This is a genomic window from Microbacterium sp. ER1 (assembly GCF_023383675.1).
Taxonomy (GTDB): Bacteria; Actinomycetota; Actinomycetes; order Actinomycetales; family Microbacteriaceae; genus Microbacterium.
The window spans coordinates 1-55328 of the sequence record NZ_QCXO01000125.1; the positions used below are offsets into that span (position 1 = coordinate 1).

General features: G+C 71.7%; 56 protein-coding genes (1 of these 56 running past the window's edge). 28 read left to right on the forward strand and 28 right to left on the reverse strand.

Annotated elements, in window-relative coordinates:
* Positions 1-122: 122 nt before the first annotated feature.
* The gene (locus BV453_RS03925; RefSeq protein ID WP_085604552.1) at positions 123-2084 is read left to right on the forward strand and encodes a BCCT family transporter; all 1962 of its coding nucleotides are present in this window, start codon (positions 123-125) and stop codon (positions 2082-2084) included.
* An 18-nt stretch (positions 2085-2102) separates the two neighbouring features.
* Here the strand turns inward: BV453_RS03925 and BV453_RS03930 are convergent, their stop codons facing one another.
* Positions 2103-3686 carry an SDR family oxidoreductase gene (locus tag BV453_RS03930; RefSeq protein WP_249520931.1) on the reverse strand — a complete coding sequence of 528 codons (1584 nt, stop codon included), beginning with the start codon at positions 3684-3686 and terminating at the stop codon, positions 2103-2105.
* Between the two features lie 119 nt (positions 3687-3805).
* Here BV453_RS03930 and BV453_RS03935 point away from each other — a divergent pair, with 119 nt between their 5' ends.
* Positions 3806-5029 (forward strand): MFS transporter, encoded by a 1224-nt coding sequence (locus BV453_RS03935; RefSeq protein ID WP_249520966.1) that lies wholly within the window; start codon positions 3806-3808, stop codon positions 5027-5029.
* Here BV453_RS03935 and BV453_RS03940 read toward each other — a convergent pair.
* Entirely contained in the window at positions 5026-5571 is a 546-nt protein-coding gene (locus BV453_RS03940) for a MarR family winged helix-turn-helix transcriptional regulator (RefSeq protein ID WP_025104061.1), read from the reverse strand. The genes BV453_RS03935 and BV453_RS03940 overlap by 4 nt on opposite strands.
* On the reverse strand, positions 5568-5804 hold the full coding sequence (locus BV453_RS03945; protein WP_025104060.1) for a hypothetical protein: 237 nt from the start codon (positions 5802-5804) through the stop codon (positions 5568-5570). Before BV453_RS03945 ends, BV453_RS03940 begins: the two co-directional genes overlap by 4 nt.
* 128 nt (positions 5805-5932) lie before the next feature.
* Between BV453_RS03945 and BV453_RS03950 the strand changes: the two genes are divergently transcribed.
* Positions 5933-6379 carry a MarR family winged helix-turn-helix transcriptional regulator gene (locus tag BV453_RS03950; RefSeq protein ID WP_085604560.1) on the forward strand — a complete coding sequence of 149 codons (447 nt, stop codon included), beginning with the start codon at positions 5933-5935 and terminating at the stop codon, positions 6377-6379.
* Between the two features lie 69 nt (positions 6380-6448).
* Positions 6449-6775 (forward strand): hypothetical protein, encoded by a 327-nt coding sequence (locus BV453_RS03955; RefSeq protein WP_085604563.1) that lies wholly within the window; start codon positions 6449-6451, stop codon positions 6773-6775.
* A 167-nt stretch (positions 6776-6942) separates the two neighbouring features.
* Here BV453_RS03955 and BV453_RS03960 read toward each other — a convergent pair whose 3' ends face one another.
* Entirely contained in the window at positions 6943-7695 is a 753-nt protein-coding gene (locus BV453_RS03960) for an SDR family NAD(P)-dependent oxidoreductase (RefSeq protein WP_062633228.1), read from the reverse strand.
* A 210-nt stretch (positions 7696-7905) separates the two neighbouring features.
* Between BV453_RS03960 and BV453_RS03965 the strand changes: the two genes are divergently transcribed.
* From BV453_RS03965 to BV453_RS03975, 3 genes are all read left to right on the forward strand, one after another.
* Entirely contained in the window at positions 7906-8301 is a 396-nt protein-coding gene (locus BV453_RS03965; protein ID WP_238695624.1) for a metalloregulator ArsR/SmtB family transcription factor, read from the forward strand.
* Between the two features lies 1 nt (position 8302).
* Entirely contained in the window at positions 8303-9280 is a 978-nt protein-coding gene (locus BV453_RS03970) for an SRPBCC family protein (protein ID WP_126893745.1), read from the forward strand.
* Positions 9281-9375: 95 nt separating this feature from the next.
* Positions 9376-10728 carry an FAD-dependent oxidoreductase gene (locus tag BV453_RS03975; protein WP_249520932.1) on the forward strand — a complete coding sequence of 451 codons (1353 nt, stop codon included), beginning with the start codon at positions 9376-9378 and terminating at the stop codon, positions 10726-10728.
* Here the strand turns inward: BV453_RS03975 and BV453_RS03980 are convergent.
* The 6 genes from BV453_RS03980 to BV453_RS04005 form a co-directional block, all read right to left on the reverse strand.
* Positions 10719-11417, reverse strand: a complete 699-nt coding sequence (locus BV453_RS03980; RefSeq protein WP_029989453.1) for a Pr6Pr family membrane protein — start codon at positions 11415-11417, stop codon at positions 10719-10721. The genes BV453_RS03975 and BV453_RS03980 overlap by 10 nt on opposite strands.
* A 139-nt stretch (positions 11418-11556) precedes the next feature.
* Positions 11557-11943 (reverse strand): DoxX family membrane protein, encoded by a 387-nt coding sequence (locus BV453_RS03985; protein ID WP_025104051.1) that lies wholly within the window; start codon positions 11941-11943, stop codon positions 11557-11559.
* 28 nt (positions 11944-11971) lie between these two features.
* Entirely contained in the window at positions 11972-12730 is a 759-nt protein-coding gene (locus BV453_RS03990; protein WP_249520933.1) for a ribonuclease H, read from the reverse strand.
* A 100-nt stretch (positions 12731-12830) separates the two neighbouring features.
* On the reverse strand, positions 12831-13052 hold the full coding sequence (locus BV453_RS03995; protein ID WP_085604611.1) for a hypothetical protein: 222 nt from the start codon (positions 13050-13052) through the stop codon (positions 12831-12833).
* A 103-nt stretch (positions 13053-13155) separates the two neighbouring features.
* Entirely contained in the window at positions 13156-13467 is a 312-nt protein-coding gene (locus tag BV453_RS04000; RefSeq protein ID WP_249520934.1) for a protealysin inhibitor emfourin, read from the reverse strand.
* Positions 13442-14512 carry a M4 family metallopeptidase gene (locus BV453_RS04005; protein WP_249520935.1) on the reverse strand — a complete coding sequence of 357 codons (1071 nt, stop codon included), beginning with the start codon at positions 14510-14512 and terminating at the stop codon, positions 13442-13444. The genes BV453_RS04000 and BV453_RS04005 overlap by 26 nt, the downstream gene beginning before the upstream one ends.
* Before the next feature lie 68 nt (positions 14513-14580).
* Here BV453_RS04005 and BV453_RS04010 point away from each other — a divergent pair, with 68 nt between their 5' ends.
* Positions 14581-16098 carry an SDR family oxidoreductase gene (locus BV453_RS04010; protein ID WP_025104046.1) on the forward strand — a complete coding sequence of 506 codons (1518 nt, stop codon included), beginning with the start codon at positions 14581-14583 and terminating at the stop codon, positions 16096-16098.
* A 70-nt stretch (positions 16099-16168) separates the two neighbouring features.
* Here the strand turns inward: BV453_RS04010 and BV453_RS04015 are convergent, their stop codons facing one another.
* Both BV453_RS04015 and BV453_RS04020 read right to left on the reverse strand, forming a co-directional pair.
* Positions 16169-17260 (reverse strand): HAMP domain-containing sensor histidine kinase, encoded by a 1092-nt coding sequence (locus tag BV453_RS04015; protein ID WP_025104045.1) that lies wholly within the window; start codon positions 17258-17260, stop codon positions 16169-16171.
* Positions 17253-17924: a response regulator transcription factor gene (locus BV453_RS04020; protein ID WP_126893752.1), complete on the reverse strand. Its 672-nt coding sequence runs from the start codon at positions 17922-17924 to the stop codon at positions 17253-17255. Before BV453_RS04020 ends, BV453_RS04015 begins: the two co-directional genes overlap by 8 nt.
* Positions 17925-18011: 87 nt before the next feature.
* Here BV453_RS04020 and BV453_RS04025 point away from each other — a divergent pair, with 87 nt between their 5' ends.
* The 4 genes from BV453_RS04025 to BV453_RS04040 are packed head-to-tail and all read left to right on the forward strand — an operon-like array spanning position 18012 to position 21180.
* Positions 18012-18683, forward strand: coding sequence for a M15 family metallopeptidase (locus tag BV453_RS04025; protein ID WP_249520936.1), 672 nt, complete (start codon positions 18012-18014; stop codon positions 18681-18683).
* Positions 18680-19801, forward strand: a complete 1122-nt coding sequence (gene alr, locus BV453_RS04030) for an alanine racemase (RefSeq protein WP_249520937.1) — start codon at positions 18680-18682, stop codon at positions 19799-19801. The genes BV453_RS04025 and alr overlap by 4 nt, the downstream gene beginning before the upstream one ends.
* On the forward strand, positions 19798-20748 hold the full coding sequence (locus tag BV453_RS04035; protein WP_085604629.1) for a D-alanine--D-alanine ligase: 951 nt from the start codon (positions 19798-19800) through the stop codon (positions 20746-20748). The genes alr and BV453_RS04035 overlap by 4 nt, the downstream gene beginning before the upstream one ends.
* Before the next feature lie 42 nt (positions 20749-20790).
* Positions 20791-21180 (forward strand): VOC family protein, encoded by a 390-nt coding sequence (locus BV453_RS04040; RefSeq protein WP_025104040.1) that lies wholly within the window; start codon positions 20791-20793, stop codon positions 21178-21180.
* Positions 21181-21195: 15 nt separating this feature from the next.
* On the opposite strand, the gene BV453_RS04045 is transcribed toward BV453_RS04040, so the two are convergent.
* From BV453_RS04045 to BV453_RS04075, 7 genes are all read right to left on the reverse strand, one after another.
* Positions 21196-23781 carry an RNA helicase gene (locus BV453_RS04045; protein ID WP_249520938.1) on the reverse strand — a complete coding sequence of 862 codons (2586 nt, stop codon included), beginning with the start codon at positions 23779-23781 and terminating at the stop codon, positions 21196-21198.
* 24 nt (positions 23782-23805) lie between these two features.
* Complete coding sequence (locus BV453_RS04050; RefSeq protein WP_060923396.1) at positions 23806-24306, reverse strand: hypothetical protein; 501 nt, start codon at positions 24304-24306, stop codon at positions 23806-23808.
* Positions 24303-24866 (reverse strand): ATP/GTP-binding protein, encoded by a 564-nt coding sequence (locus tag BV453_RS04055; protein ID WP_249520939.1) that lies wholly within the window; start codon positions 24864-24866, stop codon positions 24303-24305. The genes BV453_RS04050 and BV453_RS04055 overlap by 4 nt, the downstream gene beginning before the upstream one ends.
* A 68-nt stretch (positions 24867-24934) precedes the next feature.
* Positions 24935-25306 (reverse strand): hypothetical protein, encoded by a 372-nt coding sequence (locus tag BV453_RS04060; protein ID WP_025104036.1) that lies wholly within the window; start codon positions 25304-25306, stop codon positions 24935-24937.
* A gap of 110 nt (positions 25307-25416) precedes the next feature.
* Positions 25417-26130 (reverse strand): purine-nucleoside phosphorylase, encoded by a 714-nt coding sequence (gene deoD / locus BV453_RS04065; RefSeq protein ID WP_249520940.1) that lies wholly within the window; start codon positions 26128-26130, stop codon positions 25417-25419.
* Between the two features lie 13 nt (positions 26131-26143).
* The gene (locus BV453_RS04070) at positions 26144-26803 is read right to left on the reverse strand and encodes a DNA alkylation repair protein (RefSeq protein WP_249520941.1); all 660 of its coding nucleotides are present in this window, start codon (positions 26801-26803) and stop codon (positions 26144-26146) included.
* A 106-nt stretch (positions 26804-26909) separates the two neighbouring features.
* Positions 26910-27947: an aromatic acid exporter family protein gene (locus tag BV453_RS04075; protein WP_025104033.1), complete on the reverse strand. Its 1038-nt coding sequence runs from the start codon at positions 27945-27947 to the stop codon at positions 26910-26912.
* Positions 27948-28048: 101 nt separating this feature from the next.
* Between BV453_RS04075 and BV453_RS04080 the strand changes: the two genes are divergently transcribed.
* The 13 genes from BV453_RS04080 to BV453_RS04145 all read left to right on the forward strand — a co-directional run bounded on the left by BV453_RS04080 (position 28049) and on the right by BV453_RS04145 (position 42368).
* Positions 28049-28504, forward strand: a complete 456-nt coding sequence (locus BV453_RS04080) for an SRPBCC family protein (protein WP_025104032.1) — start codon at positions 28049-28051, stop codon at positions 28502-28504.
* Positions 28505-28599: 95 nt separating this feature from the next.
* Positions 28600-29688: a DUF998 domain-containing protein gene (locus BV453_RS04085; RefSeq protein WP_249520942.1), complete on the forward strand. Its 1089-nt coding sequence runs from the start codon at positions 28600-28602 to the stop codon at positions 29686-29688.
* 131 nt (positions 29689-29819) lie between these two features.
* Positions 29820-30041, forward strand: coding sequence for a hypothetical protein (locus tag BV453_RS04090; protein WP_025104030.1), 222 nt, complete (start codon positions 29820-29822; stop codon positions 30039-30041).
* A 65-nt stretch (positions 30042-30106) separates the two neighbouring features.
* Positions 30107-32974, forward strand: coding sequence for a helix-turn-helix transcriptional regulator (locus BV453_RS16555; RefSeq protein ID WP_283398809.1), 2868 nt, complete (start codon positions 30107-30109; stop codon positions 32972-32974).
* A gap of 73 nt (positions 32975-33047) precedes the next feature.
* The gene (locus BV453_RS04105) at positions 33048-33251 is read left to right on the forward strand and encodes a cold-shock protein (protein WP_025104028.1); all 204 of its coding nucleotides are present in this window, start codon (positions 33048-33050) and stop codon (positions 33249-33251) included.
* A gap of 233 nt (positions 33252-33484) precedes the next feature.
* Positions 33485-34510 (forward strand): iron-siderophore ABC transporter substrate-binding protein, encoded by a 1026-nt coding sequence (locus BV453_RS04110; protein WP_126894078.1) that lies wholly within the window; start codon positions 33485-33487, stop codon positions 34508-34510.
* Positions 34511-34542: 32 nt separating this feature from the next.
* Positions 34543-35586: an iron ABC transporter permease gene (locus BV453_RS04115; protein ID WP_249520943.1), complete on the forward strand. Its 1044-nt coding sequence runs from the start codon at positions 34543-34545 to the stop codon at positions 35584-35586.
* Positions 35583-36656, forward strand: coding sequence for an iron chelate uptake ABC transporter family permease subunit (locus tag BV453_RS04120; protein WP_025104025.1), 1074 nt, complete (start codon positions 35583-35585; stop codon positions 36654-36656). Before BV453_RS04115 ends, BV453_RS04120 begins: the two co-directional genes overlap by 4 nt.
* On the forward strand, positions 36653-37453 hold the full coding sequence (locus BV453_RS04125) for an ABC transporter ATP-binding protein (protein ID WP_085604661.1): 801 nt from the start codon (positions 36653-36655) through the stop codon (positions 37451-37453). Before BV453_RS04120 ends, BV453_RS04125 begins: the two co-directional genes overlap by 4 nt.
* Entirely contained in the window at positions 37443-38396 is a 954-nt protein-coding gene (locus tag BV453_RS04130) for a siderophore-interacting protein (protein ID WP_249520944.1), read from the forward strand. Before BV453_RS04125 ends, BV453_RS04130 begins: the two co-directional genes overlap by 11 nt.
* Position 38397: 1 nt before the next feature.
* Positions 38398-39237, forward strand: a complete 840-nt coding sequence (locus tag BV453_RS04135) for an ABC transporter ATP-binding protein (RefSeq protein WP_249520945.1) — start codon at positions 38398-38400, stop codon at positions 39235-39237.
* A 24-nt stretch (positions 39238-39261) separates the two neighbouring features.
* Positions 39262-40293 carry an iron-siderophore ABC transporter substrate-binding protein gene (locus tag BV453_RS04140; RefSeq protein ID WP_085604670.1) on the forward strand — a complete coding sequence of 344 codons (1032 nt, stop codon included), beginning with the start codon at positions 39262-39264 and terminating at the stop codon, positions 40291-40293.
* Positions 40290-42368 (forward strand): iron ABC transporter permease, encoded by a 2079-nt coding sequence (locus BV453_RS04145; RefSeq protein WP_249520946.1) that lies wholly within the window; start codon positions 40290-40292, stop codon positions 42366-42368. Before BV453_RS04140 ends, BV453_RS04145 begins: the two co-directional genes overlap by 4 nt.
* Positions 42369-42437: 69 nt before the next feature.
* Here the strand turns inward: BV453_RS04145 and BV453_RS04150 are convergent, their stop codons facing one another.
* Positions 42438-43280, reverse strand: a complete 843-nt coding sequence (locus BV453_RS04150; protein WP_249520947.1) for an alpha/beta fold hydrolase — start codon at positions 43278-43280, stop codon at positions 42438-42440.
* A gap of 95 nt (positions 43281-43375) precedes the next feature.
* Between BV453_RS04150 and BV453_RS04155 the strand changes: the two genes are divergently transcribed.
* Both BV453_RS04155 and BV453_RS04160 read left to right on the forward strand, forming a co-directional pair.
* Positions 43376-43942 (forward strand): TetR/AcrR family transcriptional regulator, encoded by a 567-nt coding sequence (locus BV453_RS04155; RefSeq protein WP_102208639.1) that lies wholly within the window; start codon positions 43376-43378, stop codon positions 43940-43942.
* 85 nt (positions 43943-44027) lie between these two features.
* Entirely contained in the window at positions 44028-44843 is an 816-nt protein-coding gene (locus BV453_RS04160; protein WP_249520948.1) for a tryptophan-rich sensory protein, read from the forward strand.
* Here BV453_RS04160 and BV453_RS04165 read toward each other — a convergent pair.
* The 6 genes from BV453_RS04165 to BV453_RS04190 are packed head-to-tail and all read right to left on the reverse strand — an operon-like array spanning position 44840 to position 52598.
* On the reverse strand, positions 44840-45511 hold the full coding sequence (locus tag BV453_RS04165) for a response regulator (RefSeq protein ID WP_308195677.1): 672 nt from the start codon (positions 45509-45511) through the stop codon (positions 44840-44842). The genes BV453_RS04160 and BV453_RS04165 overlap by 4 nt on opposite strands.
* The gene (locus tag BV453_RS04170; RefSeq protein ID WP_249520949.1) at positions 45508-48069 is read right to left on the reverse strand and encodes an ATP-binding protein; all 2562 of its coding nucleotides are present in this window, start codon (positions 48067-48069) and stop codon (positions 45508-45510) included. Before BV453_RS04170 ends, BV453_RS04165 begins: the two co-directional genes overlap by 4 nt.
* Positions 48066-48671 (reverse strand): potassium-transporting ATPase subunit KdpC, encoded by a 606-nt coding sequence (gene kdpC / locus BV453_RS04175; RefSeq protein WP_249520950.1) that lies wholly within the window; start codon positions 48669-48671, stop codon positions 48066-48068. The genes BV453_RS04170 and kdpC overlap by 4 nt, the downstream gene beginning before the upstream one ends.
* A gap of 20 nt (positions 48672-48691) precedes the next feature.
* Positions 48692-50830, reverse strand: coding sequence for a potassium-transporting ATPase subunit KdpB (gene kdpB, locus BV453_RS04180; protein WP_249520951.1), 2139 nt, complete (start codon positions 50828-50830; stop codon positions 48692-48694).
* A gap of 2 nt (positions 50831-50832) precedes the next feature.
* Complete coding sequence (gene kdpA / locus BV453_RS04185) at positions 50833-52509, reverse strand: potassium-transporting ATPase subunit KdpA (RefSeq protein WP_249520952.1); 1677 nt, start codon at positions 52507-52509, stop codon at positions 50833-50835.
* Positions 52509-52598, reverse strand: a complete 90-nt coding sequence (locus BV453_RS04190; protein ID WP_036292752.1) for a potassium-transporting ATPase subunit F — start codon at positions 52596-52598, stop codon at positions 52509-52511. Before BV453_RS04190 ends, kdpA begins: the two co-directional genes overlap by 1 nt.
* A gap of 281 nt (positions 52599-52879) precedes the next feature.
* Here BV453_RS04190 and BV453_RS04195 point away from each other — a divergent pair, with 281 nt between their 5' ends.
* On the forward strand, positions 52880-54037 hold the full coding sequence (locus BV453_RS04195) for an SLC13 family permease (RefSeq protein ID WP_249520968.1): 1158 nt from the start codon (positions 52880-52882) through the stop codon (positions 54035-54037).
* 70 nt (positions 54038-54107) lie between these two features.
* Here the strand turns inward: BV453_RS04195 and BV453_RS04200 are convergent, their stop codons facing one another.
* Both BV453_RS04200 and BV453_RS04205 read right to left on the reverse strand, forming a co-directional pair.
* Positions 54108-54701, reverse strand: coding sequence for an FMN-binding negative transcriptional regulator (locus BV453_RS04200; protein WP_249520953.1), 594 nt, complete (start codon positions 54699-54701; stop codon positions 54108-54110).
* On the reverse strand, positions 54674-55328 hold the 3' portion of the coding sequence (locus tag BV453_RS04205) for a DMT family transporter (RefSeq protein ID WP_249520954.1). It continues 320 nt past the right edge of the window; the window shows 655 of its 975 coding nt (coding positions 321-975); its start codon lies off the right edge, out of view — the gene reads right to left on this strand; it ends in the stop codon at positions 54674-54676. The genes BV453_RS04200 and BV453_RS04205 overlap by 28 nt, the downstream gene beginning before the upstream one ends.

A 55328-nucleotide genomic window follows, 5' to 3' on the forward strand; every position in this document is an offset into this window, starting at 1 on the left:
CCCAGGCCCCGCCCCAACACCCCCGCCGGAACAGGCGATCGCGCGGAACCAGGCGCTCCCAACCAGGAGTGCCTGATCTCCCGCGTACGCCTGAGCCCGCACAGGTGGAAAGATGGTCTCTCATGGACACGCCTGACGAGAAGCCCACCGAACGCTCCGCAGGATCCCCGACCCGTCCGCGCACCGACGCCGTCGTGACCGGGACGCACCGCCAGGCGGCGAAGGCCTCCGAGACCGCGCGCAAGATCGTCCGCGACATCACGACGGTCCCGCCGCGCAGCGTGCACCCGGCGCTGGTTCCCGGGGTGTCGGTGGAGGAGACGGGGCGCACCTACCGCACCGACCCGCTCGTGTTCGGCGTCGCCGCCGCGTTCGCCCTCGCCTTCATCGCGTGGGGCGTGTTCGCGGGGGACAACCTCGCCGGCACCACGAGCACCGTGCTCGCCTGGGTCGTGGAGTACTTCGGCTTCTTCTTCACGACCATCGCAACGATCATCCTCGTGTTCATGCTGTTCGTCGGCTTCAGTAAGTACGGGCGCATCCCGCTCGGCCGCGACGACGAAGAGCCCGAGTTCTCGATGTTCTCGTGGATCTCCATGCTCTTCGCGGCGGGCATGGGCATCGGCCTCGTGTTCTGGGGCGCGGCCGAGCCGCTGACCTTCTTCGAGAATCCGCCGCCCGGCACCGTCGAGGCGAACACCCTCGAGGCCATGCACACCGCGCAGACGCAGGTGCTCTACCACTGGGGCCCGCAGGCCTGGGCGTTCTACGCGCTCGTCGGTGGAGCCATCGCCTACGGCGCCTACCGCCGCGGCCGCACGCCGCTGATCTCGTCGATCTTCGCCCCGCTGCTCGGCGAGAACCGCACGACGGGCCCGGTCGGCCGCACGATCGACATCTTCTCCATCATCGTGACGCTGTTCGGCACGGCTGCCTCGCTGGGGCTCGGTGCGCTGCAGATCGGCCACGGCGTCGAGATCGTCAGCGGAGCCGGACCCCTCGGCAACGGCATCCTCATCGCGGTCATCGCGGTGCTCACGGCCTGCTTCATCGCGTCCGCCGTGTCGGGCGTCTCCAAGGGCATCCGGGCGCTGTCGAACATCAACGCCGTGGTCGCCATCCTGCTGGCGTTCTTCGTGTTCTTCGTCGGCCCGACGCTGCTCATCCTCAACGTGATCCCGTCGGTGGCCGTGCAGTTCCTCGGCGATCTGCCGACCATGATCGGCCGCTCCGCCTCGCAGGGTGAGGCCGCGCAGGCCTTCCTGTCGAGCTGGACGATCTTCTACTGGGCGTGGTGGATCTCCTGGTCGCCCTTCGTCGGCATGTTCATCGCGAAGATCTCGCGCGGCCGCACGCTCCGTCAGTTCGTGTCGGTCGTCATCGTCGTGCCCTCCGCGATCTCGCTCGTGTGGTTCGCGATCTTCGGCACGACGGCCATCCAGCAGCAGATGGACGGCGCAGGCCTCGTCGTCGACCCGCCGGAGGAGGTGCTGTTCGGGGTGCTGGAGAACCTGCCGTTCCCGCTCGTGACCAGCATCATCCTGATCATCCTCATCGCGATCTTCTTCATCACGGGTGCCGACTCCGCCTCGCTCGTCATGGGCACGCTTTCGCAGCAGGGCCGCCCGGAGCCGTCACGCTGGGTCGCCGTCGTCTGGGGCGTGCTGGTCGGTGTGATCGCCGCCGTGCTGCTCGTCAGCGGCGCCGAGGGGAGCGGGCTGCAGTCGCTGCAGAACGCGACGATCATCGCGGCGCTGCCGTTCGCGATCATCATGACGTTCATGATGATCGCGTTCATGAAGGATCTGCGGCGCGATCCCCTGATCCTCCGCGACCGGTATGCCCGCGCCGCCGTCCGCCACAGCGTCATGGCCGGCCTCGAGGAGTACGGCGACGACTTCGCGCTCGTGCCCGTCGAGTACGACCACTCGGAGGACGACCTCGCCTGGATCGACGAGGACACCGTCGACGACACCCTCGCCGAGGTGTACGAGGCCGCGACCGAGGCGATCGACATCATCCCGCCGGCCGAGGTGGACGCCGCCGTCGATGCGGCGATGGACGCCCCTGCCGACAAGGACTGAACGCGAGAGCTCAGGCGCTCACGCCGGATCAGGCACTCCCTCACGCATGACGCCTGAACCGGCGTGGTCGCCTGTCTCGGCGGCCGCGGTGATCCGGGCGGCCATGCCGGAGAAGATGAGCCCGTGGAAGGGCAGCACGGCGAGCCAGTACAGCCGGCCGAGGAGTCCGCGGGGGAAGAACACGGCGCGCTGCTCGTAGCGGGCGCCGTCGCCGTCGGGCACCGCGCGCAGTTCGAGCCAGGCCTCGCCCGGCACCTTCATCTCGGCGCGGAGCCGCAGCAGATGGCCCTCCTCGGTCTGCTCGACCGCCTCGACGCGCCAGAAGTCGATCGCATCGCCGACTCGGGCGGCGGTGCGGCTGCGGCGTCCGCGGCGGAGCCCCACGCCGCCGACCACGCGGTCCATGAGCCCGCGGACCGCCCAGAGCAGCGGCGACGAGTACCACCCGTTCTCGCCGCCGATCCCGAGGATGACGCGCCACAGCTCCGCGACGGATGCGCGCGTCGCGACGGAGCGCTTGTCCGTGAACACGGTGCGCCCGGCCCAGTCCGGGTCGCTCGGCAGCGGGTCGCTCGGGGCTCCGGTGACCTCGGCGTCCTGCCAGCTCGTCTCCACGGCGTCCGCATCCACCCGGCCGAGGGCCAGCGCCACGGACCGGCGATACGGCGTGAGCCCGCCCTCGGGCCGCGGGATGAGCGCGTCGACGGCGTGGTCCTTCATGATGCACTCGTTCTGCAGCGAGGCGACGAGGGGCCGGGCGATGGAACGCGGCACCGGCGTCACGAGGTTCACCCAGTGCGAGGCGAGCTCCGGGGTCAGCACCGGAAGGGCCGCGATGGCGCGCTGCCGCAGTCCGGCCTCCACCGCGTACCCGTTCATCATCTGCCCGTAGCGCAGCACATCCGGTCCGCCGATGTCGACCGCGCGGTTCACCTGGTCGTCGACCCGTGCCGCCCCGAGCAGGTAGTGCAGCACGTCGCGCACGGCGATGGGCTGGATGCGGTTGCGCACCCACTTCGGCGCCGGCATGTACGGCAGCACGTCGGTGAGGTGCCGGATCATCTCGAAGGACGCCGAACCGGAGCCGATCACCACGCCCGCCTGCAGGACGAGGGTGGGCACCCCGGACTCCAGGAAGATCTCGCCGACGTGGACCCGGGAGCGGAGGTGCGGGGAGAGCTTCACGTCGTCCGGGTGCAAGCCGCCGAGGTAGACGATCCGCCGCACCCCGGCTCGGGCGGCTGCCGTGGCGACGGTGGCCGCCGCGCGCTCGTCGCTCTCCTCGAAGCCCTTGCCGGCCGACATGGAGTGGATGAGGTAGTACACGACGTCGACGTCGTCCATCGCGGAGGCGACGGCGTGCTCGTCGTCGGCGGAGCCCTCGAAGATCTCGCACTCCTCGCCCCAGCCGAAGGAGGCGGCGCGGACGGCGTCGCGGGCGAGGACCCGGACCCGGTAGCCGGCGTTCAGCAGGCGCGGGGTCAGGCGGCCGCCGATGTACCCGGTGGCGCCGAGCACGAGGGCGCGGGGTGCGGAGCCGTCGTCGCGGGGGACCGCTCGCAGGGCGTCCTCGCGACCGGTGGGCTGGGTGAGCTCGCTCATGTTCCGAGCGTAGATCCCGGGGCCGGCACGGGGAACGGGCTTGCGCCCGCGGCATCGCACCGTCATGACACGCTCGCGAGTACCCCCGGCGACAGGGTACGGTCGTATCCGTGACCTCAATCGAATCGATTCGACGAGCCCCCGCGGACCGTGCCACCCGGCGCGCGCGCATCGCCGTCTCGGCGCTGTTCCTCACGAACGGCGCCCTGTTCGCGAACATCCTGCCGCGCTACCCCGAGATCAAGGCCGCCCTCGGCCTGGACAACCTCGGCTACGGTCTCGCGCTCGCCGCCTTCCCCGCCGGCGCGATCGCGGCCGGACTCCTGGCGGCCACGCTGATCCGTCGCTTCGGGTCGGCGCGCATCGCGGTCATCGGCACCGTGGTCACGAGCCTCGGCCTGCTGTCGGCGGCGCTGTCTCCGACCGGCGTCCTCTTCGCGATCGCGCTCTTCGTCGGCGGCGCCTCCGATGCCATCACCGATGTCGCGCAGAACGCCCACGGCCTGCGCGTGCAGCGGCGGTACGGGCGCTCGATCATCAACTCCTTCCATGCCATCTGGTCCATCGGCGCGGTGCTCGGCGGAGTGATGGCCGCGGGCGCGATCGCCCTGCAGCTCCCGCTCGCCGTCCACCTGGGGATCTCGACCGCGGTGTTCGCGACGGTCGCCCTCGTCGCCCTCCGCTTCTGCCTGCCCGGCCGCGACGACGAGGCCGAGGAGGATGCGGTGGCGGAACCCGAGGAGATCGCCTCCGCGGTCCGTCGCGGCGTTCCGGCGCGGACGGTGCTGGCCGTGATCGCCCTGACCCTCATCGCGATGGCCGGAGCCATCGCCGAAGACGCGGGCAACTCGTGGGCCACCCTCTACCTCGGCGACTCCCTGGGAGCGGCGGCAGCGGTCGCACCGCTCGGATTCATCGCCCTCGTCGGCGCGCAGTTCGTCGGGCGTCTGCTCGGCGATCCGATGACCGATCGCTTCGGGCAGCGCTGGGTGGCGCGGGTCGGCGGCCTCATCGCCGCCGTCGGGATGACGCTCGCGCTGCTCTTCCCGAGCGTGCCCGGCACGATCCTCGGGTTCGCGGCCGTGGGCTTCGGCATCGCCACCCTCATCCCCGCCGCGATGCATGCCGCCGACGAGCTCCCTCGACTGCGGCCCGGGGTCGGGCTCACCGTGGTGTCCTGGCTGCTGCGGCTCGGCTTCCTGCTGTCGCCGCCGTTCGTCGGCTGGCTGGCGGAGACGCAGAGCCTGCGCGTGGGTCTCGTGGTGGCACCGGTCGCGGCGCTCGTGGCCGTGCTGCTCGCGGGATTCCTGGACGCCCGGCGCCCGCGGAACGCGTCGGACTAGGCCGGCTCCTCCACGAGGTCGGCGCCGCCGTGCACGGCGTCCGCCTCGGCGGCCTCCTGGATCGCGGCGGTCATCCCGACGAGGAACCGCATGACGACCACGCGCTCCTCATCGGTGAGGTCGTCCACGAGGGAGAGCATCCGGCGGTGCATGGCACCGAGTGTCGCGCGCACCTCGTCGTCGCTGCTCACGGTGGGCACGACGATGCCGGCGCGGCGGTCGGTCGGGTGCGGTTCGCGGCGCGCGTGCCCGCCCTTCTCCAGCCGGTCGATGAGCGTCGTCGTCGACGCGGTGGAGATGTCGAGCATGCGCGCCAGATCGATCGGCCGCACGATGCGACCGGCCTTCTGCTCGCGCAGCAGGAACCGGAGGGCGACGAGGTCGGTCTCGTTCATGCCCATCGACGCGCGCGTCCGGGCGCGCATCGCCGTCTCGGCACTGCGGTAGCGCCGCAGCATGTTGAGCACGTCGACCGTGGTGGCGCGCTCGCTGTCGGGGTACCAGTATCCGGAGGCGTGGAACTCGCCGGTGCTGTCGGTCACGCGACCTCTCCTTCGTCGCTGGAACCGGCCTCCCGCTCGAGCATCTCCATCGCGCCGGTCTCGACCTCGGCCGGGACGATGCGCAGAAGACCGCCCGTGATCGCATCGGTCTCGGCGGCGATGATCTGCTCGATCCGGCGTCGCGAGACGGAGGGGAAGAGTTCCTCCAGGCGTGCGAGCAGATCGGCGTAGCGGATGTACGACGCCTCCTCGAGGCTCAGTGGCTCGGGCATGGCATCCTTTCGGGGGCAGGGTTCCATCATCGCACCTCCGGAAGTCCCTGGTCGCACCCGATATAGCTAGACAGCCTTACTGTCAGGTTGCCGAGGTACCATGGAGTTCGGGGAAGGAGGATCTCTGCATGGGAAACACGAGTACCGACGTCACGACCTCAGCGCTCGCTCGCGATGTCGACGACTTCCGTCGCGCCGACGCGCAGTTGAACCGCCGTCTCGCCGCCCGGCGCGAACCCAACGATACCGACCGTGCGGCGATGCACTTCATCAGCACCGCGCCCGTCGAGAAGCCCGTCACTCCCCGCGACCTCGCCACCTACCTCGGCATCAGTACGGCCGCCGTCACGAGCGTCGTGCGACGGATGTCGGAGCGGGGGCAGATCGTCGTCGCGCCGCACCCCCTGGATGCGCGGTCCAAGGTCCTCCGGCCGTCGCTCCGCGATCTGCACGGACAGGGCGACGAGCTGGCGCAGCGCGTGGCCGCCATCGAGGGTGAGTTCACCGCGGAAGAGGCGACCGTGATCTCCCGCTTCTTGCGCCGCCTGACCGACGAGCTCGGCGATCTTCCCTAATCGATTTGATTTAACTAGTTAAACTAGTAAACTATCCTCGTCCAGGTTTTCTGCCACGAGGAGAAGAACATGGGAACCCTCACCTACGCGAACCTCGCCGAGCCGATCGAGATCAACGACGAGCTGCTCGCCCACCTTCGCGCCGCCACCGTCACCAAGCTGCGGCGCAACGAGCCGTTCGCGCTCACGGTGCAGACCGGCGCCGACTGCACCGAGACGCTGTGGATCCACGCGTCCATCCCGATCCGCTTCGTCGTCGAGACGTCGGTCACCCTGCAGCGGCCGCTGCTGGCCCGTCTCATGCAGGCCGCGGGTTCGACCGGCGGACTCGACCTCACCGACCCCGAGCTCGCGCTCGATGCGGTATCGCGCGAATTGCACGCGATGTCCGCCTGATAACGGAGGGGTGCAGACCTGCCTCACCGCCTCGGGATCCTCTTCAAGGGCTCTCGGATCCCGGGCGGTGACGGCTACGGCGAGAACGGAGCGGGGGCTCTCGATCGCCGACCGCGGCATCCGGCCGCCGGGATTCGGGTTCCCGGCAGCCGGATGCCGTTTCTTCGTCAGAGGGCGGTGTAGCCGCCGTCGACCAGGTGGTAGCTGCCGGTGATGAAGCTCGCGGCGTCGCTCGCGAGGAACACCACGAGGTTCGCGACCTCCTCCGCCTGGCCGAGACGCCCGATCGGGTGCTTCGACACGAGGAAGTCCTTCGCCTCGTCGCCCATGTTCGCCAGGAGCGGGGTGTCGATGAAGCCGGGGCCGACCGAGTTCACTCGGACGCCCTGAGCCGAGTACTCGAGGGCGGCGGTCTTCGTCATGCCGACGACGCCGTGCTTGGCGGTGACGTAGGCGGGGGAGCCGGCGAAGCCGACGCTGCCGAGGATCGAGGCGATGTTCACGACCGAGCCGCCGCCGTTGGCGAGGATCGACGGGATCTGCGCCTTCATGTTGCGGAATACGGCGTTGAGGTTGATGGCGATCACCTTGTCCCACGCGTCTTCCTCGTAGTCCGCGGTGGGCGCGGTGGCGCCGCCGATGCCGGCGTTGTTGACGCCGATGCGGAGCGGGGCGAGCGAGTTGGCGAGCTCGACCGACGAGGCGATCCAGGCCGGGTCCGTCGCGTCGCCGACCGACGCCTCCGCGGTACCGCCAGCGGCGCGGATCTCCTCGACGACCGCGTTCGCGTGCTCCGCGTTCAGGTCGTTGACCACCACCGCCGCGCCGTTCTGCGCCAGCAGCAGGGCGACCGCGCGGCCGATGCCGCTGCCCGCTCCTGTCACGATCGCCGAGCGGTTCGAGACGTCGTACTGAGCCACTTTCGGGCTCCCTCCCGGGCGGGCGCGGTGCCGGGAGATCTTCTCGGACGGTCCGTCCTTCCCTCCAGCCTACGCCCGGAATACCGGTGTGGATTCATGTGAATGGAAATGTTCAGCGGGCTAGCTGCGCTGTGGGGACCGTCTGCCCCGGGGAAAAACTCTTGACACGCTCGCGACGCGGGTCTAACGTACAACCAAATGGTTGCACAAATGGAGTTGAGCGAAGCGGAGGTCGACCGTGTGTTCCACGCACTGGCGACGTCGACCCGGCGGGACATCCTGCGCCGGACGATCGAGCGGGAGCAGTCCGTCTCGACCCTCGCCTCCGAGTACGAGATGTCGTTCGCCGCGGTCCAGAAGCACGTGGCCGTGCTCGAGGCGGCGAACCTCATCGTCAAGCGCGCCGAGGGACGCGAGCGGCTCGTCCGCGCGAACCCCGAGATGATCGCCCGCGCCAGGGCGCTCCTCGCCCGATACGAAGAGCTGTGGCGGTCGCGCATCGCCCGGCTCGACGATCTCCTGGCCGAGCCCTCCCCGCCCGCGGGGGAGCGACCGGCCTCCACCGACCCCACCAGCAGTCAACGCAACGAATCGCAAGGAGACTGACATGCCTGTCACGGACATCATCACGGATGCCGAGAACCTCACCATGACCGTCGTCGCCGACCTCGCCGCGCCCGTCGAGCGCGTCTGGGCCGCCTACACCGACCCGCAGCAGCTCGAGCGGTTCTGGGGTCCTCCCGGGTGGCCGGCCACCTTCACCCGGTGGGACCACACCGTCGGCGGGCGAGCCGTCTACACGATGAACGGTCCCCGCGGGGAGAAGGCCTCCGGCACGTGGGAGTTCCTGGAGATCGACGCGCCGCGCAGCTTCACGGTGCTCGACTCGTTCGCCGACGAGGAGGGCACGCCGGATGCGAACCTCCCCTCCATGCGCATGACCTTCACGTTCGAGCCGACGGCCGAGGGCACGCGCATGGTCAACACGAGCCACTTCACGTCTGCCGAGGCGCTCGAGCAGGTCGTCGCGATGGGCGCCGTGGAGGGCACCCGGATGGCCATGGCCCAGCTCGACGCCGTGCTGCAGGACCTCCGCGACTACGCACAGGGCAAGGGCACGCGGGTGGAGCTGCTCGACGACACGCACGTGCGTATCACCCGCCTCGTCGAGGGTCCGCGCGAGCTGGTGTGGCGCGCCCACTTCGAGCCCGACCTCATCCGGCAGTGGATGCTCGGCCCGGACGGGTGGGAGATGACCGAGTGCGTGTCGGCGACCGAGGTCGGCCAGTCGTACCGGAACTCCTGGGCGCCTGTGGGCGACACGGAGGGTGAGCCGTTCGGATTCGAGGGGGAGGCGCTGCTGATCGACGCCCCGAAGCGCGCCGTCACCACCGAACGGATGCAGGGCATGCCGACCGAGACGCTCAACGACCTCAACCTCTACGAGGAGGACGGCGCGACCCTCGTCACGGTGCTCATCGAGTACCCCGACAAGGAGACGCGGGACATGATCCTCGCCACCGGCATGGCCGACGGCATGGAGGCCTCGTTCGCGCGACTGGAGCGGGAGCTGCTGTCCGTCTGACACCCAGGCACGCGCGCCGGAACAGGCGGTTCTCGTGGAGAGCCGCCTGTTCCGGCGCTTCTGCCTGCGCGAAAGCGGGATAAAGTGGCGGCACGATGAGGATCACGCGCCGTACCCTGCTCCTCGGCGCCGGAGCCGGTGCCGTCTCGGTGCTTCTCGCCTCCTGCACCCCGGAGCCGGAACCGACGCCGACCCCCACCCGCACGCGCGAACCGGAGCCGCCGCCCGGTGTCCCTGCCCCGAGCGGGAGCGTCCGCAGCACCTGGACCACCGACCCCTTCGCCCGGGGTGCCGCGAGCTTCACTCCCGTGGGGGTGCTTGCCGCGACCCGTGCGGCACTCGCGCAGCCCGTCGACGACCGGCTCTTCTTCGCCGGCGAGGCGACCGACGACGAGGCGCCGGGTACCGTCCGGGGAGCCCTGCGCTCGGGCCGCCGTGCCGCGCGGGAGCTCACCGTCGCCGCCGAGGACGGCGAGCGGGTGGCCGTGATCGGCGCCGGGATCGCCGGAGCGACCGCCGCCGCGCAACTCGCGGAGGACGGCCTGCAGGTGACGGTGTTCGAAGCGCGCGACCGCGTCGGCGGCCGGATCCTCTCCCGCGCGGAGGACGACTGGCCGGTTCCGGTGCAGCTCGGCGCGTGGCTGTTCGGCGAGGCCGACGCGGAGCTGCTCGAGACGATCGACGAGGGGGACATGGACCTCGTCGACCTCGACGGGGCGCGGTGGCGCTCGGCCGAGGGCGATGTCGACCCCGTGGATCCGCAGCCGGTGGAGGCCGCGGTGACCACGGCGCAGTCCGCCCCGCAGGACTCCTCGGTGGCGGACGCCCTGGTGGCAGCCGGCATCGACCCGGAGGATCCCGCGACCGCCGCGCTCCTCGCGCTCCTCGCCGCACGGACCGGCGCGGACGCCGTCGACCTGTCGAGCTGGTTCGCCCCGCCACTCCCGGACGCGGCGCTGCAGGGGGTCGGCGACGACCTGACCCCGTTCATCGAGAGCACCCTGGACGGGGTGAAAGTGGGGCTCAGCTCGCCGGTCACGCGCCTCGCGTGGGACGACACCGGGGTGAGTGTGCGCCTCGGCACCGGGGAGGCCCTCTCCTTCGACCGGGTGCTGCTGACGGTGCCGCTCGGGGTGCTGCAGGAGCAGGCCATCGAGTTCGATCCGCCGCTGCCGTTCGACAACCGCGGCGCCGTCTCCGCGCTCGGGATGGGCGCCATCGAGACGGTGTGGCTGCGATGGGACGAGCCGTTCTGGGACGGTGACGAGGCGATCTGGCACGCGGTCGGCGACGACATCGCGATCCCTACGTGGATCAACCTCCGCCCCTCGACCGGCGAGAACGTGCTCGTCGGGATCGTGGGCGGTGCGGCGGCCCGGGACTTCGCGGAGCTCGGGGACGCGGAGGCCGTCGAGGCGGCACTCGCTTCGCTGGCGCTCTACGCCTGAACCGGCTCGCGCGCGGCCTCGGCCGGGGCGCGGTCCTCGGGAGGAGGCTCGGCAGGAGCGCGGTCCCACGGGTCCGGCAGGCGGCTGATGAGCACGAGCGCGGTCGCCACGGCGGCGAACACGGCCAGCGCGATCGCGCAGGAGACGGTGAACTCGACGGGACCGCTCACCTGCCGCGGGTCGAGGAAGTAGTACGGGTACCAGCCGATCAACGGTCCGCGGATGAGCGTCGCGACGCCCCACAGCACCGGGTAGGCCAGGGTCACCGGGATCACGCGCCACGGCACCGCCCGATGCCCCGGGGCCAGGGCCCAGGCCGCGACGGTCACCGCGGGCAGCCAGAAGTGCAGCACCTGATCCGACCACGGCACGTCGATGCGGATCCCCCGGACTCCGGCCTGCCAGACGAGGATCGCGAACACGAGTCCCGCCGTGATTGTCCAGGTGAGCACGAGGGCGAGCGCCACCGTGAGCCACCGCGGGTCGCGGGCTCTCCTCAGCGCGAGGACTCCGGCGACGGTGAGGAGGACGACGAAGGCGATGTTCGACTGGTTCGTCAGGTACGCGAAGAAGTTCTGGCTCGCGATGGTGTTCGACGCGAGTCCCCACGCGAGGCGGTGGATCAGCGCGACGAGGCAGACGGCGGCGGCGGTGAGCCGGAGCAGGCCGAAGACGGTGCGCCTGCTCACCGTCGCCTCGTCCTTTCCGCCATCCGCCGAGTCTACGGAGCCGACCCGGGGTGACGCCGCATCAGGCCGCCGCACGGGTTCAGGCGTGGCTGGGGGTGGGGGCCTGTTCTCGCGCGAAGGCCTGCTCTCGCGGGGTGGGTCAGCGGCGCGGAGCGCGCGTCGACCACAGGGCCAGCGCGATGAGCGCCGGCTGGAAGAACAGACGCACGAAGCGCTTCATGTCGGTGTCGAGGCCGAAGCCGTCGCGATGATGCATCCACTGCGCCACATTGCCCGGGAAGACCGCGGCGAAGAAGAGCGCGGCGACGGTGCCGACCGTGCGACGGCGGCGTCGGGCGAAGAGGAGAGCGGAGCCGAGCGCGACCTCGGCGACGCCGGACGCGAGCACCGTGGTGTCGGGATCGAGCGGCAGCGATTCCGGCACCTGCGCCTGGAATTCCTCGCGGGCGAACGTGAGGTGGGAGACGCCGGCGAACACGAGCGAGGCGCCGAGGAAGATCCGGCCGATGGTGCGGGGAGTCGACATGGTGCGAGTGTACGCCTCGGGGTCTCCGTCAGATCAGGCGGCGAAGTGCTTCTTCGAGGGTGATGCCCTGCGCTTCGGCGCGGTCCCGGAGGCGCGCGTGCTCGTCGGGCGACAGCGGCAGCTCGATCACGATGGGGTCGTCCTGCGCGAGGTCGAGTCCGTCGAGGAGGTCGGAGGTCTCGGCCCACAGCGGCGCGGCGAACTCCGCCTCCGCGACGGGGATCGAGGTGCGAGACGGGGCTGCCGTCGAGGAGGAGGCCGGGGCTTCGGCAGCGGCGGCGGCGACCGGGGCGGACGCGGCGACGGCGGCTCCGGCATCGGTCGCGCGGGTGAACCCGGGGCCTCGACGCGGCTCCTGCTTCTGCTGATAGGCCTTGGCGGCGGCGTTCGCGCGCTCGTCGGCGGCTTCGTTCAGCGGGTGCCCGGCGTGGCCCTTGACCCAGGAGAACTCGACATCGCGACCGCGCAGGGCCTCGTCGATCCCCTCGAGGAGGTCGCGGTTCAGCACGGGCCCGCCGTCGGACTTCCGCCACCCGCGGCGCTTCCAGCCCGGCATCCACTTCGTCACGGAGTCGATGACGTAGCGGCTGTCGCACTCGATCAGCAGCTTCTCGTCGGTGCCGGCCGTCGCCCGGAGCAGTTCGAGGACGGCGCGGAGCTCGCCCTGGTTGTTCGTGCCGTGCGGGGAGCCGCCGGCCGCCCAGTTCGCGTCGTCGATGTACCAGGCCCAGCCGTTCGGGCCGGGGTTGCCCAGGGCGGAGCCGTCTGCGGCGGCGGTGATGGTCATCCGTCCACCGTATCGCTGGCCGCGGACGCACTTTCGCGCCGCGGTCGCACGGATTCGGGCGGAACCTGCGACGGGAGTGCGAAACAGCGACGGCGCGGTGTCAGTCCTCGGGGTCGGCGTTCTCGGTGCTCGCGGCCTCGGGGGCGGGTGGGGCGACGGGGAACACGATGGAGCTCACCGAGGACGGGGTGTCGAGGCCGAGGGCCAGCGGGTCGACCGTCGGCGCGGCGTCGAGCGTGTCTGCGGCCGAGGTCTCGAGAGGTTCAGAGGGGAGTCCCCACTGCTTCTCTTCTTCCTCCGGTCGCTGCTGGAAGAGTCCCATGCCTCCATTGTCACCCCCGGGCGGCGTGGGGTCGCAGTTTCGCACCGAGGTCGCAGGGATCCGGCGGCATCCTGCGACGGGAGTGCGAATCTCCGACCGCGGCTCAATCCGCGCGCGCCGCCTCCCGCACCGCATCGATGAGCGTGCGCCACGGACCGTCCACGGCGGAGTCGGGCAGCTCCCGCTCCCGGCGCTCGGACGGGGTGCGGGCGCGGATGCTCCAGACGAACTGATCGGCTCCGGGCGGGGTGTCGACGTCGTCGTCCCAGGGGCAGCTGTCGATGAGGCCGATCCATTCCTCGGCGTCCGGCGGCTCGGCCTCCACACGCCACTGGCGACGGATGCCGGCGAGACCTCCCGAGCGCACGACGGCGATGACGACGGGGGCGTCAGGCGGCGTCGGGTCCTCGGTCACCCTCATAGACTCCCACGGTTGTCCACGCGCGTCGAGCGGCGGCGACCGTCTCCTGATCGACCGTGGCTGCTGCGGCGACCGTGGCATCGGCGAACTCGGTGAAGGTCGCGGTGCTCGACAGCCCGCCGGTGAGTGCCCGGTACCAGACCGTGCCGGCGCGCTCCCAGGCGTTGCCGCCGAGGTCGAGGGCGAAGAGGGCGAAGGCGCGGTTCGGGATGCCGGAGTTGATGTGCACGCCCCCGTTGTCCTCGGTGGTGCGCACGAATCCGCTCATGTGGTCCGGCTGCGGGTCTTTCCCGAGTTCATCGTCGTCGTAGGCCGTGCCCGGCGCGATCATGGAGCGCAGGGCTGAGCCCTCCACCGCATCCGTGAAGATCTCCGCCCCGATGAGCCAGCTCGCCTGGTCGGCGGACTGCCCCAGGGCGTACTGCTCGGTGAGGGCGCCGAACACGTCGGCCACGGACTCGTTCAGTGCGCCCGGCTGGCCCTGATACTCCAGGTTCGCCGTGTGCTGCACGACACCGTGGGCGAGCTCATGCCCGATCACGGTGAGCGAGCCGGTGAAGTGCTGGAACACCTCGCCGTCGCCGTCGCCGAACACCATGCGCTCGCCGTCCCAGAACGCGTTGTCGTAGTCGACGCCGTAGTGGACGGTCGCGTCGAGAGGAGCGCCGGCGTCGTCGAGCGAGTTGCGGCCGAACGCGGAGAGCAGCATCTCGAACGTCGCGCCCAGGCCGTCGAACGCCTCGTTGACGGCGGTGTCGGCGACGGGCTCATCGTCTTCCGTGCGGACCACGGCCCCCGGGAGCTGCTGGGTGTTGCCGGCGTCGCTGATCGTGCGGTTCGGCGCATCGGAGAGCTGCGCGACGAGGTCGCCGTTCTCGTCGATGGAGAGGTCGATGCGGGCGCGGAACGGCGGGCGCCCCGCGGTGAGCGTCTGTCGGGCGGCGGCGGCGGCCTTCGGGAACCGACCCGACTCCGCCAGACGGGCGAGCAGGTAGGAGGGGATGACGCCGGGATGCGGGGAGGATTCTGCGCTGCTCATGCGTCGACCCTACGCCGGGGCGCGGACACAGCAGGAGACCCCCAGGACGGTCGCGTAAAATCGGCCTAATGACCGACGCGCCCGACGCCACCCCCGACCTGGGCCCCGGCATCGACCCCGACGACCTCGCCACGACGCTGCGCGTCCTCGCCGAGCTGCACACCATCGACAACGAGCACCCCGACTTCGTGGCCGTGCGCCACGCGACGGCAGCCATGTTCAAGGCCGTCAAGCGCGTGCGGCGCAAGGAGATCCGGGATGCGATCGCCGAGGCGGACAAGGCCGTCGTCGCCCGCACCGCCACCGGCGCCCCCGACCGCATCGACGACGAGACGCGCGGGCACGACCTCGCGTCCCGTGTGATCGACGCCCCCATCGCCGGCGAGCTCCTCAAGCCGCGCAACTGCTACATCTGCAAGCAGCCGTACACGCTCGTCGACGCGTTCTACCACCAGCTCTGCCCGGACTGCGCCCGCTTCAGCCACGGCAAGCGCACCGCCCGCACCGACCTCACCGGAAAGCGAGCGCTGCTCACGGGCGGCCGCGCGAAGATCGGCATGCACATCGCGCTGCGCCTCCTCCGCGACGGTGCGCACACCACGATCACCACCCGGTTCCCGCGTGACGCCGTGCGGCGGTTCTCGGCCCTCCCGGACGCGGGCGACTGGCTGCACCGGCTGCGCGTGGTCGGCATCGACCTCCGCGACCCCGCCCAGGTGATCGGGCTCGCCGACTCGGTCGCCGCGCAGGGCCCGCTCGACATCCTCATCAACAACGCCGCCCAGACGGTCCGCCGCTCACCGGGGGCGTACTCGCTGCTCGCCGACGCGGAGCTCCAGCCGCTGCCGGACGGCCCGCTGCCGGAGATGGAGACCTTCGGGCACACCGTCGACCCGCACCCGCAGGCGCTGCAGGCCTCGGTCGACGCGCATCCGCTGCTGTCGGTCGCGGCGCTCGGCGGCACGGTCGCGGAGCAGGGGGGACAGGCGCTCACGGCCGAAGACCTCGCGCGGCTCGCGATGGCCCCCGGCTCCTCCTCGCTCGAGAAGCACGCGGACGGCACGGCGATCGATGCGGGCGGCCTCGTGCCGGACGTGAACCGCGTCAACAGCTGGGTGCAGTCCGTGGATCAGGTCGATCCGCTGGAGATGCTCGAGGTGCAGCTCGCCAACACGACCGCGCCGTTCCTGCTCATCAGCCGGCTGCGGGCGTCGATGGCCGCGTCGTCGTCGCGCCGGAAGTACGTCGTGAACGTCTCCGCCATGGAGGGACAGTTCTCTCGCCGTTACAAGGGCCCGGGCCACCCGCACACCAACATGGCGAAGGCCGCGCTGAACATGCTGACCCGCACGAGCGCGGGGGAGATGCTGGAGAAGGACGGCATCCTCATGACCGCCGTCGACACCGGCTGGATCACCGACGAGCGCCCGCACTACACGAAGGTGCGCCTCGCGGAGGAGGGCTTCCACGCCCCGCTCGACCTGGTCGACGGCGCCGCCCGGGTGTACGACCCCATCGTGCGCGGCGAGGCCGGCGAGGACATCCACGGCGTCTTCCTCAAGGACTACGAGCCCAGCCCCTGGTGACGCCCGTTCGAATCGCCTGAATGGTTCCATCCGGAGCCGAAAAGGGGCCAAACGGGCGATTCGAAAACCGTCAGCCGGGGTAGGGGTGGGGGAACCAGACCGTCACGATGAGGCCTCCGCCGGTGCGGGGTGTCAGCACGAGGGTGCCGCCGTGGGTCTGCGTGATGCGCTGCACGATCGCGAGACCGAGGCCCACCCCGGCGTGCTCCGGCCCGCGCGTGCGCTCGGTGCCGCGCTGGAAGGGCTCGACGAGCGTCGCGACCTGGGAGGCGTGCAGCTCCGCACCGGTGTTCTCCACGACGAGGGCCACCGCATGCGGCAGGGAATGCGTGCGCACCGCGACGGAACCCCCGCCGTCGCTGCGGTTGTGGACGATCGCGTTGGCGACGAGGTTCATGACGAGCTGCGGCAGCAGGGCGGAGGAGCCGAGCACGGTCGCCGGCACGCCGGACACCTCCACCTCGACCCCGCGGCGGTCGGCGAGCGGCAGGAGGGCCTCGACGGATTCCTCTGCCAGGAGCGACAGGTCGACGAGCGTCCGCGGGAACGTGCGCTGATCCGCCCTGCTCAGCAGCAGCAGCGCCTCGGTGAGGTCGATCGCGCGCGTGTTGACCTCGTGGAGCCGGTCGATCAGGGCGTCGACGTCGCGGTCGGGATCGGTGCGGGCCACGTCGAGGAGGGTCTGCGAGATGGCCAAGGGGGTCCGCAGCTCGTGCGAGGCGTTCGCGGCAAAGCGCTGCTGCTCGGCGACGTGCGCCTCCAGCTGCTCGAGCATCGTGTCGAAGACGTCGGCGAGGTCGCGGAACTCGTCGCTCGGGCCCTCCATGCGGATCCGGTGCGACAGGGAGCCCTGCGCCGCGAGCCGTGCGGCGTCGCCGATGCGGTCGAGAGGCGCCAGCATCCGTCCGGCGAGCAGCCAGCCGCCGCCGAGACCGATCGCGAGCAGGGCGACCATCACCATCGCGGCGACGGGTACGAACGCCCGGATCAGATCCGAGCGGTTGGGGACGAAGAACTCGACGACGGGGATCTGCACATCCGGCACGTAGCGCAGGAGATAGAGCGCCACGGCGCCGAGCAGCAGGAGCCCGGAGACGACGACGATGCCCGCGTAGCTCAGGGTCAGCTTGAGGCGGACGCTGAGGCCGCGCCGCCTAGGCATCCGCGTCGGCCCCGATGCGGTAGCCGACGCCGGGCACCGTGAGGATCAGCCACGGCTCGCCGAGGCGCTTGCGCAGCGAGGACACGGTGATGCGGACGGCGTTCGTGAACGGGTCGGCGTTCTCGTCCCACGCCCGCTCCAGCAGCTCCTCGGCGCTGACCACCCCGCCCTCGGCATCGACGAGCACCTCCAGTACGGCGAACTGCTTCCGGGTGAGGGCGACGTACCGGCCGTCGCGGTAGACCTCGCGGCGGAAGGGGTCCAGGCGCAGCCCGGCGAGTTCCAGCACCGGTGGCCGCGCGCGCTGTCGGCGGCGGTCGAGGGCACGCAGCCGCAGCACCAGCTCCCGCAGCTCGAACGGCTTGGTGAGGTAGTCGTCGGCGCCGAGCTCGAACCCGGAGGCCTTGTCGTCGAGGCGGTCGGCGGCCGTGAGCATGAGGATGGGGATGCCGCTGCCCGAGGCGACGATCCACCGCGCGATGTCGTCTCCGGACGGGCCCGGCACGTCGCGGTCGAGGATCGCGATGTCGTACGCGTTGATGCTCAGGAGCTCGAGCGCGGTGTCGCCGTCGCCGGCGATGTCGGCCGCGATCGCCTCCAGTCGCAGCCCGTCGCGGACCGCCTCGGCGAGGTAGGGCTCGTCCTCGACGATCAGCACACGCATGGCAGCGATCCTACGCAGTGCGGCATATCGCCGGTGTATGGAAAAGGCCATACGCCGTGGCAACCGAGGGCTCTCTTCACTGGAATCATGAACGACCTCCGCACCCCCCGAGCCGTCCGTGCCCGGCGCTGTCGGCGGATCGCCACCACGGCCTCCGTGCTGGCGCTCGCCGTGGTCGCCGCCGTCGCCGTGCAGCAGTCGCTGTCGGCCGCGTTCGCCGAGACCGCCCCGATCGTCACGCCCGCCACCACCGGTTCCGATTCCGAGCCGCACACGCCGACCGGATCGGTGCTCGCCCCGAGCGAGGCCGACGGCGTGATCCGCGACGGCGACCAGCCCACGGTGTTCGATGTCGACAGGGTCGCCGTCGGCAACCTCGACCCCGCGCTGCTTGACGCCCTCCAGCGCGCCGCCTCCGATGCGGAGGCCGACGGGGTGACGTTCCTCGTGAACAGCGGATGGCGTTCGGCGGCCCTGCAGGAGCAGCTGCTCCGCGAGGCCATCGACGACTACGGCTCGGAGGAGGAGGCGCGCCGCTGGGTGGCGACCGCGGAGACCTCGGCGCACGTCTCCGGCGACGCGGTCGACCTCGGTCCCCTGCCCACTCTCGACTGGCTTACGCAGCGCGGATGGCGCTACGGCCTCTGCCAGACCTACGGCAACGAGTCCTGGCACTACGAGCTGCGACCGGAGGCCGTCGAGGACGGGTGCCCCGCACAGTACGCCGACCCCACCGAAGACCCGAGGATGCAGCGATGACGGCCGTGCTCGCGGAGGGGATGACCCTGTCCCGCCTCGACGCACCGACACTATCCACCCTTCCGGCCGCCGTGACCGAGAACCTCCGCCGCGTGCGGGAGGCCGCCGCGGTACCCGTCATGGCCGTGGTCAAGGCCGACGCGTACGGTCATGGCATGGTGGCCGTGGCGACCGTCGCCGTGGCTGCGGGGGCCGAGTGGCTCGGGGTCACCGACGTCGCCGAGGGGGTCGCGCTGCGCGAGGCCGGACTGCGCGTGCCGATCCTCGCCTGGCTGCACCCCGCGGGCATCGACGCGCCGCGCGCGGCCGCCGCCGGGGTCGACGTGGCCGTGGGCTCCGTCGACGAGCTGCGTCAGCTCGCGGCCGATGCCGCCGCTTCGGTGCGTGTGCATCTGCATCTCGACACCGGGATGGCGCGGGGAGGGTGCCCCGTGGAGGACTGGGATGCGCTGCTGCGCACGGCGCGCGCGGCCCGCGGCCGGATCGAGGTCGTCGGGGTGATGGGGCACCTCCCCCGCGCCGACGCCGCGGATCCGCGGGCGAACGCGGCCGCGGTGCTGCGGATGCGCCAGGGGAGGGACGCGGTCCTGCGCGCCGGCTTCGGACCGCTGCTCGTGCATCTCGCGGCGACCTCGGGCGCCCTGACCGATCCCGCGACGCACTTCGACATGGTGCGCGTGGGGGCCGCGCTCGTGGGGATCGACCCGTCCGAGACGGTCTCTCTGGTCGGGGCTTCGCGTTTCACCGCACCCGTCGTGCACAGCGCCGCGGTGCCGGCCGGCACCGTCGTGGGCTATGGCGGGACGCACACGACGGCGGTGGCCACGCACCTGAGCGTGGTCGGCGTCGGATACGCCGACGGGGTCCCGCGGGAGATCGCGCCGGGCGCGGGGGTGGAGATCGGAGGGGAACGGCACCCGATCGTCGGCCGGGTGTCGATGGATCAGATCGTCGTCGACACCGGGGGGAGGGCGTTCCCCCGAGGAGCGGTCGCGACGGTGTTCGGGCCGGACGGCGGCGCGGTGCCGTCGGTGCAGGAGTGGGCGCGGTGGGCGGGCACCATCCCGCACACCATCGTCACGGGCATCGGCCCGCGGGTGAAGAGGAGCGTGGCATGACGATGAAGGTCCTGGTCATCGGAGGGGGACAGAATCCCGAGCACGAGGTGTCGCTCGCCTCGGCGGCGGCGGTCGCCGCGGCGCTGCGGTTGGGGGGACACACCGTCACGACCGTGACGATCGACCGCGACGGCGTGTGGCGGGCCGACGGCATCCCGCCCGGCGTGAGCCCGGCGTCGTCGTTGCAGCAGGCCCTGCCGCTGCTCGCGGCGAGCGACGTCGTGTTCCCCGCGGTCCACGGTGCGCTCGGGGAGGACGGCGCCCTCGCGGCGCTGTGCGCGCTCGCCGGGGTGCCGGTCGTCGGCTCCGCGCTGGGGGCGGGCGCGATCGGCATGGACAAGTGGGCCACGAAGCTCGTGGCCCAGGCTGTCGGGCTGCGCACCGCCCGGGGGCGGCTCGTCGCCGCGGAGGACATCGGCGACGTGGAGTTCGAGGGCGCCGTCGTGGTCAAGCCGGTGACGGCCGGCTCGAGCCACGGCGTGAGCCTGGTGACGGAGGAGGGCGACCTGCTCACCGCGCTGCGGGGGGCGGCGCGCTTCGACCGGCGGATCCTGGTCGAAGAGGTCGTGCATGCACGGGAGATCGACGTCGCCGTGCTGCGGGAGAAGGGCGGGGTGCGGTGGGCCGCCCCGCCCCTGGAGATCCACGCGCCCGGGCTCTTCGACACCGCGACCAAGTACGACGGCACGGCCCGGTTCACGGTTCCCGCGCAGCTCGATGCGGCCGCCACGACGGCGCTCAAACGCGCCGCGATCGCGATGTTCGACGCCCTGGGGTGCGATGGGGTCGCCCGGATGGACTTCTTCCTCACGGACGAGGGGCCGGTGCTCAACGAGGTCAACACGATGCCGGGGCTGACCGCCGCCTCCCAGGTGCCGCGGATGTTCGCGGCGGCCGGGGTGGACTACGTCGACCTCGTGGGCCGGCTCGTGCGCGCGGCTGTGTGAGAGGGGGTCGACAGGGCGCCTGCGGAGGCGGATGCTGGGGACATGGCAGCCTTCACAGCGGAGAACGCGTTCAGCGGTTTCAGCGTCGACGACATCGACGCGGCGAGAGAGTTCTACGGCACGACCCTCGGGCTCGACGTCGAGGTCAACGCGATGGGGTTCCTCGACCTGCGTCTGCCCCGCGGCGGGTCGGTCCTCGTCTACGCGAAGCCGAACCACACCCCGGCGAGCTTCACGATCCTGAACTTCCCGGTGGCGGACGTCGATGCCGCCGTCGAGGAGCTCAACGAGCGCGGGGTGCAGACCAAGATCTACGGCGACGACGAGTTCCCGTCGGACTCCCGCGGCATCGTCAGGGGGAACGGGCAGGGACCGGACATCGCGTGGTTCCGCGACCCGGCGGGCAACGTGCTCGCCGTCATGCAGGCCTGACGGGGCACGCCTCGCTCACAGCCGGTCGACCGCCGTCACCGTGACGACCGCCTCGCCGGCCTCGTCCGACGCGGCGAGGTCGACGGTGGCGCTGATGCCCCAGTCGTGGTCGCCGGCCGGGTCGTCGATGATCTGCCGCGCCGTCCACGCGGTCGGACCCTCGGTGAGCAGCAGCATGCGGGAGCTCCGGGCGTCCGGTCCGGTGCCGATGTCGTCGTGCTCGGCGAAGTACGCGTCCAGCGCGTCGGACCAGGCGGCGGCGCCGAACGTCGGGTCGAGCTCGGCCAGGGCGTCCACGTCCTCCCGGGCGGCGAGCTGCACCCGCCGGAAGAGCTCGTTGCGGACGAGCGTGCGGAAGGCGCGGGTGTTGCTCGTGAGGCGCTTCGGTGCGGGCGGCACGATCGGCTCGTCGGTCTCGCCGCGGGCCGCGGTCCCGGCGGTCAGCTCGCTCCATTCGTCGAGCAGGCTGGAGTCGATCTGGCGCACGAGCTCGCCGAGCCAGGCGATCAGGTCGTGGAGGTCCTCGTCCTTCCGCTCCTCGGGGATCGTCTGGGAGGCGGCGCGATACGCGTCCGACAGGTACCGCAGCACGACGCCCTCGGAGCGGGCGATCTTGTAGAACGCGACGTACTCGCCGAACGACATGGCCCGCTCGTACATGTCGCGGACGACGGACTTCGGGTGCAGCGCGAAGTCCCGGATCCACGGCTGCGCCGCGCTGAAGGTCTCGAAGGCCGCGTCGAGGAGCTCCTCCAGGGGCTTCGGGTAGGTGATCGCCTCGAGGAGCTCCATGCGCTCGTCGTACTCGATGCCCTCGCGCTTCATCGCGGCGACCGCCTCGCCCCGCGCGAGGAACTCCTGCTGGCTGAGCACAGCGCGCGGATCGTCGAGCGTCGCCTCGACGATCGAGATCATGTCGAGCGCGTACGACCCCGTCCCAACCCCCTGGTCCCCCGAGCCCGCCTGGTCTCCCGAACGCGCCTGGGTCCCTGAGCCTGTCGAAGGGTCCAGCAGGTCGAACGCCGCGAGGGCGAACGGCGAGAGCGGCTGGTTGAGCGCGAAGTTCGGCTGCAGGTCGACCGTGAGCCGGACGCCCTTCGGTGCTCCGGGCACTCCCGTGTCGAACGTCTCCACGACGCCGGATTCCCGGAGCGTGCGGAAGATCGCGAGGGCGCGGAGGGCGAGCGCGCGCTGCCGGGTGCGCGGCTCGTGGTTGTCGAAGACGAGCCGGCGGACGTTCCCGAACACATCCCCGCCCCGGGCGATGACGTTGAGCAGCATCGCGCTGGTGATCTGCATGTGCGAGGTCAGCGTCTCCGGCGTCGCGTCGATGAGCTTCCGGAACGACGGCTCGCCCCACGACACGAAGCCGTCCGGGGCCTTCTTGCGGATGATCTTCCGCTTCTTCTTCGGGTCGTCGCCGGCCTTGCGGATCGCGGCGAGGTTCTCGGTCTCGTGCTCCGGGGCCTGGGCGACGACGGTGCCCGCGGTGTCGTAGCCCGCGCGTCCGGCCCGGCCCGCGATCTGATGGAACTCCCGCGCGTTGAGCTGCCGCATTCGCGTGCCGTCGAACTTCGTCAGTGCGGTGAGCAGCACGGTCCGGATAGGGACGTTGATGCCCACGCCGAGCGTGTCGGTGCCGCAGATGACGCGGAGGAGACCGCGCTGGGCGAGCTGCTCCACGAGTCGGCGGTACTTCGGCAGCATGCCCGCGTGGTGCACGCCGATGCCGGCCCGGAGGAAGCGGGAGAGCGTCTTGCCGAACGCTGTCGTGAAGCGGAAGCCGCCGATGAGGGCGGCGATCTCGTCGCGCTGCTCACGCGTGGCGACCTTCGTGCTCGACAGGGCCTGCGCCCGCTCCATGGCCGCCGCCTGAGAGAAGTGCACGATGTAGATCGGTGCCTGCCCGGTGTTGAGCAGGTCGTCGATGGTCTCGTGGATGGGCGTCGTCTCGTAGAAGAAGTGCAGGGGGACCGGGCGCTCGACCCCCGTGACCGAGGCGGTCTCGCGTCCGGTGCGGCGCGTGAGGTCGGCGGCGAGGGTGGTGACGTCGCCGAGGGTGGCCGACATCAGCACGAACTGCGCCTGCGGGAGTTCGAGGAGCGGCACCTGCCAGGCCCACCCGCGGTCCGGGTCGCCGTAGAAGTGGAACTCGTCCATGACGACGAGGCCGACGTCGGCGGCATCGCCCTGGCGCAGGGCCAGGTTGGCGAGGATCTCCGCGGTGCAGCAGATGATGGGGGCATCGGCGTTCACGGCGGAGTCTCCCGTGACCATCCCCACGTTCTCGGCGCCGAACACCTCCGCCAGCGCGAAGAACTTCTCGCTCACGAGGGCCTTGATCGGTGCCGTGTAGTAGCTCCGGTGCCCGCGGACCATCGCCGCGAAGTGGGCGCCGACCGCGACGAGCGACTTCCCGGTGCCGGTCGGCGTGGACAGGATGACGTTCGCTCCGGAGACGAGTTCGATGAGCGCCTCGTCCTGCGCGGGGTAGAGGCGGATGCCGGTCGACTCCGCCCACTCCACGAACGCCAGGTAGACCGCATCGGGGTCCGCCGCGTCGGGAACGAGAGAGGGTTCGAGCCGCGGCGTGGGATTCATGGTGCTTCGATCATCCCATCTGCGTCATGTCGCCGATCCCGTGACCCCGAGCGCGGTGAGCAGCTCGTACGCCGTGGAGCGCGCGTGCACGATCACGGTGCCGAGCTGCGACGAGGAGGCCGACACCGAGAGCAGGAGCTGGCCGTACGGCGCGAGGATGAAGCTCAGCAGCGCCATCTGGTTCTCGCCGATGGACAGCGACACGATGGCCGACAGCGTTGGCTCCGTCCCTCCCGCGATGATCTCGGCCTCGGCCCGCGCGACCCCGAACAGCGAGCCGTTCATCGCCGCGAGCTGCTCGCCGCCGTCGGGGTCGACTCCGAGCGAGGCGATGTGGAGGCCGTCCGCGGTGCCGAGGACGGCGGTCGTCAGCTCCGGGAAGCGCTCCTCCAACTGCTGCAGACGGGTCTGGGCCGACGGGCCGACGATCCGCGACCACAGCGCCCAGTTGCCGGCGACGTCGGGGTGCATGCGGGACGGATCGGGCGTCGCGGCGGCGTCCTGCCGCCCGGCGGGTCCGGTCATGGCTTCTCCTCCGGAAGATCGAGAGCGGCACCGGCGACGCGCATCACGCTGTCGCGGTCGCGCGCGTCGGCCGCGAGGACGCGGGAGACGGGGATGCCGTGTCGAGCGAGCACGGGGGCGAGATCGTGGCGGATGTCGCCGATCGCGTGCCCTGCCGCGTGGCTGACGGCGATCACGATCCGATGCTCGTCTCCGGAGAACACGTCCAGCCACTCCTCGGCGTCGGCGGCGAGGGTGTCGTGGTCCGCGCGCAGCCAGAGCAGCACCCGAGTGCCCGGCATCGAGACCCGCTGCCGGGCGGACGCGAAGCGCTCCTGCCCCGGGATGCCGACGAGCGCGATGGAGACCTCGGGCGTGGGCCGCCACGTCCCGTAGTCGAGGCCGACGGTCGTCGTCGTCTTCCCGTCGCCGCCCGCGAGCGACATCGGCACGTCGGTGTCCACCGGCGGGACATCGCTCAGGGCGCGGACCGCGGTCGTCTTGCCCGCGCCCACCGGACCGGCGAAGATCACGCGGTACCGCTGAGGCAGGTCGGTCCGTCGCCGACGCGGGCGCCTCATTGTCCGCTCCGCGGGACCGCTCTTCCGCTGTCGCCCTCTCCCGAGGCCGCTCCCCACGGCCCCATGGATCACGCGCCGAGGGCGGCGACCCGGCGGTTCACCGAGGAGCGCAGCAGGGCGAGGTTCGTGGCCTGGCGATCGGCGGCCAGGTAGATGAACAGGTCGTCGTCGAGCATCTTGAGCAGGTGCAGCTGCGTGTTCAGCGTCAGCAGCATGTCCTCGAGCTCACCCTCGATGCCAAGGGCGTCGATCGTGCGCTTCTTGTTCTTCACGATCTCGCTGTTGAACGCGCTGGCGACCTCGAGGTCGAAGTCCGGGCGGACGGAGCTCGAGGCGAGCGGCAGTCCCGATTCGAGGTCGACGATCGACGCTCCGATGAATCCGTTGATGTCGCGTTCGATGTCCGCCAGCAGCGCGTTGAGCTGATCTTGCGTGGCCATGGTTCTCCCCAGTCGTCTTCGTCGCGCGCAGCAGCGACCGCCCTGTGCGGTCGTCCCCGGCGCCGCGCGACCTGTGAAGTGTATAACGTTACTCGACGAGGAGGCCAGTCTCAGACCGAGGTCGCCGCGCGGAGGGCGATGCGCACCATGTCCCCGAACGTCTGCTCGCGCTCCTGGGCCGTGGTCTCCTCGCCGGTGACGATGTGGTCGCTGACCGTGCAGATCGCAAGGGCGCGGCGTCCGTGGAACGCGGCGAGCGTGTAGAGGCCCGCCGCCTCCATCTCGACGCCGAGGATGCCGTGCTGCACGAAGGGCGCGGTGAGCTCCGGCCGCGTGCTGTAGAACTGATCGCTCGAGAACAGCGGCCCCACGTGCACCGTGGACGACAGGGGCTCCGTCTCGCTCGCCTCCACCGCGGCGCGCAGCAGGGCGAAGTCGGCGAGGGGAGCGTAGTCGAGGCCGTGGAAGCGCACGCGGTTGATCCCGGAGTCGGTGCTCGCGCCGTTGGCGATGATGATGTCGCGCACCGCGAGCTTCTCGGTCAGCGCGCCGCACGACCCCACCCGGACGATCGTCTGCACGTCGTACTGGGTGAACAGCTCCGTCGCGTAGATCGCCATCGACGGCTGCCCCATCCCCGAGCCCTGGACGGAGATCCGATGCCCCTCCCAGGTGCCGGTGAAGCCCAGCATCCCGCGCGTCTCGGAGTACAGCTCGGCGTCGTCGAGGAAGGTCTCGGCGATCCACCTCGCCCGCAGCGGGTCGCCGGGGAACAGCACGATGGGGGCGATCTGACCGGGTTCCGCGGCGATGTGGGTGCTCATCCGCTCAGCGTACTCAGCCCTCGCGACGGCGGACGATCTCCCCGATCCAGAGGGGTGCGAACGGCGAGGTGCAGCCCGGGGCCGTGGGGTAGTCGGCCAGGACCTGGAGCCGCTCGCCGATGTCGATGGCCCGTGCCCGCAGGTCCGGATGGAAGATGCCGATGTTCGCGAGGGTCTCGTTCATCGCCCACTGCAGGCGCGGCGGGGCCTGCTGCAGGTCGCGCTCGATGAGGTCGAGGAGGTGCGACAGGTCGAGGCCGTCGGCGTCTTTCGTCACCCGGACAGTCGTGAGCGACCACGCGGCGGCGGCGACGGTGGGATCGGTGTCGTCGAACCAGCGCCGGCGCAGCTCCTCGGCGAGGGGCGACTTCTTGAGGACGTAGTTGACGAACCAATCGTTGACCTTGGGCGGACGGGTCTCACGCAGCATCGTGTCGAGCTCGTCGGCGGTGAAGTCGGCCGGGCGGCACACGAGCAGGGCCAGCAGCCGGGCGGACGTCTCGCCCGTCGCCCACAGCTCCCGCGCGAGGGCCTGATCGGTCTTGATGCGCTTCGCGAGAGCGCGCATCCGGCTCAGGTTGATGCCGTGGTCGTCGCCGCGCTTCTCGTTCGACGCGCGCTGCTTCGGGTCTTCCAGCGCCGCGAGCTCCGCCAGCGCCTCCTCCACTGTCATCCCGCCAGGGTAACCCCCGTCGACCCACCCCTTTCGGTGCGTCCCGGCCTCCTGCGGACGCACTTAGGGGGCCGGGAGGCGCGAAAGGGGGTGGGTCGACGGGAGGTCAGTCCTCGTCGAGGAGTTCGCCGCGGATGCGACGGAGGTCTTCCATGAGGGAGCCGATGAGGATCCAGTGCTGCGAGGACGGCGGACGGATCACGAGCGGAGCCGTCAGAGCGGGGATCGCGGAGGTCAGCGGCTCGGGCTCCGCGGAGGGCGCCGTGGTCTGCACGGCGAGGCGCACGTCGTGTCCGGCGCGGCGGAGCTGCTCGGCGATCGCGGTCACCGCGGGCTCCTCGCCGAGCCGGTCGTCGTAGTGGTCGAAGTAGGCGCGGGTCATGCCGATGGTCTGCGTGACGATGGGCGAGAGCCGGTCGAGCAGCGCCTTCAGCTCCTGCAGGTCGGCACGATGGGTCGAACGCCGCGGGTTCAGCGTGAGCGACTCCTCTCCGGCGGCGATCGCGGCGGCGGCGGCATCCTTCATGGGCCGCAGCAGCCGCACCTCGACCATGAGCTCCTGGAGCCGCGCCGGCGTCTGCGGGGCGGGCAGGGCGTCCGCCAGGCGGTCGAGGCTCGCGGCGAGCTCCCGCCCGAGCAGCCCCACGTTCCGCCGCGCCGGCTCGACGAGCACCGGGGGCACGATCAGCGCGTTCACGACGATGCCGATCACCACCCCGATCAGGGTCTCCACGATCCGGGCGACCGCGTACTCCGGACTCGACGACCCCAGCGCCAGCACGAGCATCGCCGAGATCGCGACCTGGTTGCCGGTGCCGGGGGACGCCCGGAAGATCCACGCCACGAGCATCGCGACGACGATCGCCAGCAGCACGATCCAGCTCGGCGAGCCGAGGAGCAGGCCGAGCCCGACCGCGATGACGACCCCGACGATCACGCCGATGCTGCGCTCGAGCGCCTTCGACAGCGACTGGTTGACGCTGGGCTGCACGACCAGGAGCGCGGCGATCGCGGCGAACACCGGCAGCTGCCCGGGGAAGACCCAGCCCGCGATCAGCCACGCGGCGATGGTCGCCGCGGCCGACTTCACCACCTGCAGCAGGGGGGAGCGCTGGGAGGCGCGGATCGCGGCGGGGATGCGCATGACCTCCACGGTAGTCGCGCCGATGTCAACCCCATCGCCCATCTCGGTCCCAGCAGGCTGAATGGAGGCACACGAACGACGAACAAGTGAGGAGCATCCCCATGGTGCAGATCATCGAGACCATCGACGTCGACGTTCCCGTCCGCACGGCGTACAACCAGTGGACGCAGTTCGAGAGCTTCCCGAAGTTCCTCGACGAGGTCGTCTCCATCACGCAGATCGACGAGACCCACACGCACTGGAAGGTGAACGTGGGGGGCGCGGAGCGTGAGTTCGACGCCGAGATCACCGAGCAGCACCCGGATGAGCGCGTCGCGTGGAACAGCGTCGGCGGCGAGACCGAGCACGCGGGCGTCGTGACGTTCCACAAGCTCGACGACAACACCACGCGGGTGACCGTCCAGCTCGACTGGGCGCCGGAGGGGCTGCTGGAGAAGGTCGGTGCGCTGGTCGGCGCGGGATCCCATGCGGTGAAGAAGGATCTGAAGAACTTCAAGGAGTTCATCGAGGGCCGTGGCGTCGAGACCGGCGCCTGGCGCGGTGACGTGGACGCCTGACACCTCTGCGTCGAGGCCCGGGACCGCTGTCTGCGGCCTCGGGCCTCGTCGCGTGCGGGGCTGCGGACGTCGGACGGGCGTGCTTGCATGGGCGCATGGACACGAGGGAGCGTCTGCGCGGCGAGGGGCGGGCCGTACTCGCGACCGTGGTCTGCTTCGTCGGGGGAGCCCTCGTCGGGGCCCTGCTCCTCGCCGGTCCGCCGAGGCCGCTCACCGGTGAGGGAGGTCTGGCGCTGCCCGCCGCGGGAGTCGCCGGCGGCATCGCGGCTCTGGCCTTCGTCCTCAGCACGCTCCTGCACCGTCGGGGGGAGGCCGCGGGGATGCCGCGCTGGCAGCGGGCGGTGTCGCGGCTCTCCGCCGCCGCGCTCACCGTGGCTTTCGGGGCCGTGACGGCGATGGGCGTGCTGCTCACCGCGGAGGTGCTCGCGGCGGGCCTGCGGGGTCTCGCGCTCGGAGCGATCGGCGGCGGGCTGCTCACGGGGGTCGCGGCCGCGGTCGGCGGACGGCTCGCGTTCGGCGCCGGAATCGGTCTCCGGACGGCCGACCTCGCCGGACTCCTGTTCGGGTTCCTCGTGATCGGCACGCTGTTCGCGATGGTGACCGCCGTCGACCCGCGGTGGTGGGAGGAGAACTTCTCGCAGCTCGGGGTGGGCTGGGCGTTCAACGGCACCCTGGCCGTGGCCGGGCTGCTGGTCGCCACCGTCGGCGCGTACATCGGGCGCGACCTGCACCGGCTGCGCGGCGACGACGCGCTGTCCCGGATCGCGACCGTGGTCGTGCTGTGGGCCGCGGCCGGACTCGCGCTCGCCGCCGTCGGGCTCCTGCCGCTGTACCGGGCCCCCGTTCCGCACGACATCGCGGCCGTCGCGGCGCTGCTCCTCTTCCTCGGGGCTGCCGCTGCGACGACGCTGACCGTCCCGGGCCGACCCCTGGCCCTCGTGGTGACCTCCGTCGCGGTGGGGGTGCTCGTGATCGCGGCCGTCCTGCTGTGGTGGCCGCTCGGCTTCTTCCCGGTGACCGCGGTGGAGGCGGTCGTCATCGGGCTCGGGCTGCTGTGGATGACGACGCTCGTGCGGGTGCTCGCGATCCTCGTACCGGAGGGGACCCGTCCGTCCGCGCGGCCCTCGCTCTGGCAGGGCAGGCAGTCGCGCGAGCTCAGGCGGGTTCGCGCGCCAGGAGCCTGATGCGGCGTGAGGGCCTGCGTCAGCATAAGGAAGGGAGGCGGAGGGGGCGCGGAAGATAGGGCATCCGTCCGATGTGGAGGGGGCACCTCAGAGCGGAGTGTAGGGATACACCGAACCGTCGAGGAGACATCATGTTCGACCACCCGTATCTCAGCCATCAGGTCACCGTCTTCGAGCAGGAGCAGATCGAACGCGCGGTCGCCCGGCGCCGGATGCTCCTGGAGCACGCGGATCAGATCGTGCCGCGTCCGGCGGGTCCGCTGCGTCGGCTCCTGCGCCGCCTCGCACGCCGGGGAACGCCGGTGCCGCGGGCGTCCCACGCGGGAGCGTGCGATCCGATCGTCGCCCGATGACGGACGGCGTCGTGCTGTCGTTCCCCGGCTCTCCGGATGTCCGGGGGGAGTGGCACGATGGGTCCATGGCCCCAGCCCCCTCCGCCGCGATGGTCGGGCGTGACGCCGAGATCGCCGGGATGCGCCGCCTGTTCGACGGCGTACGCCAGGGCGTGCCCGCCGCGCTGCTCGTCGAGGGCGAGGCCGGGATCGGCAAGACCCGGCTGGTGCGGGAGTTCGGCACCGAGATCGCGAGCGCGGCAGACGTGCACGTCGGCTGGTGCCTCGACCTCGGCGCCTCGCGTGCGCCGTTCGGGCCCCTCGCGGGCATCCTCCGCTCGCTCGTGGAGCGGCTGGGAGCCGAGCGCGTGCGTGAGGCGGTCGGCGTGGGCGTCGAGGCGCTCGGCATGCTGCTGCCCGAGCTCGTCGACGCCCCCGCCGCCCGCGACCGCACCAGTCCCGAACGCCTGCGCGACGCGATCGCCTCCCTCATCGAGGCCGCCACGGAGCTGGCGCCGCAGGTCATCGTCGTCGAAGACCTGCACTGGGCCGACGACTCGACCCTCGCGATCCTCTCCTTCCTCCTGCGCACGCTCGACCGCGGCCGCCTGCTGCTGCTCATCACCTGCCGCACCGACGACGTGCGCCGAGGCGACGCGGTGAGCCGGTTCATCGGCGAGGCCACGCGGGCGCGACTGCTCGAACGGATGACGGTACCGCGTCTCGACGACCATGCCGTCGGCGAGCTCGTCGCGCAGATCACGGGACGCGCGCCGACCGCGACGGCGCTGGAGCGGCTGCAGGTCAGGGCGGAGGGCGTCCCCTTCTTCGTGGAGGAGATCGCCGGGTGCGCCCAGGGGCCCCTGCCGGAGAGCCTGCGCGACCTCCTGCTCGCCCGGTTCGACCGCCTCGGAGACGATGCGCGCCGCGTGGTGCAGGTCCTGTCCGGCGCCGAGCGGCCGCTCACGGATCCGCTGCTGCTGCGTCTCGTCGAGCTTCCGGAGGATCGGGTCGACGACGCCGTCCGCGAAGCCGTGCGCAGCGGCATCATCGTCGTCGGCGAAGACGACTACCGGTTCCGGCACGCCCTGCTGCGCGAAGCCGTGCACGACGATCTGCTGCCCGGAGAGCGCGCGCGTCTGCACCGCGCCTACGCCGAGGTGCTGGACGAGGACGGCGGCGGCGACGCGGCGGCCCTGGCCCACCACTGGCAGCTCGCGCAGGACGATCGTCGCGCCATCGCGTCCGCCGCCGACGCCATGCGGCAGGCCAAGGCCCAGTACGCCTTCGCCAGTGCGGCGCGGTTCGGGGAGCTCGTCCTCGAACTCTGGCCACTCGTGCCGGACGCGGAGCAGGCGACGGGATTCGCACGTCTCGACCTCCTCCACGTGCTCGGGTCGGTCCTCCGCAACGCCGGTGACGGCGAGCGGGCGCTGGCGGTCGCCAATGTCGCGCTGAGCGAGGTCGACCCGGCGACGGTCGACCCGCGGCTGCACGCGCGCCTGCTCCGCAACAAGGCGCTGTATCTCGTCAATCTCGGGCGCCTCGGGGCCATCCCGCTCCTCCAGGAGGCGCTCGCGCTCGCGGAGCGCGTCGACGACGAGGCGTTCCGCGCGGAGCTGCTGAACCAGCTGGCGAGCCGTCGCATGATCGCGGGCGATCGCGAGGAGGCGATCCGGCTCGCCGACGAGGCGGAGCGTCGGGCCGCGGGCGCCGCGACGACGGATCAGCTCTCGATCGCCGCGAACGTCCGCGGCGGGTCGCTGGCCCATCTCGGCCGGGTCGCGGAGGGGGTGCGCGAGTACGAGCGTGCGCGCGACCTCGCCGCCGGATCGACGGCCGAGATGCGCTACCGCGTCAACTACTCCGACCTGCTGACGCTGCTGGGCCGCTACCGGGAGGCCGTCGCCGTCGCCGAGGAGGGTCTGCGCCGGGCTCGTGAGCTCCGCGTCGAGCGCACCTCGGGTTCGATCATGGCGCAGAACATGATCGTGCCGTTGCTCGAGCTCGGCGAGATCGACCAGGTCGAGGACATGCTGGCCCGGGACTTCCTGCAGGGCACGCTGCGGGTGTTCCGGATGTACGTGAGCATGACCAGGGTGCGGGTGCTCGCCTGGCGGGGCCGGGCCGCGGAGGCCGCGGAGACCCTGCAGGAGTGGCTGCCGGCGTTCGAGGAGACCGGAGTCTCGGAGCGGCAGATCTGGTACGACCGGATCACGATGCAGGTCGCCGTCGCCGAGAGTCAGGGAGACCTCCGCGGAGCGCTCGACGTGATCGGGGAGATGCTGGAGGACGACCGGCCGGCGTTGCTGCATCAGCGGCGGCTGCTCCTGGAGGCGGGCGCCCTCGTGACGGCGCTGCGTGCAGGCGGCGCCGACGTCGATGCGGCGGTCGCGGCCGTGCGGACGGCCTGGGAGGCGCAGCCGCCGGAGCTGCAGGACGACGCGTGGTCGACGGTGCTGCACGCCCTGCTCGACCCGAGTCCGGCCGCGGTCGACGAGGCGCTGCGGTGCGCGGACGGCGACGACGTGCCGGTCACCTTCCGTGTGGTGCTGCGGCTCGAGCGAGCCCGGCTGCACGTCGCCGACGGAGAGCGCGCCGAGGCCGCTGCCGTGCTGACGGCGGCGACGGCGATCGCCGAGGGGCTCGGCCATGTGCCGCTGCAGAAGGCTTTGGCGGGGTTCGGCGAGGCGGCAGGGCTGCGTCCGACCGGGCCCCGCGAGGCCGCCGACGCGGAGCAGCTGACGGCCAGGGAGCGGCAGGTGCTCGCCCTCATCGCGGAGGGGCTGAGCAACCGCCAGATCGGGGAGCGCCTGTTCATCAGCGTGAAGACCGTCAGTGTCCACGTCTCGGCGGTGCTGCGGAAGCTCGGCGTGAGCACGCGCACCGAGGCGGCGCTCGCCCATCGCACGGCCGAAGAGGGGGAGTCCCGTCAGTCCGCCGTGGTAGCGTGACCGAGCATGCATGTCGGATCATCGGCATGATGCAGGCCGCGTGAGCGGCCGGTCAACAGAAAGTAGAAAACACATGGCCACTGGCACTGTGAAATGGTTCAACGCAGAGAAGGGCTTCGGCTTCATCGCTCCCGATGACGGCACCGAAGACCTCTTCGCCCACTACTCGGCTATCGCCGGCTCCGGTTTCAAGGAGCTCCGCGAGAACCAGAAGGTCGAATTCGACGCTGAGCGTGGCCCCAAGGGCATGCAGGCGGCGAACATCCGCGCTCTCTGAGCGTGCGCTGACTTCCTGAAGCCGGCCGGATCCGTACGGGTCCGGCCGGCTTTTCGCTGCCCCGGCACTTTCGAATCGCCCACTTTGCGGCATCCGGGCGCCGGATGGGACAAGGTGAGCGATTCGAAACGGGAGTGAGGGCGCCCTAACCTCCGTGTTAGATTAGGCGAGGCTTACCAAAGGCCGGACGCTCTCGCGTCGACACCCCATCTCCCATCCCGAAGGGAACGCCTGTGCGCACCTCTCGACTCCTCGCCCTCGGCGCGGCCGCCGCGCTCGCCGTGACGCTGTCCGCCTGCTCGTCCTCCGCGCCGGAGTCGACCGCGACCACCGGCGGCAACCCGGCCTCCGACGACGCGTTCCCCGTCACCATCGAGCACGTCTACGGCGAGACGACCATCGACGAGAAGCCCGAGCGCGTGGCGACGATCGCGTGGGCGAACCACGAGGTGCCGCTGGCCCTCGGCATCGTCCCGGTCGGCATGAGCAAGGCCACCTGGGGCGACGACGACGACAACGGCATCCTCCCCTGGGTCGAGGAGAAGCTCGACGAGCTCGGCGGCGAGACCCCGGTGCTCTTCGACGAGACCGACGGCATCGACTACGAGGCCGTGGCCGACACCGCTCCCGACGTGATCCTCGCCGCCTACTCCGGCCTCACGCAGGAGGAGTACGACACGCTCTCCAAGATCGCCCCGGTCGTCGCCTACCCTGACGTCGCGTGGGGCACCTCCGTCGACGACATGGTCGAGATGAACGCCAAGGCCCTAGGGCTCGAGGCCGAGGGCGAGGCCCTGATCGAGGACCTGCACGCCGACGCCGACGCCGCCCTCGCGGCCAACAGTGCACTCGAGGGCAAGAAGGTGCTCTTCGCCTACTTCGACCCGAGCGACCTCAGCCAGATCGGCTACTACACCGCGGCCGACACGCGCCCCGGGTACCTGCACGACCTCGGCCTGCCGCTCCCCGCGATCGTCGAGGAGAACGCGGACAGCGACCAGTTCTACCTGCAGGTGAGCGCCGAGGAGGCGCAGAAGTTCGACGACGTGGACGTGCTGGTGACCTACGGCGACGACTCCACCCTGGCCACGCTGCAGGCCGACCCGCTGCTGTCGAAGATCCCCGCCATCGCGGAGGGCCGCGTCGCGATCCTCCCGGACGCCACGCCCATCGCCGCATCGGCGAACCCGTCGGCGCTGTCGATCCCGTGGGGTCTCGAGGACTACCTGGCCATCCTCGCCGCGCCGCTCGCGAAGTAAGCTCCGCGTCCGCCCCCCAGCGGAGAGTCGTCGTGATCTCAGCACCCGTCCTCGCGTCGGACGCCGCCACCCTGCGGCGTCCGACGGTGGTGCGCACCCTCTGGCTGCTCGCCGGGGTCGGAGTGATCCTCGTGCTCGTCGTGCTCTCGGTGTCGTTCGGAGTGCGCGCGGTCACCCTCGACGACATCGTCGCGGCGCTCTCCGGCCAGACCGATACGATCGCCCAGGCCGCGGTCGTCAAGCGCATCCCCCGCACGGTGCTCGCGCTCCTCGTGGGGGCAGCCCTCGCCCTCGCCGGGGCGACCATGCAGGCCGTCACGCGCAACCCCGTGGCCGACCCCGGCATCCTGGGGGTCTCGAACGGCGCCTCCTTCGCGGTCGTCCTCGGCATCGCGTTCTTCGGACTCAGCAACCCCTACGGGCAGATGGCCTTCGCGATCGTCGGCGCCGCGGCCGCCGCCGTCTTCGTGTACACCGTCGGCTCCCTCGGTCGCGGCGGAGCCACCCCGCTCAAGCTGGCCCTCGCGGGGGCGGCGACCTCCGCCGCGTTCGCCTCGCTCATCAGCGCGGTCATGCTGCCGCGGGTCGACCTGCTGCAGACGTTCCAGTCGTGGCAGATCGGCGGCGTCGGCGGGGCGGAGTGGCCCCGGATCGCGATCACCGCGCCCGTCCTCGCGGTCGGCGCCCTCATCTGCTTCCTGTGCGCCCGGGGCATGAACTCCCTCGCGCTCGGCGACGACATGGCCAAGGGCCTCGGCGAGCACGTGCTGCGCACCCGGATGCTGTCGGCCCTCGGCGCGGTCATCCTCGCCGGCGCGGCGACGGCCATCGCGGGACCGATCGGGTTCGTCGGGCTCATCGTCCCGCACATGTGCCGGATGCTCGTCGGTACCGACCACCGCTGGCTGCTGCCCTTCTCGGCCCTCGCCGGCGCGGCGCTGCTCACCGCGAGCGACATCGTCGGCCGCGTGATCTCGCCGTCGTCCGAGGAGATCCAGGTCGGCATCATCACCGCGATCATCGGGGCGCCGTTCTTCATCTGGATCGTCCGCCGACAGAAGGTGCGGGAGCTGTGAGCACGACCGAGCACACCCTCGTCCGCGGCGACGAGTCCGCCGCCGCCCGCACCGCGCGCATCATCGCCGGCCGCCGGGCACGTCACCGCCGTCATGCCGTGGTCACGCTCGCCCTCGGGGTCGTCGTGATCGTGCTGTTCGTCGTGGCGCTCATGGTCGGCAACACGTTCTACCCGCTCGACGAGGTCATCCGCGTGATCCTCGGCGAGACGGTGCCCGGTGCGTCGTTCACCGTGGGCGACCTGCGCCTGCCGCGGGCCGTCCTCGCGATCCTCACGGGCCTCGCGTTCGGCATGGCGGGCGTCACCTTCCAGACCATGCTGCGCAACCCGCTCGCCTCGCCGGACATCATCGGCATCTCGAACGGCGCCGGCGCCGCCGCGGTGTTCGGCATCGTCGTGCTCTCGCTCAACGGCCCTGCCGTCTCGCTCCTCGCGCTCGTCGGCGCCCTCGTGACGGCGCTGGCGATCTACCTCCTCGCCATCAAGGGCGGCTTCGCGGGCACCCGCCTCATCCTCATCGGGATCGGCGTCGCGGCGATGCTGCAGAGCGTCATCTCCTACCTGCTGTCCCGGGCCGCGAACTGGGACATCCAGACCGCGATGCAGTGGCTCACCGGCAGCCTCAACAACGCGTCCTGGGAGCGGGTGCTGCCGATGGCGATCGCCGCCGCGATCCTCGTGCCGCTGCTGCTCTCGCAGGGGCGGGCGCTGGGCACGCTCCAGCTCGGCGACGACTCCGCCGCGGGGCTCGGCGTGCGGGTCACCGCCACGCGCCTCGTCTTCATCCTCGGCGCCGTGGCCCTCCTCGCCTTCGCGACCGCCGCCACCGGGCCGATCGCGTTCGTCGCGTTCATGGCCGGACCCATCGCCGCGCGGCTCACCGGTCCCGGCGCCACGCTGCTGCTGCCCAGCGGCCTCGTCGGGGCGGTGCTCGTGCTCGGCGGCGACCTCATCGCCCAGTTCGCGCTCGGCGCGCGCTACCCGGTCGGCGTGGTCACCGGCGTCGTCGGCGCGCCGTACCTCATCTATCTGCTCATCCGCACCAACCGCACCGGAGGCTCGCTGTGACCGCCGCCCACCGCCTGTCCGCCGAGGGGGTCACCCTCTCGTACGGCGACCGCACCGTCGTCGAGGGCCTCGACCTGCAGATCGCGCCGGGGAAGATCACCACGATCGTCGGCGCGAACGGCTGCGGCAAATCGACGCTGCTGCGCGCCCTCGCCCGGCTGCTGTCCCCGGGGGACGGGGAGGTCGTGCTCGACGGGAAGTCGATCCATGCCCGGCCCACGAAGGAGGTCGCGCGCATCCTCGGCCTCCTGCCCCAGTCGCCCGTGGCCCCCGAGGGCATCGCCGTCGCCGACCTCGTCGGTCGCGGGCGTCACCCCCACCAGCGGGCCCTGTCGCGGTGGAGTGCGCACGACTACGAGGTCGTCGCCGACGCCCTGGACGCGACCGGCATCAGCGACCTCGCCGACCGCAGCGTGGACGAGCTCTCCGGCGGTCAGCGGCAGCGGGTCTGGATCGCGATGGCCCTCGCGCAGGAGACCGACATCCTGCTGCTGGACGAGCCGACGACCTTCCTCGACGTCGCCCACCAGGTCGAGGTGCTCGACCTGCTCACCGACCTCAGCGTGGCCCGCGGCACCACGATCGTCATGGTGCTGCACGACCTCAACCTCGCCGCGCGCTACGCCGACGAGCTGGTCGCCATGAAGAACGGCCGCGTGCACGCGATCGGCGCCCCGCAAGACGTCGTCACCGCCGAGCTCGTGCAGGAGGTCTTCGGCCTCCCCAACCAGATCACCATCGACCCGGTCTCCGGCAAGCCGATGGTCACCCCCATCGGAAGGCATCATGTCCGCTGAATCCACCACGACCGAGCGCCCGACCTACATCCTCACCCGCGCCGAGGTGCGCGCCGTCTCCCGCGTCTCCCCGTCGTTCGTGCGGGTGACGCTCGGCGGCGAGGAGCTCAGCGAGCTGGGCACGCCAGGGGAGGTGTACGACAGCCGGGTCAAGCTCGTCTTCCCGCCCGCGTCCGGCGTTCTCGCGGAGATCGACCGGTCGACGTACGACTGGTGGGGCTCGTACCTGTCCGTCCCGGAGGAGGAGCGCGGCTCGATGCGCACCTACTCCGTGCGCGAGCTGCGGGTCGACGACGACGGCCGCACCGAGGTCGACATCGACTTCGTGCTGCACCTGGAGCCGGGGCTCACCGGTCCGGCCTCTCGGTGGGCGAGCACGGCCGCGGTGGGCCAGGAGCTGTGGCTGGTCGGCCCGCGTCGGGGCGTCGTCGCGCACGGCGGCGCGGAGTACGCCCCGGGGGCGGCGACCTCGGTGGTCCTCGTCGGGGATGAGACCGCGGCCCCCGCCATCGCCCGCATCCTGGAGGACGCCCCGCGCGACCTCCGCGGCACGGCGTTCATCGAGGTGCCGTCGCCCGCGGACGTCCTCGCGATCGACGTTCCGGCGGGGGTGGACGTGCACTGGCTGCCGCGCGACGCCGGCGAGCCGCACGGGTTCCGCCTCATCCCCGCGGTGCTCGAGCACCTGGGCGACGACGATGCCGGGGACGAGATCCGCGTCACCGACATCGAGGGGGAGGACCTCCTCTGGGAGACCCCGGAGTACTCGAGCCTGGGAGAGGAGATCGCGCCCGACGACGCGGCCGGCCGCTACTTCTGGATCGCGGGCGAGAGCGGTGTCGTGACGACGCTGCGTCGGCACCTCGTGAAGGACCTCGGGATCGACCGCGCGCAGGTCGCGTTCATGGGCTACTGGCGCCGCGGCGTCGCGATGCGGGGCTGAGATGACCGACGCCATCGATCGCCACAGCCTCGCGGGGGAATCCCTCGTCCTCGGCTACGGCCGCACCCGGGTCGTGCACGACGTCTCCCTGCGCCTCGCGCCGGGCCGGGTGACCGCGCTGATCGGACCGAACGGCAGCGGCAAGTCGACCGTCCTCCGCGCGCTCGCGCGGCTGCACCGCATCGAGGCGGGGACCGTGAGCGTCGGCGGCGCGGAGTCGCGCGACGCCGCCACCCTCTCCGCCAAGGAGTTCGCGAAGACCGTCGCGATGCTGTCGCAGTCCCGGCCGCACCCCTCCGGGATCGAGGTCGCCGACGTGGTCGCCTACGGCCGCCATCCGCACCGCGGGCGGTTCTCCGGCGTGAGCGACGCCGACCGTGCCGCCGTGGCGCGCGCCCTCGCCCTCACCGGCCTGTCCGCGATGGCCGCCCGTCCGGTCGACCAGCTCTCCGGCGGCGAGCTGCAGCGCGTCTGGCTGGCGACCGCACTCGCCCAGGACACCGGGGTGCTGCTGCTCGACGAGCCGACCAACCACCTCGACCTGCGCTACCAGGTGGAGACCCTCGATCTGGTGCGGGAGCTCGCCGACGACCACGGCACCGCGCTCGGCGTCGTGCTGCACGACCTCGACCACGCCGCCTCGGTCGCCGACGACGTCGTGCTGATGCACCGCGGCCGGGTCCACGCGGCGGGGGCTCCCGCCGCGGTGCTCACCGGCGAGAACCTGTCGCACGTGTACGGACTGCGCATCGACACCGCCCTCGACGAGGAGACCGGCCTGGTGCGGGTGCGTCCGCGCGGCCGCCACCACGGTCGCCTCCGCGCCCCCTCCGCCTCCTGATCCCGACCCCTGAAGGAACCACCGATGAAGAAGACCCCCCTCGCCGTGCTCGCCCTCGGCGGCGCCCTCACCCTCGCGCTCGCCGGCTGCGGCACCACGCAGACGCCGTCCGCCGAGGGGTCCGACGCCCCGACCTCGACGAGCGCGGGCTGCACGGACGACACCACGAGCACCTCGACCGGGGCGGTCTCCGTCACCGACGATCTCGGCCGCACGGTGGAGCTCGACAAGCCGGCCGAGCGGATCGCGGTGCTCGAGTGGCAGCAGATTGAGGACGCCCTGTCGCTGTGCGTGACGCCGGTCGCGGTGGCCGACGCCGAGGGGTACAGCACCTGGGTCACGGCGGAGGAGCTGCCGGAAGGCGTCGTGGACGTGGGCACCCGTCAGGAGCCGAACCTGGAGACGCTGTTCGGCACCGATCCCGACCTCGTGATCGTCGAGGTCAACGCCGCGGACGACCCCATCGTCGCGCAGCTCGAGGCTTACGACGTGCCCGTGCTCGCGACGATCGGCGCCGATGCGAAGGACCCGATCGCCAAGATGCTGAACACCTTCGACCTCATCGCGCAGGTCACCGGCCGCGAGGAGCGGGCCGACGTCGTCACCGAGGAGTTCCAGGACCACCTCGACACCGCGAAGGCCGAGCTCGCCGACCGCGACCTCGCCACGACCGACTTCGTGTTCTTCGACGGCTGGGTCGACGGCGGCAACGTGGCGCTGCGTCCGTTCGGCCAGGGCTCGCTCGTCGGCGAGGTGGGCGAGGAGCTCGGGCTGACGAACGCCTGGACCGGCGAGGTCGACCCCGTGTACGGCCTCGGACAGACCGATGTCGAGGGCATGACGACGGTCGGCGGCGCGAACCTGTTCTACACCGGCACCGCGGACCCGGACTCCGAGAGCTTCGTCGACGCCCTCGCGGACAACCCCGCCTGGACCTCGCTCCCCGCGGTGGCGGAGGACCGCCTGACCGCGTTCCCGGCCGGCATCTGGACCTTCGGCGGCCCGCGCTCGACCGCGCAGATCATCGACGGCTACCTCGAGGTGCTCTCGAAGTGACGGAGACCCTCCGCCTCGACGACACGACGGCGACCGCGGAGCCCGGCGCCCCGGCGTCCGCCGTCCCCGTCGGGGAGGAGGGTCGGAAGCCCGCGGTGTGGACGGGCGTCGGTGTGCTCGTCGCTCTCGCCGTCGTGCTGGTCGCGGTCGCCTGCTGGCACCTCACCCAGGGCACGAGCGGCGCGGTGTTCGCCGACACCGACGTCCTCTGGGGCTCGCGGGTGCCGCGGCTCGCCGCCGGTGTCGCGGTGGGCGTGGCCCTCGGGGTCGCCGGCATCCTGCTGCAGTCCCTCGCCCGCAATGCCCTTGCGTCGCCGGACACGCTGGGCGTGACCGCCGGGGCCTATCTCGCCGTCACGGCGCTCGCCGCATTCGGGATCGCCGTGCCGGTGTGGGCCTCCGGGGCGGTGGCGTTCGCGGGTGGCATCGTCGCCGCGGGCATCGTGCTCGGGCTCGCCGGCGGGGCGGGGTCGTCCACGACCCGCATCATCCTCGCCGGCACCGCGCTGGCGCTCGCCTTCCAGGCCGCGACCTCGACGCTGCTCATCCTGTTCGATGAGGAGACCAAGGGACTGCTCGCCTGGGGGAGCGGGAGCCTGTCGCAGCTCGGACTCACCGCGTTCCTCCGGGCGGCGCCGGTCGTCGTGGTCGTCACGGTGCTCGCGCTCCTGCTCGCGCGGCGCCTCGACATCCTCACCCTGGGGGACGACACGGCCTCGTCGCTCGGCGTGCCGATCCGGTCGACGAGGACCATCGGGATCCTCCTCGCGGTCACCCTCACGGCGGTCGCGGTGACGCTCGCCGGGCCGATGGGATTCGTGGGGCTGTGCGCGCCGGTGCTCGCGCGGCTGCTGACGCGGGTGGTGCCGAGCCTGAACCGCCATGTGCTGCTGATCCCCGCGTCGGGGCTCCTCGGCGCCCTCGTCGTCATCCTCTCCGACGCCCTCCTGCGCGCGGTGATCGGCGCGGAGGCCGCGATCCTCATCCCGACCGGCGTCGCGACGACGCTGCTCGGCGCGATCGTGCTCGTGCTCATGGCCCGACGCCTCCGCGACGCCGGTCCCACGCGCGAGCCTCCGCGGGTGCGCTTCGGCGTCCGCAGCCGCCTGCGCTTCCGGATCACCCTCGCCCTCGTCGCCCTCGGCGTGGTCGGGGTGCTGCTGCTCGGACTGCTCGCCGGGCACACCTGGCTGCTCACCGGCGACATCGCGCTGTGGCTGCAGGGCCAGGCTCCCGCGCCCATCGCCTTCGCCCTCGACGAGCGCGCGCCGCGGATCGTGGCCGCCGTGGTCGCCGGCGCCGCGCTCGCGCTCTCCGGCGCCGTGATCCAGGGGGTGAGCCGCAACCCGCTCGCCGACCCGGGCATCCTCGGCGTCACCGGCGGCGGCGGGCTCGGCGCGGTGCTGGTGATCACGAGCATCACGTCGTCGACGGGCGGGATGATCGCGGGAGCCGTCACGGGCTCGCTGCTCGCCTTCGCCCTCGTCTACCTGCTGTCGTGGCGGGGAGGTCTGAACGCGGACCGGTTCCTGCTGATCGGCATCGGGGTCTCGTACTTCACGGTCTCCCTCACGACCTTCCTCCTGCTGCGGTCGAACCCGTGGGACACCCCGAAGATCTACACCTGGCTCTCCGGCACGACCTACGGGCGGGTGTGGGAGCAGGTCGTCCCGCTGGCGATCGTCCTCGTGATCGCGGTGCCGTTCGTGGTGATGAGTCGCCGAGAGCTCGACGTGCTGTCGCTCGATGAGGACACCCCGCGACTGGTCGGCATCCGGCTGGAGCCCGTCCGGTTGACGCTGCTGCTGGTGGCGGCCGTCCTGGCGGCGCTGAGCGTGACGGCGATCGGGGTCATCGGCTTCGTGGGGCTGGTGGCGCCGCATGCCGCGCGGGCACTGGTGGGCGCACGGCACTCGCGGGTGATCCCGACGGCGGTGCTCCTCGGCGGGCTGCTCGTCGGCATCGCGGACACCATCGGCCGGACGGTGATCGCCCCCGCGCAGCTTCCGGCGGGCCTGGTGGTCGCGCTGATCGGCGCCCCGTACTTCGTCTGGCTGCTCTGGCGCTCCCGCTGACCCGCTTCGAATCGCGCAAATGGCCCCATTCCCGGAGGAAATGGGGCCATTCAGGCGATTCGAACGGGGTTACCGGGCCAGGAACTGCGTCAGCGCGGCGTTGACCTCGTCGGCGTGGGTCCAGAGGAGGCCGTGCGGGGCGCCCTCGACCTCGACGTACTCGGCCTCAGGGACGGCCTGGCGGAAGCGGCGGGCGGTCGCGTCGATCGGCAGGATGTTGTCCTTCGTGCCGTGCAGGATCAGGGTGGGCTTGCCGGCGGCGGCCACGGCCTTCACGTCGTCGCGGAAGTCCTCGATCCAGGTCGGGACCACGGCGTACGCGGCGACCGGGGCGCTGGTGACGGAGAGGTTCCAGTTCGCGTCGACGACCTGCTGGCTGATGCGCGTGCCGAGGTTCTCGTCGAGGTTGTAGAAGTCCGTGTAGAACTGGGTGAACCAGGCGTAGCGGTCGCCCTTGGCGGCGGCCTCGATCCCGTCGAAGACCTCCTGCGGCACGCCTTCCGGGTTGTCGTCGCGCTGCACGAGGAAGGGCTCGAGCGACGCGAGGAAGGCGAGCTTCGCGACGCGCTCGTGGCCGTAGCGGCCGACGTAGCGGGCGAGCTCCCCGGTGCCCATGGAGAACCCGACGAGCACGACGTCGCGGAGGTCGAGGGTCTCGAGCACCGTGTTCAGGTCGGCGGCGAAGGTGTCGTAGTCGTAGCCGGAGCCGACCTTGGAGGACTGCCCGAAGCCGCGGCGGTCGTAGGTGATGACGCGGTACCCCTGGGCGAGGAGCTCGCGGGTCTGGCGCTCCCAGCTGTGGCCGTTGAGCGGATAGCCGTGGATCAGGACGACGGGCTGGCCGCTGCCCTGGTCTTCGTAGTAGAGCTCGATCGGGGTGGTGTTCTCGGTGCCGACGGTGACGTAACCCATGATGTGTTCCTTTCGGTGCCGGTGAGAACGATCGTTCTCGCCTGATGTGATCAATCTAGAGAACGTTCGTTCTCGTGTCAAGTAGACTTCTGGACATGACCGAAGACGAGGCCCGCGAACGCATCCTCTCCGCCGCGGAGGAGCTGTACTACCGCAAGGGCTACGCGGCGGTCGGCATGGACGAGCTGCGGGCTGCCGCCGGGGTGTCGCTGCGGCGCGTGTACTCGCTGTTCCCGGCGAAGACCGACATCGTCGCGGCGGTGCTCACCCGGAAGCACGCCGAGTGGGAGCAGGGGCTCACGGCGGCCGTGGCGCAGAGCGGCGACGACCCGCGCGCCCGCCTCCTCGCGGTCTACGGCTACCTGGAGGACTGGTTCTGCAGCGACGGGTTCCGGGGCTGCGCCTTCATCAACGCGTTCGGCGAGCTCGGGGGGACGAGTCCCGAGGTCGCCGCGATCGTCCGCGCGCACAAGGCCTCGTTCCAGCAGTACATGGCGGAGCTCGTCGCGGCCACCGGTGCCCCGGCGGGTCTGGCCGCCCAGCTCTCTCTCCTCGCGGAGGGCGCGCAGAGCACCGCGGCCATCGGCGCCGACCCGGAGGCCGCCGTGCACGCACGCCGCGCCGCCGAGGTCCTGATCGACGCCGCCCTCGCCCCGGCCTGATGCCCATTCGCTAACTTGGTTAGCGAAACCGCGAGGTCCTGTCAAGGCCACTGCCTTCCGCGCCCGCCCCGCGTAGGGTGCGGGCATGGAGACCTCGACGAAGGGCATCGCCCGCCAGAGCCTCGTGATCGCCGCCGCCGTGTTCATGCTGATCGCCGCGGCCATCGGCGCCGGAGCATTCGGCGGGGACTCCGTCGACGAGCTCCAGAACGGGGCGCTCTCGGCGCAGGGCTCGTACCTCGCCCCGGCCGGGCCGGCCTTCTCGATCTGGTCGCTCATCTACGTGGGACTCCTCGCCTGCACCGTGTGGCAGGCCCTCCCCGCCCAGCGCCAGGACGAGCGTCAGCAGGCGGTCGGCGGCTGGATCGCCCTCTCGATGGTCCTCAACGGCCTCTGGCTGATGACCGCGCGGTACCTGACGCTGTGGCTCACCGTGCTCGTGATCGCGCTGCTGCTCGCGACGCTCGCGCGCATCATCGTGCTCCTCGGCCGGTTCCCCGCCCGCTCCCTCGCCGACCGCCTCCTCACCGACGGGGCGAACGGCCTGCACTTCGGCTGGGTCACGATCGCGACGGTCGCCAACACCGCCGCCTGGCTCACGCAGACCGTCCCGGAGATCGGGGTGGATGCCCCTGACGCCTGGGCCGTCGCCGTGCTCGTCGTCGTGCTGGTGATCGGCGCGGCATCGGCCTGGTTCACCGGCCGCCTCGCCCCGGCGCTGGCAACGGCCTGGGGGCTGAGCTGGCTCGCGATCGGGCGTCTCACGGGCGAGCCGGAGAGCACGCCCACCGCCGTCACCGCGATCATCGTCGCCGTCCTGCTCGTCGTCGTCGGCGTCGTGGCCGTCCTCCGCCGGCGGCGCCGCGCCGGCACGCACGACCGCGCGCCGCTCGGCCGCTAGAGCACCAGTCGGTAGCCCATCCCCGATTCGGTCAGCAGGTGCACGGGCACCGAGGGCTCCTGCTCCAGCTTCTTGCGGAGCTGCGACATGTACAGCCGGAGGTAGCCGGAGTCGGACACCTGCGCGCTGCCCCAGATCTCCTTGAGGAGGTCCTGCCGGGTCACCAGCGCGCCCGGGTGCCGCGCGAGGTGCTCCAGCATCCGCCACTCGGTCGGCGTGAGGTGCACACGGGTGCCGGCACGGGTCACGGTCTTCGTCGCGAGGTCGACGACGACATCCCCGAACGCGACCACGGACTCCCCGTTCGCGGCGACCGCGCGGCGGGAGAGCGCCCGGAGCCGGGCCAGCAGCTCGTCCACCTGGAAGGGCTTCGTGACGAAGTCGTCCGCCCCGGCATCCAGCGCCTCGACCTTGTCGGCCGAGCCCGTCCGCCCCGACACGACGATGATGGGCACGCTCGTCCAGCCGCGGAGGGCCTGGATCACCTCGATGCCGTCGAGCCGGGGCATGCCGAGGTCGAGCATGATGAGGTCGGGGTGAGTCTGCGCCGCGGCGGCGATCGCGGCGGCGCCGTCGGCGGCCACGACGACCTCGTAGCCGTGGGCCGCGAGGGTGATCCGCAGCGCCCGCACCATCTGGGGGTCGTCGTCGGCGATGAGGAGCTTCACTCCGTGCCCTCCGTGTCGGCGGTCCCTGCGGCGAGCGGCAGGGAGATGACCATGGTGAGTCCGCCCCCGGGGGTGTCCTCCGGTGTCAGGCTACCGCCCATGCCCTCGGTGAATCCGCGGGAGAGGGCGAGCCCGAGCCCCAGCCCGGTCGTGTTGTCGGTGTCGCCGAAGCGCTGGAACGGCTGGAAGATCGCATCGCGCCGCTCGGGGGCGATCCCCTCGCCGCGGTCGACGATCCGGATCTCCGCCCGATCGCCCAGCCGGCTGCTCGACACGAGCACACGGCTGCCCGCCGGCGCGTGCCGGTGGGCGTTGGCGAGCACGTTCACGAGCACGCGCTGGAGCAGCACCGGGTCGGCGTGCAGCGGCGGGAGGTCGGGATCGAGCGCGAGCTCGACGTCGGCGGGGCCGAGGCCGAGCTCGTCCACCGCGGCGAGCACGGGGCCGGCTGCGTCGATCCGCTGCGCCGAGACCGCGAGCACCCCCGCCTCCACCCGGCTCACGTCGAGGAGGTCGGTGACGAGGGTGGAGAGGCTCGCGAGACTCTCGTCCGCGGTCTCCAGCAGCTCCGCGCGGTCCTCGGCGGACAGGCCGTGCGCGCCCCGGAGCCCGCCGATCGCCGCAACGGCCGAGGCGAGCGGCCGCCGGAGATCGTGACTGACGGCGGAGAGCAGGGCGCTGCGCACCTGATCGGTCTCGGCGAGGGCCTCCGCCTCCCGCGCCGTGGCTCGCAGGTCGGTGTGCTCGATGGCGGCGGCGAGCTGGGCGACGATCGCGTCGAGCAGACGGCGCTCCGGACCGGCGATCGGCTCGCCGTTGAGCTCCAGCACGGCCCGCGGGCCCCCACCGGACGCGACCCCGACCGGGATGGTCGTGGCACGGCCGTCCGGCACGGGCTCGCCGTCGCTCGCCAGCACGTCCCCGGACGGGGTGAGCAGCCGCACGCCGCTCAGACCGAACGCCTCCCGGGTGCGGCTGACGAGAGCGAGCACGGCGTTGTCGCCGCGGAGCACGTTCCCGGCGACGGCCGCGAGGAGCTCCGCCTCGGCGGTCGCCCGCTGCGCGGTCCTGGCCCGGCGGGCGGCCTGGTCGACGATGAGGCTCACGAGGATCGCGATGATGACGTAGAGGGTGAGCGCGAGCACGTGCAACGGGTGCGCGATCGTGATCGTGAACAGCGGGGCGACGAAGAGGAAGTCGAGGGTGATGCCGGAGAGCACAGCGGCGAACACGGCGGGGCGGATGCCGCCGATGAGGGCGACCACCACGACGAGGAGCTGGTAGGCGAGCACCTCGGCGGTGATCGACTCCGGGCTGCGGACCGTGAACATCAGCCAGGAGAGCAGCGGACCGAACACCAGGGCCACGCCGAAGCCCAGCGCCTGACGCCGCCAGCCGAGCGCACCGCCGGTGATGCGGGGGAGGGCGAGCCGGCCGCCCGCCGCGGCATGGGTCACGATGTGCACGTCGATGTCGCCCGAGCGGCGGATGACCTCGGCGCCGATCCCCGGTCCGGTGAGCGCGGCGGCGAGGCGGCCGCGGCGGCTCACGCCGATCACGAGCTGCGTCGCGTCGGCGCCCTGGGCGAACTCGACGAGCGTCGCGGGGATGTCGTCGCCGACCACCTGATGGTAGGTCCCGCCGAGCGACTCGACGAGGGAGCGCTGCGCGGCGAGGGCGCCGGGGGTCTCGTCGCGCAGCCCGTCCTGGGCGGTCACGTGCACGGCGAGCAGCTCCCCGCCGGCGGACCGGGCGGCGATGCGGGCCCCGCGGCGCAGCAGCGTCTCGCCCTCCGGGCCGCCGGTGAGGGCGACGACCACGCGCTCGCGTGCCTGCCACGCTCCGGCGATGCCCTGTTCGGCGCGGTAGCTGCGGAGCGCGCTGTCGACCTCGTCGGCGAGCCACAGCAGGGCGAGCTCCCGCAGGGCGGTGAGGTTGCCGAGGCGGAAGTAGTGCGAGAGCGCGGCATCGATGCGCTCCGCGGGGTAGACGAGGCCCGCGGCGAGGCGGTCGCGGAGCGTCTGCGGCGCCAGGTCGACGACCTCGATCTCGTCGGCGGCGCGGACGACCGCGTCCGGGATGGTCTCGCGCTGGGCGATACCGGTGATCTTCTCCACGACCGCGTTCAGCGACTCGATGTGCTGCACGTTCACGGTGGTGACGACGTCGATCCCCGCGTCCAGCAGCTCCTCGACGTCCTGCCAGCGCTTGGGGTTGCGCGAGCCGGGAGCGTTCGTGTGCGCGAACTCGTCCACGAGCGCGATCTCCGGGCCGAGGGCGAGCACCGCGTCGAGGTCGAGCTCGGAGAGGACCACCCCGCGGTGGGCGTCCTCCCGTCGCGGCACCTCGGGCAGCCCGGAGGTCAGGGCGGCCGTGGCCGCACGGCCATGGGTCTCGACGATCGCGATGACCACGTCGCGGCCCTCGTCGCGGAGCCTCCGGCCCTCGGCGAGCATCTCGAAGGTCTTCCCGACCCCCGGCGCGGCGCCGAGGAGGACGCGCAGTCGTCCGCGGCGGTTCCGGTCCGTCGCGGGGCGCGGCGGCCGCTCTGCGCTCATGCACCCTCCCGGTCGTCGAGTGCGAGATTCAGCTCCGCGACGTTGATGCGCTCCTCGCCGAGGAACCCCAGGTCCCGCCCTTGAATCCTAGACTCCACCAGCGCCCGGACCTCGTCCTCCGGCAGGTCGCGGGCGGCCGCCACCCGCGCCACCTGCAGCAGGGCGTACGCGACGCTGATGTGCGGGTCGAGACCGGAGCCGGACGCGGTCACGGCATCCGCGGGCACCGTGGACGGATCGACCCCCTCCCTGGCGGCGATCTCGGCCTTCCGTTCGGCGATGGCGGCGACGAGGTCGGCATTCTCCGGCCCGAGGTTGCTGCCGCTCGACGCTGCTCCGTCGTATCCGTCGCCCGCCGCCGAGGGGCGGGACTGGAAGTACTCCGGCAGGGCCTCGCCGTCGGCATCCGTGAAGGACTGGCCGATGAGCGCGCTGCCCCGGTCGCCGGGAAGCATCGAGCCGTTCGCCTGCGCGGGGAGGAGGAGCTGGCCGATGCCGGTGACGAGCAGCGTGTACCCGACGCCGAGGACGAGGGTGAGGACGAGCATCGCGCGGACGGCGACACCGGCGGTGCGCACCGTGGTGCGGGTGGTGGACGACATGGCGTTCCTTTCGAGCCCGGTCAGAAGCCGGGGAGGAGGCTGACGAGGAGGTCGATGAGCTTGATGCCCACGAACGGGGCGATGGCGCCGCCGAGGCCGTAGACGAGCAGGTTCCGCTGCAGGATCTGCGAGGCGCTCGCCGGCCGGTAGGTCACGCCGCGCAGCGCGAGCGGGATGAGGAACACGATCACGATGGCGTTGAAGATGATCGCGCTCGTGACCGCCGAGGCCGGCGAGTGCAGCTGCATGATGTTCAGCGCCGCGAGTCCGGGGAACACGCCCATGAACATCGCCGGGATGATGGCGAAGTACTTCGCGATGTCGTTCGCGAGCGAGAACGTCGTCAGCGCGCCGCGGGTGATGAGCAGCTGCTTCCCGATGCGGACGATGTCGATGAGCTTGGTCGGGTCGGAGTCGAGGTCGACCATGTTGCCGGCCTCCTTGGCCGCCGAGGTGCCCGTGTTCATCGCGACGCCGACGTCGGCCTGGGCGAGCGCGGGGGCGTCGTTCGTGCCGTCCCCGGTCATCGCGACGAGGCGCCCGCCCTCCTGCTCGCGCCGGATGAGGTCGAGCTTGTCCTCCGGGGTGGCCTCGGCGAGGTAGTCGTCGACGCCGGCCTCGGCCGCGATCGCCTTCGCGGTGAGGGGATTGTCTCCGGTGATCATGACCGTGCGGATGCCCATGCTGCGCAGCTCGTCGAACCGCTCTCGGAGGCCGTCCTTGACGATGTCCTTGAGGTGCACGACCCCGAGGATCCGATGGGTCCCTGAGCCTGCCGAAGGGCCCTGCACCGCGACGACGAGGGGCGTGCCGCCACCCGAGGCGATGTCGTCGGTGAGGGTCGTGAGCTCGTCATCGGGGGTCTGCCCCAGCCAGGCCGCCACGGCCGAGGCGGCGCCCTTGCGGATCTGCGTGCCGTCGGCGAGGTCGAGACCGCTCATGCGCGTCTGCGCCGTGAACGGGACGACGACGGCGTCCGCCGGGGCCTCGACCCGGATCCCGCGGGCGGCGGCGAGTTCGACGATCGATGCGCCCTCCGGCGTCGGATCGGCGAGGGAGGACAGGGCGGCGGTATGCAGCAGCTCCGCGGCGTCCACTCCGGTGAGCGGCAGCACAGCGTGGGCGCGGCGGTTGCCGTGGGTGATGGTGCCGGTCTTGTCGAGGAGCAGCGTGGTGACGTCGCCCGCGGCCTCCACCGCCCGCCCCGACATCGCCAGGACGTTGCGCTGCACGAGTCGGTCCATGCCCGCGATGCCGATGGCGGAGAGGAGCGCGCCGATCGTGGTCGGGATGAGGCAGACGAGCAGGGCGATGAGGACCGGGATGCTCACCGGTGACGCCGCGTACGAGGCGATCGGATTCAGTGCGAGGACGACGACGACGAACACGATCGACAGGCTCGCGAGGAGGATGTTCAGGGCGATCTCGTTCGGGGTGCGCTGCCGGCTCGCCCCCTCGACGAGCGCGATCATGCGGTCGACGAACGTCTCGCCGGGCTTTGACGTGATACGCACGACGATCTGATCCGACAGCACCCGGGTGCCGCCGGTGACGGCACTGCGGTCGCCGCCGGACTCGCGGACCACGGGGGCGCTCTCGCCGGTGATGGCCGACTCGTCCACGGTGGCGATGCCCGCGACGATGTCGCCGTCGCCCGGGATCAGCTCGCCCGCGGAGACGATCACGAGGTCGTCGCGCTGCAGCTCCGCCGACGACACCGTCTCCGTCTCGCGCTCCTGGGTCCCTGAGCTTGTCGAAGGGCCCACCACCCGTCGCGCCATCGTCTGCGTGCGGGTGTTCCGCAGGCTCGCGGCCTGGGCCTTGCCCCGCCCCTCGGCGACCGACTCCGCGACGTTCGCGAAGAACACGGTCAGCCAGAGCCAGATCGCGATGCCCCACGTGAACGCGGCCGGGACGGGGGTGCCGCCGGAGGAGGCGGGTCCGCCGAGGAAGGGCTCCGCGATCGCGAGGACGGTCGTGAACGCGGCGCCGACCCAGACGAGGAGCATCACGGGGTTGCGCACGAGCGTCGCGGGGTTGAGCTTCCGGAGCGCGCCGGGGAGCGCCTGAGCGAGCTGGGCCCCGCCGAAGGAGCGCGGCGGGCGGGCCGAGACGGCGGGGGCGCCCTGCTGTTCGGGAGGGGTGGTCAGGAGGGTCATGGTCAGAGTCCTTCGGCGAGCGGTCCCAGTGCGAGCACGGGGAAGTAGGTGAGGGCCGTCACGACGACGGTCACGGTGAGGAGCAGGCCGGCGAACTGCGGCCGGTGGGTGGGGAGCGTGCCGGTCGTGGCCGGCACCCGCTCCTGCGCGGCGAACGATCCCGCGAGGGCCAGCACGAGCACGATCGGGAGGAAGCGCCCGAGCAGCATCGCGACGCCCAGGGCGGTGTTGAACCACGGGGTGTTCGCCGTGAGCCCGGCGAACGCGGAGCCGTTGTTGTTCGCGGCGGAGGTGAACGCGTAGAGCACCTCGCTCATGCCGTGCACGCCCGGGTTGAGGATGCTCGTGGACTCCACGTCCTCGCGGATGCCGGGGATCGCGAAGCTCAGGGCCGTGCCGCCGAGGACGAGCACGGGGACCACGAGGATGTAGAGGCTCGCGAGGGTCATCTCCCGCGGGCCGACGCGCTTCCCGAGCCACTCCGGGGTGCGGCCGACGAGCAGCCCGCCGACGAAGACCGCGACGATCGCCAGCACGAGCATTCCGTACAGACCGGAGCCGACGCCGCCCGGAGCGACCTCGCCGAGCATCATGTTCAGCAGCGGCATCATGCCGCCGAGCGCGGTGTACGAATCGTGCATCGAGTTCACGGCCCCGGTCGAGGTGAGGGTGCTCGCGCTGCCGAAGAGGGTCGAGCCGAGGATGCCGAAGCGCTGCTCCTTGCCCTCCATCGCAGCCCCGGCGAGTTCGGGCGCGGCGCCGCGTCCCGCCAGCTCCAGGGCCGACAGCGCGGCGAGCGAGGCAAGGAACAGGGTGCCCATGACCGCGACGATCGCGTACCCCTGCCGGTGGTCGCCGACCAGTCGGCCGAACGTGCGGGGGAGGGCGAACGGGATCACCAGGATCAGCAGCACCTCGAGGAGGTTCGTCCATCCGGTCGGGTTCTCGAAAGGATGGGCGGAGTTGGCGTTGAAGAAGCCGCCGCCGTTGGTGCCGAGCAGCTTGATGGCCTCCTGCGACGCGACCGGACCGCCGGGGATCGTCTGCGTGCCGCCGGAGACCGTGGCGACGTCGGTGAAGCCGTTCACGTTCTGGATCACGCCGCCCGCGAGCAGGGCCACCGCGCCGATCAGGGCGAGCGGGAGCAGCAGTCGCCCCAGACCGCGGGTGAGGTCGACCCAGAAGTTGCCGATCGTCGCGGAGCCACGGCGCGCGAGACCGCGGATCAGGGCGATGGCGATGGTGAGGCCGACGGCGGCGGAGACGAAGTTCTGCACCGTGAGGCCCGCGAGCTGCACCGTGTAGCCCATGGTCTGCTCGGGCGAGTACGACTGCCAGTTGGTGTTCGCGACGAAGGACGCGGCGGTGTTGAACGCGAGTCCCTCCGGCACGGCGGGCAGGCCGAGCGACGCGGGGAGGAAGGCCTGGAGCCGCTGCAGCCCGTAGACGAGCAGGAGGCCGACGAGCGAGAAGAGCAGGACGCTGCGGGCGTAGGCGCGCCAGGTCTGCTCGGAGCGGGGGTCGACGCCGATCACCCGGTAGAGCCCGCGCTCGATGCGCAGGTCGCGTCCGGAGGTGTAGACGTGCGCGATGTAGTCGCCGAGGGGGCGGTAGAGGAGCACGAGCACGACCACGACGGCCGTGATCTGGAGGACGCCGTACAGGACCGTCGCGTCCATCAGAAGCGCTCCGGGGCGACGAGCGCCACGACCAGGTAGACGACCGCGGCGACGGCGAGGACCGCGGCGAGGATCTCGAAGACGATCATGCGCGGTCCACCGCCTTGGCGATGAGGGACACGAGGGCGAACAGCGCCAGGGTCAGCGCGAGGTAGATGATGTCGAGCACGTCCTCGATCCAACTGCGCCGCCCGGCCGCATCCGCCGATCCTCACGTTTCCCCTACGCCCCGTTCCCCGGATGCATGCGGGTTGCTCACGGAGACGGCCTTCGAATCGCGCACCTGGTCCCCAACCCGCGGCGGATGCAGCCAGGTGCGCGATTCGAAAGGGGGCGCCGGCCCTATGCTCACGAGGTGGGAATCAGACGGATGCGGATCGGGATGGGGACGGGGATCGTCGCCGGGCTCATGGTGGTCGCGCTCGGGTGCGTGCTCACGGGGTTCCTTCCGCCCACGGACGCCGGTGCGCTCGGGGAGCGGATCGCGCCGGTGCTGGGGTTCGTCGTCGCGATCACGATCGTCGCCGAGCTCGCCCGCGACGCGGCGGTGTTCGACGTCGTCTCGCAGCGCCTCGCGCGGTGGGGCCGCGGCCGCGTGGTCGTGCTGTGGGGGCTGGTGGTCGTGCTCGCCGTGGTGAGCACCGTGTTCCTCTCGCTCGACACGACCGCCGTGATCGTCACCCCTGTCGTGGTCGTGCTGGCGCAGAGCATCGGCGTCTCCCCGCTGCCGTTCGCCCTGGCCACCGTCTGGCTCGCCAACACCGCGTCGCTCGCGCTGCCGGTCTCGAACCTCACCAACCTGCTCGCCGCGCCCGCGATGGGGGAAGGCCCCGGGGCGTTCATCGCCCTGAGCTGGGCGCCCACGCTCGTGGGGATCCTGGTGCCCGTCGCGATCCTCACCGTCCTGCATCGACGCACGGTCTTCGGCACGTACGAGACCCCCGTGCCCCGGCGGCCCGCCGATCCGACGCTGTTCTGGAGCGCCACCGGCATCCTCGTCGTGCTGATGCCGCTGCTCGCGCTGACCCCCGACGTGTGGATCCCCGCCACGGTCGCGGCTCTCGCGTTGATCGCGCTGTTCGCCGTCCGCCGCCGCCACGCTCTGCGACTGTCGCTCGTCCCGTGGCAGGCGCTCGCGCTCGCCGCGTCGTTGTTCGTCCTGGTCGAGACCGCGCACGCGCAGGGGCTGCTCGACTTCCTGACGTCACCGACCGCGAACGGCGACTCTCTCGGCGACCTGTTCCGGCTCGCGGCGCTCGGGGCTGTGAGTGCGAACGCGATCAACAACCTCCCGGCCTACCTCGTGCTCGAACCCGCCGCAGGGGACCCGGTCGCCCTGATGGCGTTGCTGATCGGCGTGAACCTGGGTCCGCTCATCACGCCGTGGGCCTCGCTCGCGACACTCCTCTGGCACCATCGCGTGACGGCGCTCGGGGTCGAGATCCGCTGGGGCCGCTTCGCGCTCTGGGGGGCCGTCGCCGCGGTGCCCACCGTAGTCCTCGCCACGCTGGCCCTGGCAGCCTCCTGACCCCTTTCGAATCGCGCACTGTGCTGCACATCCGGCCGAGATGGAGCACAGTGCGCGATTCGAACGGGGGTCAGACGCGGCGCATCTCGGCGGCCAGGGCGGGGTGGACCGCGTCGAACCGGGCGGCGATGCGCTCCCGCACCTCGGGGGCCTTGTTCTGGCTGAGCTTGGCACGCGCATCGAACCGAGTGACCCGGAGCCGCAGGCCCACCGTGCCCTTCGCGGCTCGTCGGGTGCCCGCCTCGTCCTCCGCGAGGCTCCGCCCGTGCGGCTGCCCACTCTCGAAGTGGTCGGTGAGCCGGGTGAGCATGGCGTAGTTCTCCTCCGCGGTGAGGATCTCGGGTGTGCCGGAGAGGTGCGCGGTGACATGGTTCCAGGTCGGCACGAGGTCCCCCGGCGCATAGAGGCTCGAGGACACGTAGTCGTGCGGCCCCTGGATGATCACCAGGATCTCGTGTCGACCGAGTTCGTGGAGCTCGTCGTCCGGACGCCCGAAGTGGCTCACGAGCACGATGTCGTCCTCGTCCTCCTCGAGCAGCACCGGGTAGTGCGAGGCGACGAGGCCGGCGGAGGCCGGTGAGACGAACGTCGCCCACGGGTGGGCGCGGATGAGGCGCTTCACCTCGTCGGGGTCGGTCATGAGGTAGCGGGGGGTGTGACGCATGGCGCCTCCTGTCGGGTGTGGGTGGGGGTGGGAGGAGAACTGCGGGTGCGCACGGCGAGCCCGGCGCACACGACAACGGCGAGCCCGCCGAGCACCGTGGCCCCACCGACGTCCTCATGGAAGAGGAAGGCGGCCCAGGTGATGCCCATGACGGGCTGGACGAGCTGGATCTGACTCACCTGCGCCATCGGGCCGATGGCGAGGCCGCGGTACCAGGCGAAGAATCCGAGGAACATGCTGACCGCGGCCAGGTAGGCGAACGCGAGCCACGCGGTCGGGCTGGCGACGGGCGGGGCGGCGAGCCCGGCGGCCACGGCCACCGCGAGCATGACGGGAGCTGCGAGCACCAGGGCCCAGGAGATCGTCTGCCAGGCGCCGAGCTCGCGCGCGAGCAGGCCGCCCTCCGCGTAGCCGACGGCCGCCGCGATCACGGCGCCGAACAGCTGGAGGTCGGCGGGGCGGAGGGCGCCGGGCGTGCCGTTCTGCACCGTCGCGAAGACGAGGGCCGCCGCGGACCCGAGAAGCGCGAACACCCAGAACGAGGCGGACGGGCGCTCGCGGGTGCGGATCACGACGGCCACGGCGGTCGCGGCGGGGAGGAGGCCGATCACGACCGCGCCGTGGCTC

Coding starts and splice junctions, on each gene's coding strand:
- BV453_RS16555 (WP_283398809.1), top strand. CDS start 30,107: ATGGCCCCAGCCCCCTCCGCCGCGATGGTCGGGCGTGACGCCGAGATC.
- BV453_RS04060 (WP_025104036.1), bottom strand. CDS start 25,306: ATGGCCACGCAAGATCAGCTCAACGCGCTGCTGGCGGACATCGAACGC.
- kdpB (WP_249520951.1), bottom strand. CDS start 50,830: ATGACCCTCCTGACCACCCCTCCCGAACAGCAGGGCGCCCCCGCCGTC.
- deoD (WP_249520940.1), bottom strand. CDS start 26,130: ATGAGCACCCACATCGCCGCGGAACCCGGTCAGATCGCCCCCATCGTG.
- BV453_RS04140 (WP_085604670.1), top strand. CDS start 39,262: ATGAAGAAGACCCCCCTCGCCGTGCTCGCCCTCGGCGGCGCCCTCACC.
- BV453_RS04085 (WP_249520942.1), top strand. CDS start 28,600: ATGGACACGAGGGAGCGTCTGCGCGGCGAGGGGCGGGCCGTACTCGCG.
- BV453_RS04130 (WP_249520944.1), top strand. CDS start 37,443: ATGTCCGCTGAATCCACCACGACCGAGCGCCCGACCTACATCCTCACC.
- BV453_RS04015 (WP_025104045.1), bottom strand. CDS start 17,260: ATGCCTAGGCGGCGCGGCCTCAGCGTCCGCCTCAAGCTGACCCTGAGC.
- BV453_RS03975 (WP_249520932.1), top strand. CDS start 9,376: ATGAGGATCACGCGCCGTACCCTGCTCCTCGGCGCCGGAGCCGGTGCC.
- BV453_RS04075 (WP_025104033.1), bottom strand. CDS start 27,947: ATGCGCATCCCCGCCGCGATCCGCGCCTCCCAGCGCTCCCCCCTGCTG.
- BV453_RS04080 (WP_025104032.1), top strand. CDS start 28,049: ATGGTGCAGATCATCGAGACCATCGACGTCGACGTTCCCGTCCGCACG.
- BV453_RS04070 (WP_249520941.1), bottom strand. CDS start 26,803: ATGACAGTGGAGGAGGCGCTGGCGGAGCTCGCGGCGCTGGAAGACCCG.
- BV453_RS04155 (WP_102208639.1), top strand. CDS start 43,376: ATGACCGAAGACGAGGCCCGCGAACGCATCCTCTCCGCCGCGGAGGAG.
- BV453_RS04010 (WP_025104046.1), top strand. CDS start 14,581: ATGACCGACGCGCCCGACGCCACCCCCGACCTGGGCCCCGGCATCGAC.
- BV453_RS03965 (WP_238695624.1), top strand. CDS start 7,906: ATGGAGTTGAGCGAAGCGGAGGTCGACCGTGTGTTCCACGCACTGGCG.
- BV453_RS03945 (WP_025104060.1), bottom strand. CDS start 5,804: ATGCCCGAGCCACTGAGCCTCGAGGAGGCGTCGTACATCCGCTACGCC.
- BV453_RS04040 (WP_025104040.1), top strand. CDS start 20,791: ATGGCAGCCTTCACAGCGGAGAACGCGTTCAGCGGTTTCAGCGTCGAC.
- kdpC (WP_249520950.1), bottom strand. CDS start 48,671: ATGTCGTCCACCACCCGCACCACGGTGCGCACCGCCGGTGTCGCCGTC.
- BV453_RS04105 (WP_025104028.1), top strand. CDS start 33,048: ATGGCCACTGGCACTGTGAAATGGTTCAACGCAGAGAAGGGCTTCGGC.
- BV453_RS04150 (WP_249520947.1), bottom strand. CDS start 43,280: ATGGGTTACGTCACCGTCGGCACCGAGAACACCACCCCGATCGAGCTC.
- BV453_RS03930 (WP_249520931.1), bottom strand. CDS start 3,686: ATGAGCGAGCTCACCCAGCCCACCGGTCGCGAGGACGCCCTGCGAGCG.
- BV453_RS03990 (WP_249520933.1), bottom strand. CDS start 12,730: ATGACCATCACCGCCGCCGCAGACGGCTCCGCCCTGGGCAACCCCGGC.
- BV453_RS04020 (WP_126893752.1), bottom strand. CDS start 17,924: ATGCGTGTGCTGATCGTCGAGGACGAGCCCTACCTCGCCGAGGCGGTC.
- BV453_RS04195 (WP_249520968.1), top strand. CDS start 52,880: ATGCGGATCGGGATGGGGACGGGGATCGTCGCCGGGCTCATGGTGGTC.
- BV453_RS04045 (WP_249520938.1), bottom strand. CDS start 23,781: ATGAATCCCACGCCGCGGCTCGAACCCTCTCTCGTTCCCGACGCGGCG.
- BV453_RS03925 (WP_085604552.1), top strand. CDS start 123: ATGGACACGCCTGACGAGAAGCCCACCGAACGCTCCGCAGGATCCCCG.
- BV453_RS03950 (WP_085604560.1), top strand. CDS start 5,933: ATGGGAAACACGAGTACCGACGTCACGACCTCAGCGCTCGCTCGCGAT.
- BV453_RS04050 (WP_060923396.1), bottom strand. CDS start 24,306: ATGACCGGACCCGCCGGGCGGCAGGACGCCGCCGCGACGCCCGATCCG.
- BV453_RS04025 (WP_249520936.1), top strand. CDS start 18,012: ATGAACGACCTCCGCACCCCCCGAGCCGTCCGTGCCCGGCGCTGTCGG.
- BV453_RS03955 (WP_085604563.1), top strand. CDS start 6,449: ATGGGAACCCTCACCTACGCGAACCTCGCCGAGCCGATCGAGATCAAC.
- kdpA (WP_249520952.1), bottom strand. CDS start 52,509: ATGGACGCGACGGTCCTGTACGGCGTCCTCCAGATCACGGCCGTCGTG.
- BV453_RS04190 (WP_036292752.1), bottom strand. CDS start 52,598: ATGATCGTCTTCGAGATCCTCGCCGCGGTCCTCGCCGTCGCCGCGGTC.
- BV453_RS03985 (WP_025104051.1), bottom strand. CDS start 11,943: ATGTCGACTCCCCGCACCATCGGCCGGATCTTCCTCGGCGCCTCGCTC.
- BV453_RS03970 (WP_126893745.1), top strand. CDS start 8,303: ATGCCTGTCACGGACATCATCACGGATGCCGAGAACCTCACCATGACC.
- BV453_RS04035 (WP_085604629.1), top strand. CDS start 19,798: ATGACGATGAAGGTCCTGGTCATCGGAGGGGGACAGAATCCCGAGCAC.
- BV453_RS04055 (WP_249520939.1), bottom strand. CDS start 24,866: ATGAGGCGCCCGCGTCGGCGACGGACCGACCTGCCTCAGCGGTACCGC.
- BV453_RS03995 (WP_085604611.1), bottom strand. CDS start 13,052: ATGGGACTCTTCCAGCAGCGACCGGAGGAAGAAGAGAAGCAGTGGGGA.
- BV453_RS04005 (WP_249520935.1), bottom strand. CDS start 14,512: ATGAGCAGCGCAGAATCCTCCCCGCATCCCGGCGTCATCCCCTCCTAC.
- BV453_RS04160 (WP_249520948.1), top strand. CDS start 44,028: ATGGAGACCTCGACGAAGGGCATCGCCCGCCAGAGCCTCGTGATCGCC.
- BV453_RS04170 (WP_249520949.1), bottom strand. CDS start 48,069: ATGAGCGCAGAGCGGCCGCCGCGCCCCGCGACGGACCGGAACCGCCGC.
- BV453_RS04090 (WP_025104030.1), top strand. CDS start 29,820: ATGTTCGACCACCCGTATCTCAGCCATCAGGTCACCGTCTTCGAGCAG.
- BV453_RS04200 (WP_249520953.1), bottom strand. CDS start 54,701: ATGCGTCACACCCCCCGCTACCTCATGACCGACCCCGACGAGGTGAAG.
- BV453_RS04135 (WP_249520945.1), top strand. CDS start 38,398: ATGACCGACGCCATCGATCGCCACAGCCTCGCGGGGGAATCCCTCGTC.
- alr (WP_249520937.1), top strand. CDS start 18,680: ATGACGGCCGTGCTCGCGGAGGGGATGACCCTGTCCCGCCTCGACGCA.